This is a genomic window from Streptomyces sp. NPDC098789, assembly GCF_044759975.1.
Taxonomy (GTDB): Bacteria; Actinomycetota; Actinomycetes; order Streptomycetales; family Streptomycetaceae; genus Streptomyces.
This window is the reverse complement of sequence record NZ_JBIWAJ010000035.1, coordinates 1-48,993: the sequence shown is the minus strand read 5'-3', so window position 1 is coordinate 48,993 and position 48,993 is coordinate 1. Positions and strand designations below refer to the sequence as shown.

Below are 48,993 nucleotides of genomic sequence, written 5' to 3'. Positions count from 1 at the left end.
CGGATACGACCCAGACACTCGCATCCTTGCAGGCCAGCGGCACCTTTCTGCTACCGGAACGTCAGATCACCCAATTCCGCTGAATACCCAGGGTTGATGCGACGCCCGTCGGGTGACCAGCCCGGCGCCGGCGGGAAGGTACGCGGGATCACCGGCCCGAGCTCGTCGGCGCAGACGACCGTCGCGCCGTCGGGCGGGTCGGTGTAGAGACCGATGATCCGCGTCCTTTTCCCTCGAAGTCACGGTCCTTCAACCTCACCCAGGAACGGGTACGGCGCCATCGGACACCCTCGGCCAACAGGATCCGACGGATCTGGGATCTCCCCACTACAATCCCGGCCTGCCGGGCGGCCTCCGCCAGAGCCGCAAGCGTCCACTGAGATGCCCCCTCCGCGTCGTCCGCGGCCAGTTCACCATCCTCGCCCCTGGTCAGACGCCCGGAGGGGTTTGCCTGACCAGCCCGACAATCCTCGACCGTTCGGCCTCGGTGATCCGCCGAGGACGGCCGCTGACCGGCCGGTCCTCCAGCCCCTCGAGCCCCAGCTCGTTGAAGCGGTGGAGCCACCACCGCACCGTCTTCGCATGACAGCCGAGCTCCGCCGCGATCCCCGCGACCCGCAAACCGTCCCAGCTCAGAGCGATGATCCCGCTCTCATCACCAGATCGGCCGGCGCCTTCCGGGCGCCCGCCAGCCTCGCGACCACCCTGACCTCATCGAGCCCCGAAGCAACCCGGGCACGCAGCAACGCAGGCACAACCCACCCCCTACCAAACACCCAACAGAGGCTTTATACCCACAACTTGAGGAAGCAAGCACTAGCGAGACGGGAAGGTGTACGAGAGGAACCGGTGTCTGACGCCCCTTAACGGCCCACCAGCTCATATCTGGCGGATACCGGCTGGTCGCGGCGCGCACCCGCTGCCCTCGGGCAGTGGGGAACTTCTGGGGGGCATGTGATTACCCACCGGGAGGCCACGGTGAATGTCCACAGCATAGCCGTGGCGATGCCGCAGGGGCAGAGCCGGGTACCTCACCCGTCGATCGGCTTCAAGTGAACGTGGGAACCGTCCAGTGCCGTCCTCACCTCGTGCAGCCAGCGCGGTGGAAGGATGGAAAGCCGGATGCGGGGCCAACTCGCACGTCCGGTCCGGGAGGGCGGCGTGGAGAAACGGGCTGGGAGCAATCCCAGTACCGCGCTCCGCGCCGACCCCACCACGATGTCGAGGCCCAGGACGAGAGCGGCTGAAAGCTGGCCGCCGTGAATCTGCCTGAGGGCGTGACAGGCATCGCCAGACTCCACGAGCTCGTCGCCCGGCACGGTGGTGAGGCCCTGGACCCGCCCGAGGTCATGGTCGGGATCGAGACAGACCGCGGCTCGTGGCATGCTCTGGTCGCCTCCGGCTACCAGGTGTTCGCGATCAACCCCCGCCAAGTCAACCGCTTCAAAGAACGCTAGGGTCTGCCGCACGATCGGGTGACATCTGAACTGGCTTGCCCTATGGGGTAGGTGGGAAGGATGTCGCTGTGCCCAAGCCTTATCCGGAAGAGTTCCGCCAAGACGTCGTGCGGGTCGCGAGGAACCGCGGCCCGGGCGTGACGGTCGAGCAGGTGGCCGCCGACTTCGGGGTCCACGCGATGACGCTGTGGAAGTGGATGCGCCGGGCGGACGTTGACGAGGGGACAAAGTCCGGAACGTCCAGCCAGGAGAGTGCGGAGCTGCGGGAAGCGCGTCGGCGGATCAAGCTGCTGGAGCAGGAGAACGAGGTCCTGCGCCGGGCCGCGGCCTATCTGTCGCAGGCGAACCTCCCGGGAAAAGGATCTACCCGCTCGTGAAAGAGCTGGCCGCGGACGGGATGCCCGTCACGGTGACGTGCCGGGTGCTCAAGCTCGCCAGAGCGCCCTACTATCGCTGGCTCGACCAGCCGGTGGCCGAAGCGGTGCTCGCGGAGGCGTATCGCGCGAACGCGCTGTTCGACGCCCACCGCGAGGACCCGGAGTTCGGCTACCGATTCCTGGCCGACGAAGCACGTAGCATCGGGGCCGTCATGGCCGACCGGACCGCGTGGCGGATCTGCCGGGACCGCTGGTGGAGCGTGTTCGGAAAGAAGCGCGGCAGGACCAAGAAGGCCGGCCCACCGGTGCACGACGACCTCGTCCATCGTGACTTCACCGCGACTGGCCCGAACCGGCTGTGGCTCACCGACATCACCGAACACGCCACCGGCGAGGGAAAGCTGTATCTCTGCGCGATCAAGGATGTCTTCAGCAAGCGGATCGTGGGCTACTCCATCGACGCACGCATGAAGTCCCGCCTGGTTGTGGCCGCCCTGGACAACGCCGTGGCCCGCCGGGAAAGTGTCGCCGGATGCATCTTGCACAGCGACCGCGGCTCGCAATTTCGATCCCGGAAACTCGTCCGGGCGCTCGACCGCCACCGGATGGCCGGCTCGATAGGGAGAGTCGGTGCGGCCGGCGACAACGCGGCCATGGAATCCTTCTTCAGCCTGCTGCAGAAGAACGTCCTCGACCGCCGGCAGTGGTCCACCCGCCAGGAACTACGGATCGCCATCGTGACCTGGATCGAAAGGACCTACCACCGCCACCGCAGGCAAGCCTCGCTCGGCAGGCTGTCCCCCGTCGAATTCGAGACCGTCATGACTACACCGGCCCTTCAGGCCCCGTGACCGAACCTGTCACCCGAACCTGCATCAGACCCAGGTCAAGTTTTCGGCTCTTTCTCACATCCGATGGTAGCAAGTAGTCATGGTCGTCACGCGCAGCGATTCTCCGAGCTCGGCCCGTTGTTCAGGCTTCTGGGACTCCGGGTGTACGGGATGGGAGACAGCTGGCCCGGATCCGCTTCCACCTTCTCGGCCAGCGCATTTCCCGATGACTTTCTGTCACCACCGAATGTGAGACAGAGCCGGCTCTGGCGGCCAGGGCTGCCCACAGGTGGTGCCGGACCTCATGCTTTCGACGGTCGATGACGGGCGGTCGTATACCGAAGGTGCACCTGCTGCTTCGTTCCCTGGAGCGACGCTGGGGGCCTGTGCGGCTCCAAGACTGTAAGGGAACCTTTACCCTCCCAGTCTTGGAGCCGCTCCATGCCCTATGCCCTGGCCCACCCGGCCGCGGTGCTTCCGTTCTGCCGAGGACGGCTGGCGCCCTCAGCCCTGGTCGCCGGAGCCATGGTGCCCGACTGGGCGGAAAGGCTGCCGATTCCGGGCGCAGGACTGACGAGCCATCAGCCCCTGGGTGCGGTCACGATCGACCTCGTCTTCGGACTGCTGCTCCTGACCCTTTTCCACGGCCTGCTAAAGCGGCCCTTGCTGGACCTAGCGTCCGCACGTGCACGGGCCAGGCTCGTGATCCCGGGCAGCGGACTGCGCTGGCGGTCCTGGGCGGACACAGGCTATGTGGTGCTCTCGGTGGTGATCGGCGCCACCACGCACATCCTGTGGGACGGCCTGACACACGGGCAGTTCTTCTGCCTCGGCGACTGCACGCAGCTGGTCCAGGACGGCAGCACGGTCCTCGGACTGCTGGCCACCGGCTGCTTCCTTGCGCTCTGGTGGCGCAGGGCTCCGGAATCCGTCGCGCCGCCGGGACTCACGGAGCGGGCACGGATGACCGCACGGGCCGTCCTGGCCGGTGCACTGGTGGCACCGGCCGTGATGACCCTCCTTTTCCCGCCGCGCCCCCTCAACGGCGACTTCCCCGCTGGAGGGGCCCTGCTGTGGTGGTACGCGACGGAGATGGCCCTGGCCGCGATCGAGGTGATGTGCCTGGCCGTGATGGTCTACGCGCTGGTGTGGCGGCTGTCACGGAACTTCTCGCTGGCCCAGGACGGCCGGGCCGGCTGACCGTGCTCAGAAGGGCTTGGCCAGTCCCGTCCGCTGGGCGAGCAGGGCTGCCTGCACTCGGTTGGTGAGGCGCGCTTTCGCGAAGATGCGGCCGACATGGGCCTTGACGGTGACGGTGTTCACTCCCAGCAGCTGCCCTATCTCGGCATTGGGAAGACCTTCGCCGACCATCGCAAGGACTTCCCGTTCGCGGGGAGTCAGGTCGGCAATCTGACTCTCGCAGGCCCGGAAACGCTCCTCGGCGTCCCCGGCCCGCAACTTGCGTATGACGTGAAGGGTGGCCCCGGGGGAGAGGACCGCCTCCCCGGCGGCCGCCACCCTGACAGCGTTGATCAGTTCCTGCGGACCGCTGTCCTTGAGCAGGAATCCGTTGGCCCCGCACTTCAGCGCCGAGACGACGTTACTCTCGTCACCGAAGGTACTGAGCATGACCACGGCGACGGCAGGCCGCAGCGCCGCGATCCGTTCGGCCGCAGCGAGGCCGTCGGTCCCGGGCATCCGCACGTCGATCAGAGCCACATCAGGCCGCTCGGCAGCAGCCAGCGCCACGGCCTGCTCCCCGTCGGCGGCCTCAGCGACGACCTCAATATCCTTGGCGTGGCGCAACACCATCGCGACTCCGGCGCGCACGAGGGCCTCGTCGTCGGCGAGCAATACCCGGATCACCACGCCGTCCCCGCCCCGGCGGACATCACGGAGAAATGGCCTGTCATGCTCATCTTGAACTCACCTTGAACCGGTCGATATCAGTCAGCTGATTATTGATGAAACAGTACCGAACCAGCTCAATCCACCCACTCCCGTCAATGGTGGACCGGTACGGCATCACACACCGTGCCACAGGATCCGGTGCAGGCATACGCCCACCGGCGGCCGCGTGAGCAAGCGGGGAATCCACCCCCACGAGCGAGACGACACGATCCCAGCTCATCCCGAGCCGCACGTCGGGAACGTACTCAGCCTCCGGAGACGGCTGCGGCACGTAAGCCAGCCGCAACCCGACCAGCAGCAAAGCCCCCACCGCCACAAGCCCGGCAGCCCCGGACGCCAGCCGCGGCAGCCGCGACACCCCTGCACCCGGAACCCGCCTCAGCACGCCCGGCTCGGCCTGGACCAGCGGAACCCCCACCACGACCGCGAACCCCCCGCCGGCCACGGACCCCGCCTCGAACTCCCCGCCGAGCAGCCGCACCCGCTCCTCCAGACCAAGCAGCCCTCGCCCCGTGCCGGCCTCCGCCGTTTCCCGCCCGCCGCCCCCCCCGTTATGTTTTTCGCGGTCCTGCAATGGGGCCGCTGGCCTCCGGGCTCGGTATGGCTGTGTCCCCTCTGTCGAAGTGATGACCTGGGGGGTGGTGTCGCCGGGCCCGAGGGGTGCCGTCACAGACGCTGATGAGAGACCCGGCCACCGCCCGGTCCGGCGCAATGCCGGGCAGAGACGCGGGCGGTAGGTCTGCATAACGTGGATGCGCGAGCACGGCACCGTTGCCGAGGCCGGCACGATCAACCCTGCGGAGAGAACGCGATGTTAGACACCGAAGGCGTGGGCGTCTTCCTCGGGATGGACGTCGGCAAGAGCGCCCATCACGGCCACGGGCTGACCCCGGCCGGGAAGAAGGTCTTCGACAAGCCGATGCCCAACAGCGAGCCGAAGCTGCGGGCCGTCTTCGACAAGCTCAAGGCCAAGTTCGGCACCGTGCTGGTGATCGTGGACCAGCCCGCCTCGATCGGGGCCCTGCCGCTGACCGTCGCCCGCGACGCGGGCTGCGAGGTCGCCTACCTGCCCGGACTCGTCATGCGGCGGATCGCCGATCTGTATCCGGGTGAGGCGAAAACGGACGCGAAGGACGCGGCGGTCATCGCGGACGCGGCCCGCACCATGCCACACGTCCTGCGTTCGCTGGAGCTGACCGACGAGATCACCGCCGAGCTCACCGTGCTGACCGGCTTCGACCAGGACCTCGCCGCCGAGGCCACCCGCACCTCCAACCGGATACGCGGACTGCTGACCCAGTTCCACCCCTCGCTGGAGCGCGTGCTCGGCCCGCGTCTGGACCACCGGGCCGTCACCTGGCTCCTCGAGCGCCACGGATCCCCTGCCGCCCTGCGAAAGGCCGGCCGCCGCAGGCTCGTCGAGCTGATCCGGCCCAAGGCCCCGCGGATAGCTCAGCGGCTGATCGACGAGGTCTTCGACGCCCTCGACGAACAGACCGTTATCGTTCCCGGAACGGGCACCCTCGACATCGTGATCCCGTCGCTGGCCGCCTCGCTCGCCGCGGTTCACGACCAGCGCCGGGCCCTGGAAGCGCAGATCAGCAACCTGCTGGAGGCCCACCCTCTTCACCAGGTCCTGACCTCGATGCCGGGAGTCGGAGTCAGGACCGCCGCCGTCCTGCTGGTCACCGTCGGCGACGGCACCAGTTTCCCCAGCGCCGCCCACCTCGCCTCCTACGCCGGCCTCGCTCCCACGACGAAGTCGTCAGGGACATCGATCCACGGCGAACACGCACCCAGAGGCGGAAACCGGCAGCTCAAACGCGCCATGTTCCTCTCCGCCTTCGCCTGCATGAACGCCGACCCCGCCTCCCGCACCTACTACGACCGGCAACGAGCCCGCGGCGAAACCCACACCCAGGCACTCCTCCGCCTCGCCCGCCAACGCATCAGCGTCCTGTTCGCCATGCTCCGAGACGGCACCTTCTACGAGTCCCGAACCCCAACCATAACCCTCGCCGCGTGACCATCCCAAACATCCCCATACCCGGCACCACGTCCTTGACGAAGGACATAGAGACACCCCCCCATGGGCGACCCTGCGGACACAAAAAAGCGGGCCGCCGCCCGAAGGCGACAACCCGCCGAACCTGCCCCCAGCCCCCAGCCCCCAGCCCCAACACAGATCAACTGCGCCGCGGCCCACACAACCCTCTTCTACAACCCTCCACCCACACAGCCAGCCCTCCCTCCCAACAACCCCCAAACCCCTCCCCCTCGCTCAGCCCCCCACCACCTCCAACCCCTCCCCCCTTACCCATCAACTGCCCAGCTCCTCCCACACACCAACCTTCACCCCGCCATCAACACCCGAGCCCCTCTCCTACCCCACCCCCATCTATATGTCTGCGTCTTCACCGGCCCAAAAACCAGCCCTGACCTGCAAAAATGCAAGGCAGCGCCAGAATTGGTCTCCCCCTCATAGTCCCCCGCATAGTCCCCCTCAAGGGCCCCCCACATAGTCCCCCGCATAATCCCCCTCAGTCCCCCACCACCCCGGCGCCCGCAGGCGGTTCCGGTAGACCGTGGGCCGCCCGGCTCAGGGGGTGTCTCCCTCCCAGTAGAAGCGCGCGTCGAGGTCTCCCCGGGCGGGGGCGTACGAGGCCCGGCCGCCGGGCCCGAACCGCCCCCGCTCAGCGATCAGGAACGCGCCCAGTTCCCGCTCCTCGCTGCTCCAGCCGGTCACGTCGAGCAGCTGTCCGTCGAGCGCTCCGCCCACCAGCTCGACATACTCGCGCCCCAGCTCCGGCCCCGGGGACGGGTCTTCGGGATCCGTCCCGTACACCCGACGGTCGACCCCGCCCGTCACCCGGCATCCCGGTGTGCGCGCACCGCGTCCGTGTACAGCTCCCGCGCAGCCCCCCGACCAGCCCACTCACGCCGCGGCTGGAGCACGACCGTCTAGCGCTGTTGGGTACAGGTCAGGTCTCAGTCCGTCGCGCTCCGCAGCACAGGCCCGAATGGACACCCCGGGCCGTCATATGCGTAGTCCGTGGACATCGATACGGTTCCAGTGGTGCCTTCCCCGTAAGGGGCCACCCACAGTTGTGCCGTCCGCATCGCAGCGCCCTAGCCCGCGACCTCCAGCCAGACCCGCCCTGCAGAACGGTCCCCCACCCGCGGACATGTTCCGCGCCGCCGGACGAGCGCGCCCGCAGTTCCACCACCGGCCCCGGAGACCTGCTCGTGCCCAGACACAGCCACTGACCGTCGCGCGGGGTGCACGAGCAGTCCCGCACCACCGCATCCGCAGTCGCGGCACCCACAAGCACCATCACCACAGCGGCCACCAAGCCCGCGGTCATCGTTGCCGTACCCATGCCCAGCCCCACAGCCTGCGCCCGCAGTGGTCACCGGGCGTGGCCGGTGAGTTCACCGGTGAACTCACCGGCGGGAGACTACGAGGACCGGTGAGCTTCGTCCCTTGACTCCCGGTGACCTGCGGTGGGGAGGTCTGGGGTAGGGGGGCGAGTGCATTGGTGATGCACCTTCAAGGGCACGTCCGCATCCTCGGCGAAGGCGGCGCGGCCTCGATCAAGACGGGCACCGGCGACCCCACCCAGGGGCTCAAGATGCTCCCGTACGCGAAGGACACGACCAAGATCGGGACGGAGAACCTCCGCGGCTTGAACACGGTGCACTCCACGGCGACCATCCCCCAGGACAAGCTCGGCGCCGCCGGCTCGCCGTACAAACACATGGGCATGCCCGGCGACATCACCATGGACGTCTGGATCGACGACAAGGGCACCCCGGCCCGGATGAGCCAGGCCATCGGCGAAACCACGATGGACATCGACTTCCTCAAATTCGGCGCCAGCCGGACCGTCGTGGCCCCGCCCACCGCCGACACCGCGGACATGACCGAGCAGTTCAAGAAGATGAAGCGCGGCGAAGCAGCCTGACGCCCTTCCCGGGCGGTAGGCTCTACTCCCGGCCCCTATTGCCCGGGGGGCGTCTGGTCGGATCGTGCCTCTCGCGACCATGGGACCCTCCGTGGCAGGCGCGGGCCTAGTTTTGTCGAACGGGCCGAATCATGGATGCGTACACCGGGGAGTCGGGGAAGGGCTGCTGCTCGCCGATCTTGGAGTAGCCCCACGCTTCATAGACTGCCTGGACGGATCCGTCCCCGGACGCCGGGTTTACCAAGAGGGTGACGCGTTCTTCGTTCCGCTGTGCAAGCCAGGCTTCGTGAAGCTGCCAGGCAAAACCGCTCCCCCGCCACTCCTTGCGCACGACGATCTCGTTGAGCGCCACCGTCCTCTTGCCGTTCTCGATGGTGTACTCCGCTGGAAGCGGATTCCTCATCGAGGACCACCAGGCTGTGTCCGCGCCGAGCGGTACGCCGAAGCAGAACCCCACGGGGACGCCGTCGTCGTACCCCAGCACCCCCGACCACCCCGGCCGAGACGAGTAGGTCGTCAGGCGCTCATCGAACCGGGCTCGGGAGTTGAACTCGTTGTCCAGGCCGAAGTCGCGGTGGCGTACTTCGACGTGAATTTCGAGGATGTCCTGCCGGATCAGCGACAGCTGGTCCGCCGCCACTTGCTTGATCTCGACCGTCACAGTTGGATTCCCTTCGCCTCGGTGTAGCGATGCGTCCACTCCGACGCGGCCGGCGCGTTCGGCGCCGTGGCACGTAGTTCTCGGTGGAACTGGCTGAGCAAGGTGCGTGTACGCCCCGACAGTGAATCACCCGCTTGTTCGGGCAAGACGGTCAGGGCCGTGGAGCAGGCGCGCTCGACCTCATCTTGGCGAAGCTGGATCACGGCGAGGGTGGCCGAGTAGTACCCCCGGTTCCGGACCAGGTCCGGCCGCAGCAAGGTCAAGGTCCGATGAAGGAATGCCTCTGCGTCCGCGTGTCGGCCTGTGTCCTTCATGACCAGGGCGGTCAAGCCGTTGAGCTCAGCTTCATCGTAGAAGCCGATCCAAGAGGGGCGTCGAGCGCCGGTGTCTGCCTTGCGAAGGGACGCGCGGGCGTGGTCGAGAGAGCGGAGGGCGCCGTTGTACTCGCCGGCCTGAGCCTGGGCTCCAGCCAGCCGGGCTGTTGCGAGCGATCGGTAGAGGGGATCTCGTCGGCAGGCAGCCGAGCTGCGGCCCGCCTCGGCGGCGGCCAGGGCTTCGTTCCGGCCGCCAGGGCGTTGGCCGGAGAGCAGCACCTGGTGACTCCAGAGGCGCAGCTCGGCCACGGGGTCTTGGGCGAGGCGGGCGTAGCGGAGGGCGCGGTCGAAGTGCCGCTCGGCTCGGTCGATCTCCCGTGCGTCGATCGCCGACCAGAGGGCGGTTCCGGTGAATGCGGCGGCGCTCGCGTAGAGCCGGTTCTGTACGCGGGTCGACGCTGTCCCTACCTTGATCCGTTCCAGAGCGTGGTGGGCGAATGCGAGGGCGCGTGTCTCCAGGTTGAGGGTTCCGCCCGCTGCGTTGTCGGCGGCCACGAGTTCGGTGAATCTCAATTCAAGGGACTCGACGTCGCTCATCCCGACACGTGGTCTTGCGGCGGCGTCAGGGACGGACAGCAAGGTGTCTGCGGCTAGCGCTGCTGCGGAGGCGGTGAAATGTCGGCGATCGCGATCCACGGGGTCCTCTGGTGGTCCTGAGTCGGGGCGCGAGGATGGCCCGCTTGGAGGGACGAACCCCAGTTCCTCGGCGCTCACTCCGAATTCTGCTTCCAGGGCGCGGCGCTGTCTCTCTTGCGGCCACCGGGTTTTTCCCCCCAGCCAGTTCCTGATGTGCCGGGCCTGCAGGGTTCCGGGCCGGCCCGTCAGGCGTTCGATCCGCCTGTTGAGTCGGTTGGCGAGCTCGGCCTGCGATAACGCAGCAGCCGACATGTGCCCGGCCAGGTGGACGTTGTCCGTCATCTACTCAACGTAGCTCGCAGCGGCTCACAGTGACGGCAAAGAAGGTAAAAATTACCGCCTAGCCGCAGTGAGGTCGCGCGGTGAATTGCCTATCTCCACAACGTGGTTGCGCGGTTACCTCTTGTGCCGGTGGTTCGCAGAGTCACCGCCGTAGACGTTCCATCGTCAGCACGGAGGAACCATGGCACCGACCGCAAAGCGAGCAGCTGAGGACGTCTCAACTGACCCCCGATGGCAGGCCCAGCTCCTTCCTCGCCGATCCGACGCCATGGCCGTTAGTTTTTCGACCGACCCCGACATCGCCGCAGCCGGAGCCCCGTCAAGCAGCCTTCGGCAGGTACCGCGGATTCGGTCGCTGGCCAAGGCACACATGGAATACTGCGGCCTCCCTGAACTCGCGGACGACGTCGCTCTGATCGTGAGCGAGCTCGTCACCAACGCCATCCAGCATGGCAGAGGCCCCGACGGCGAACTGTGCCTTGTCCTCCAGGACGACTCGTTGCTGGTCTCAGTCACCGATGGTGTCTCCTCATCCCGCGAGGCCCGGACTGCTACGGAAGACGAGGAGCACGGCCGGGGCCTCACGATCGTGAACGCCATCGCCGAGGAGCACCGCGGCAGGTGGGGCGTGACCCCCAACCAGACAGGGACTTGGTGCGAGCTACCCGTCCACGATCCGGGGTGCAACATGAAGCCCCTCGACATCCGCACGCCGGAAGACGTCCCCGCTGAGGGGTGGAGGCCTCCCCTGCCGGCCAGCGAGCTGTGGCGCCTGGCGCGCCAGCATCGCACCGGCGTCGCTGTAGATGACCTTCTCGACCTGATCGGGGAGGTCCAGATGCGGGGGCCGGAGCTGGAGGAAGAAGCCGTTCTCGAAGGGGCCGAACGGTTCCGGGGTGCGCTCATGCAGCTCGTGGGCGCGGTCCTGGAATTAGAGGGTGGCGGCCAGTCGGGCGAATCCGTCAACGCCCTCGTGGAACAGGCACGTACCTTGCGCAAGGAGGAGCCGGCCGGACGCGGAGACTCGCTTGCCCACCTCCGCCGGCTCGCGATCGTCACAGAGGCAGTGCTCGACGTCCTCCTGGACGGGGCGCCGGAGATGCCCGCATGAGCAGGCCGAGTGAGATCGTGACGGCCGTCTACCTAACCGCGGTGCGCCACGCCAAAGGCATCAGCCAGTGGCAGGCGGCCCGCGCGGCTGGTCTGTCTCTGCGCGCGCTACGGCGGCTGGAGGAGGGCGGGGCGGTGGATCCGGGCACCGCCGCTGACCTGATGAGGGTCTACGGGTTCACGGCCGAATCGGGCATCGACGCGGTGAGGAGCCTGTTGGACCCCAGGGCGGGTTGTGGGTCGATGCGGCTGGACGAGGGTGCGGGCAACCGTGACCGTCTCACGGCGTGGGAGCAGGCTGCCCACCGGATTCGTATGTGGTCGGCGATGTTGATCCCTGATCTACTCCAGACTCCCGCGTACGCGAAGGCCGTCGTCCGGCATGCTCGCCTCTACTTCGTGCCCGGCCAGGTCCCTCTGGGCCTGCGCGGCCTGTCCGCCGACGGTCCCCGGGTCTCTTTGCTGCTGGACGAGGCCGTCCTGGAGCGGCCTGTCGGTGGCTACGCGGTCATGGCTGGCCAGTTGAGGCACCTGTGCCAGTTGATCCGCTGCGGTGCGGCCACGGTCCGCATCGTGCCCTTTGAGAGCAGGGTGCTCGGGCCGGGAGATCACCTTGCGGAGCTTCACCTACGCCGTCGTCCCTGCCTGGTCGTGGACGAGGCCATCGGAATCCACTACGTCGATACCTGCGAAGGGCGCACACAGTTGCAGGCCAGCCTCGACGAGGTGGAGGCCGCCGCGGTCCCCGCGCGCGAGAGCTACCAGTGGCTCGTCCGCGCGCAGGCCTCGTTCGACGCGCACCGCGCGTGACCCCAGACAACGTGTTCCGCTCCCTAGCACGCGCCAGGAGGATTCGGTGAGACCTCTGCAAGCCCCCGCCGTCACGCTGCGGACCGACCGTGCTCCCCAGCACCCGCCGGTAATCGTCACGCAGGGCGGTATCCACCACGAGGGCGGATCCCGGGTCCGGCAGGTCGACCCGATGTTCGGTGTGCTGTGGGAGCTGTGGAGTGGACCCGGGGCCGGGTTGCCGCAGTACGGCGTGTTCGATCCCGCGGTGCAGCGGCGCGCCGCGGACCGGTTGTTGTGTGCCCACGGGCTGTGCAAGCCCAAGCGGTCGGCCGGCGGCATGCTGTGGCTGCTCCACGCGGATCGGGAGGAGCACGCGTGGCCGGCCGACATACGGACGACGCCGCCGATCTGCCGCGGCCACGCCGAGCTGGCTCTGGCGCGCTGCGCGACCCTGCGCCGGCGCTCCCTCGAGGTCCGCGTCCCCGAAGCCGAACCGGTGGGGGTCTTCGGGACCTTGTTCGCACCGGGCACTCCCCCGCGGTGCGACGAGCTCGTGCTCTTCGACCAGGCCGACCGCCTTCGGTACGTGCTCGCCCGCTACCTCGTCCTCGAACTGCGCGGGGCTACCCCCGACAGCACCCTCAACCTCGTGCCCGTCCCAGAAGGATCCAGCTGATGACCACCCCAGCACCAGAAGCCCTCCGCCTCGAAGCGGCTCTCCGCGCGGCATTACAGGTGGCCGAAATCCCGGGAGCCCGGGTATGGCCGGAGGGCGATGCACTCCCGTCCGTGCGCCTGTTCGGGCCCCTGCCGGGGAAGGCCGACCACGATGCCCTCTCGGTCCAGGCCTGGCTGAGACGAGCGAACACCAACGGGACCGCCCAGGACGGCGGGTGCAGCCAGGTGAGCATCCAGTTCGCCGATGTTGATGCCGGTCACCGGTTGGCCGAGATGCTCCGGGAACCTGCCGACCGCGCGCAGGCTGCCGCCGGTGTCCTGGCTCAGGAGCTGAAAGCACGCCAGGTCGGAGCATGCGTGCGTGGTCGCGCCGATGGCCGGGTCACGGTGGAGATCCCCGACCCTGCCACTGAGCCGGCGGCCATGAATCTGGCCCGGGCCCTCGGCGCGAGTACCATCGCGAAGTTCTTGAAGCTGGACGTCGTTGAAGGTGCTTGGGAATTCACTGACCGGCTGCGGTGGCTCATGATCGGCGTGGTCGGCGAAGGTGTCACGGTCGACGGGCGGTTCGGTAACGAGCCTCGCGTGAGCGGTATCGACATCCAGATGACTCCGGGACAGGCGCTGTCCCTCGTGTGGAGGCTGAAGTGAGCGCCCAGCCCGTCACCACGATGGTGGGACGCGTCGTGCTGGGGCGCTACCTCAGCTGGCTGCGCCATGGGCGCGGCATGACGCCGAAGGCCGCCGTCGCCAACACCTGCGTGGACTACCGGGCGCTCCAGCGCTACGAGACCGCCCTCTCGGCCATCCCCGAACCGGTCCTGGAGGAACTCCTTCGGAGGTACGGCCGCGGTACACCGCAAGGTCTTGCCGACGGCCTCGGCTTCCTCAAGAGCATGCGGCCGGAAGAGGTCACCGACCGGGGCTACTACGCGGAGGAACGCCTGCGGGCCGTCGAGGACAGCGCCACGGCGATCACCGTGGTCACCCACTGGGTGTCCCCGCCCATCCTCACCGGCCTGCTGCCCTACGTCTCTGCCGTGGTGGGTAAGGGCAAGATCATGCCCTACTCGCGGCCGCGCCCCCACTGCCCCATCACCCTGTTCCTCGAAGACGCCGTCTTGCGCCGGCCGTTGCGAGGGGCTGGCGCCGCAGCGGCCCAGTTCGAGCAGTGGGCCGACCTCGCGGCCGAGGGCGTCATCACCCTGGGGGTGTTCGAACCGATCGAGGCGGTCCCGCCGCAGGGCGGCCTCTTGAGCGAGATCACCCTGCCCAACATCACGGTTTGGGTCCAGGAGCAGGACGTCCCCGTCTACTCCACCGGGCTGCGCGCAGCGTGGCGCCGTGACCTCGTCCAGGAGGCGACCGCCGCCGCGCTCAACCCGCAGGACAGCCTCGCCGCGGTCCGGGAGGCATCCAGATTCTGGACCGCTCGCGGAGCCGTGGCGGCCCCTGCCTGAAACGTCGAACACTTCTCTGCGCTGCTCGCGGGCGGCGTTCTCCGATCGTACGAGTTGCCGATTCCCTGGGGGTTTCATGATCAGCTCAGTGCCTATTCCGGCTGGCACATTCACCATCGGTAAGACCTTCGACTTCGAGGCTGGCCACCGGCTGCCCGGCCTCCCGACCGACCACAAATGCAGTCGTCAGCACGGCCACAGCTACCGCGTGGAAGTCATCCTCACCGGGCCCACGCTGGACGGGCCGGGCTTCGTGACCGACTTCGCCGACCTCGCGCCCTTCAAGCAGTTCCTGGACTCCGAGCTGGAGCACCACAACCTTCACGAGGTCCTCCCCTTCGAGCCGACCTCCGAGCTCCTGGCCCGCTTCCTGGCCGGCTGGTTCGTTCAGAACGTCCAGCCGGGCATCTCCGGCAAGCTCGTAGCCGTCCGTGTCCGCGAGACCGCGCGCAGCTGGGCCCGCTTCGACCTGGTGGACAACTGATGGCTCCCCGAGCGGTACCGCGGGAGGGCGGCGTCCGGCTCTTCATTGCCGAGTGTTTCGGCGTCGAGCAGCCGACGTTTCAGGGTGAGGGGCCCAGCTGCGGGCACCCGGCCCTGTTCATCCGGCTGTCCCGGTGCAACTTGACGTGCACCCGGTGCGACACGAAGGAAACCTGGGACTGGAGCCAGTTCGACCCCCGCGAGGAGTCCACGCGCCAAGCCGTGCCAGACCTGCTCGTGTGGGCCACGTCCTCGCCGGTCGACCTGGTCGTCATCACCGGCGGTGAGCCGCTGCTCCAGCAGCGCAAGCTGGTCCCGCTCGTCCAAGGCCTGCGGGCCGCGGGCAAGCGGGTGGAGTTCGAGACGAACGGCACGCTCGCGCCGCTTGCCGAACTGGTAGTCGAGGGAGTCCAGTTCAACGTCTCGCCGAAGCTCGCGAGCTTCGGCGTGTTGGAGGAGAAGAGCATCCGGCCCGCGGCCCTCCAGGCATTCGTCGCCTCCGAGCGCGCCGTGTTCAAGTTCGTTGCCAGCGCGGTGTCGGATCTGGACCGGATCGGCGAGCTCGTCCGCGCGTACGGCCTCGATCCGGTGTGGGTGATGCCGGAGGGCGCCACGTCCGAGGCGGTCATCGCGACCACGCGCGCCCTCGCGGACGACGTCGCGGCCCGCCGCTGGTACCTCACCACCCGGCTGCACGTCCTTGCGTTCCCCGATCCCCGCGGACGCTGACCGCCCGCCCGTTTCCCCTGTCTCCGGCTCCTGGAAGCGAGATCCAAGCCCATGACGAACGCCACGTTCACCCCGTTCGACAGCACGAACCCGGCTCTCCCGCCGCAGCCCCGCCCGGCCGGCCAGCCCAGGCGCCCTGACGTCGAGCGCGTCACCGCGCTGACCCGCGAGCTGCTCATCGCCCTTGGCGAGGACCCCGACCGCGAGGGCCTGGCCGACACGCCCCTGCGCGTGGCGTCCTGGTGGGAGTCGTTCCTGGCCCCGGACACTGCGGTCACGGCCACCTGCTTCCCCGAACGCCACTTGTCCGGTCAACTGGTCGTGGTCGGCGAGATGAGCGTGTGGAGCTTGTGCGAGCACCACATGCTGCCCATGAACCTCCAGGTGGCGGCCGGCTACCTCCCCGACGGTGACGTGGTCGGGCTGTCGAAGTTCGGGCGGATCGCGCAGCGGCTGGCCGCGCGGCTCCAGGTGCAGGAGCGCTTCACACACCAATTGGCCACCGAGCTGACCGAGGTGATCGGCGGGGCGGACGTGGCCGTCGCGGTCCGTGGTACCCACCTGTGCATGAGCATGCGCGGGGTACGCATGGAGGAGGCCCGCACCACCACGGTGGAGTCCGGTGGCCGGTTCCTGACCGACCCGGTGCTCGCCGCCCAGTTCCTCGCGGCCGCCTCCGCGCGGTGGGGGGTGAACTGATGGCCATCGATTTCTCGGTTATCGCCCCGCCCGCCTACTTGGAGGCCTTCGTCGGGCAGCACCCGGCCCGCGTCCACCACGTCGCCGCGCAGCACGTCCTGTCCGACGAGAGCTACCGGGACTTCTTCCGCCGCGAGGCGGAGCGCGGCGCGGAGATCATCGTGGACAACGGCGTCTTCGAGCTCGGGCACGCCCTGCCTGCGGCCGACCTCGTGAAGGCGGCCCGCGCGGTCGAGGCGCGGGAGATCATCCTGCCGGACGTCATGCGGGACGGCCCCGCGACGCTCAAGGTGAGCGAGCGGGCCGCCCGCGAGATCCATGCCCTTGCCGGGACGGACTTTCGGCTGTGCGCCGTCTTGCACGCCGAGGACGACGAGGAGTGGAAGCGCACGTACGACGCCCTGGTCTCCAGCGACCATGTCGGTGCCATCGCTCTGCCGGCCTCCCGACGGCCCGCTCCCGAAGGCCAGCTGTGTCGCACCCGGTGGGCGGCTACCCGCTACCTCGCGGAGCGCGGGTTGGTCGAGGACCGGATTGTCTACCGGCTGCTCGGGCTGGGGCGCACCGGCCACCTGGAGCTGATCGAGCAGCGCGCGCACGCGTGGATCGCCTCCGTGGACGGAGCCGCCCCGGTCATCCTCGGAGCGATGGGCGTCGCCCTGCTGCCCGACGGCCCGTACGAGAAGCCGAGTACCCCCCGCATCGAGCGCCTCGGCCCGATTCCCGAGAATCGGTTCGAGTTGATCCGGCACAACATCGCCGTGGTGCGGCACGCGGCGGGCAGCACCGTTCAGATCTCGGGGGGCCGGTCATGAGCCTGGCGTCCGGCCCCCTGCTCGGCGCCGCCCTGCCCGCGGCACCCATCGATGCCGCACGGCACACCATGGGGCACGACAGCCTGCTGCGCTATCTGGAGATCAAGGTCCATCACCTGCTCCAGGAACGCGAGTGGGACCGTATTCACGTCGTCGGCGACTACGACCGTCAGGCGGTGGTCTCGCGCGGGGAGAAGGCGGGCAAGCTCTTCAACTGGGAGCGGCCCACCGCGCAGGCCGTCGGCCACGACCTGGTGGTCAACGCCTACCCGGGGGCCGACTACGCCCACCACTACGGCTTGATCATCGCCACCTACCTGGCCATGACCGGCCGCCCGGCCCACCGGGTCACCTACCAGGTGCCCGACCCGGTGGTGTGCCGCGCGGCCGTCGACCGGCTCCGTCTCGACCTCGGCGGGGACCTGGTCATCGTCGGCTGGGCCTTGGAACACCTGGCCCCGGCCGGCGGGGTCTGGACCCACGGTTCGGGCTACTCCTGGCAGCGCACGACGCTGCACGGCCGCCGCGTGGTCTATCTCGGCTTCCGCCACAGCATCTGGGGCGAGGTCGCCGGCAGGGTCGTCGCGCGCCTGGCCACGCTCGGCGCCCGCGACGTCGTCTACGTCGGCAAGGTCGGGGCCCTGTCCCCTGACGTCGAACCCAACACATGGCTCGCCACCGGACACGAAAGCCTCCTGAACGGGCAGCTCGTCACCTGGAGCGACTTCTTCGGGGACTTCGCCACCACACGGCCGGGCGTGCGCACCGGCGTCCACGTCACCTCCCCGTCCATCCTGCTCGAAGACCGGGACTGGCTGGCCAAGCACGCCGAACACGCCTTCGTCGACCCGGAGATCGGCTCCATGGGCGCAACCGCGTGCCGGGAAGGAATCGGGTTCGGCTACCTTCACGTGATTTCCAACAACCTGGCCCGCCACTACCCCGCCGACCTGTCCAATGAACGGCACGGGGACGTCATCCGGCGACGTGCCGTCCTGGTCGACCAGATCCGCCACATCATCGCGGGCCGCCTGGCCGCACAACCGAACTGAGGAGGGAAACGGCCATGACGGTCGCACCACAACACCCCGCCGGCCCCGCGCGGGGCCGGGAGATCGCCTTCGTCGGGGGCGACGGCGCCGGCAAGTCCACCCTCGCCACCCGCCTTCACCACGCCCTGAACGACGCCGGGCACCCGGCGATCCTCGTTGGCAAGCACAGCACCACCGTCCCCATGGACGACGAGCTGTCCGCCTACGTCGACCGCCTCAACGCTCTGGTCTACCGCCGCGATGCCCGCGTCGCCAAGGCCTGCGGCGACCACTACTGGCTGCTGGCGCTGGCCGCCTGGTACACCCTCCAGGACATGCTGGTGATCCGGCCCGCGCTCGCCGCGGGCACCCACGTGGTCCTCGACAACAGCCACCACAAGATCCTCGCCCGATACGCCGTCAACCCCGCCGTCAGTACCCAGCTGGCCGAACAGGTTTTCGGGCACCTCACCGAGCCCGACGTCGTGTTCTTCCTGAAGATCGGGGCCCGCGAAGCCCTGGCCCGCAAGGGCTCGTTCACCTCCCTGGAAGCCGGCCACGCCGGCGGCGACGACGAGGACTTCATCCGCTACCAGGACACCGTCCTGGCCCAGCTGGGCGAGCAACAACACCGCGGCGGCTGGCTCCCGATCGCCGTCACCACCATGGACGAGGACGCGGTGTTCAAGACCGCGGCCAAGGCCCTGTCCGATCTCCTCTACCTGACCGTCTGGCCCTCCCCCACCACGAGGAACGCACCATGCCAGTGACCCGACCGACCGACGGCGAGTACGTATGCCACGGCGTCACCTGGGCGACCGGAAGCCCCCAGCTCCTGCTCGCCCCGCTTCCCGGCGGGCCACTGGCCTCCACCGAGGTCATGAACCAGCGCCTCGGCTACCAGGTGGGCCGTAGCGGCCGGTGGTGCACCGGCCGCTACACCTTCACCGACACCATCAACGTCGAAGCCCTCGCCTGCCCCAAGCATGCCACCACCGATCACAACAGCCAGTGCTTCGCGTGCGCGAGCAGGGACGAATTCCGCTTCGCCCACCAGTTCCACCAAGGCGGCCACGCCCCGGACGCCCTCATCGCGTACATGGCTCAGCCGCACTGGCTGTACCTGGCGACGTTCGCGGATGGCACCACCAAGGTCGGCACCGCCGCCGATCCCCGCGGGCGCTCGCGCCTCGACGAGCAAGGGGCCCTGTTCGCGACCTACCTGGCCAAGATCCCCGACGGCCGCGCCGTCCGGTACCTCGAAGACGCCCTCACCCGGCGCCTGGGCCTGGCGCAAAGCGTGCGTGCGTCGGCCAAGCTCCGGGCCCTGGCCGACCTCCGCGGCCTCAGCGCTGCCCAGGACAGCCACGGCCAGGACGTCGCCCGAGCTGCCGCGGCCTTGACCGACATGAACGTCCCCACGGTGCTGGCGAAGTGGACGCCTCCCAGCGAGGGCGACCAGCTGCGCGCGGCGGACTCCGAACGCGTCCTGTACCCGCACGACCTACGGGAAGGAGAGCACGGCTTCACCCCCCGCTCGTGCATCGGTACCCAGGTCCTCGTCGTCCTGGAGAGCGACGACGACGCGAGCTACCTGCTCGACCTCGGCGCCCTCAAGGGCCGTCGGATCATCCTTGGCCCGTTCTCGTCCCCGGGCACGGCCGTCCAGCCCTCCCTGTTCTGATCACGCCCAGCCCCAGCCCGGGCCAGGATCCCCTTCCGCGAATCGAGGCACCCTATGGCACCCCATGACGCCGTCCTCGGCTGGAACGAGGACACCACAGCTCAGGCCTACGAAGCCTTCACACGCGAGTTCCCCATGTACGGCGCCACCAGCCGCGACCTCGCCCGCCGTGCGCGCCTGGCCGAGAGCCATCTCGTCGTCGACTTGTGTGGCGGGGCCGGAGCGACCGCGAAGGCGATCCTTGAACTCGCCCCTGCCACGGCCCACGTCATCTCCCTGGACAACGCCGCAGCCATGCAGCGCGTCGGCCGGCGCACGCTGGACGACCCGCAGCTGACCTGGGTCACCGCCGGAGCCGAAGACCTGGCCTGCCACGCGCCCGCCGCTGAAGTCGACGCAGTGGTCTGCAACTCGGCGATCTGGAAGACCGGCGTCCCTCGGGTCTTCACCGCCGTCCACACGGTGCTGCGCCCGGGCGGTCGCTTCGTGTTCAACATCGGCGGGGGGTTCGCCGGCGTCCACCACGATGACGAGAAGAGCGCCCACCCCGGCCCGTCGCTGAACCGCCTGATCCACCAGGTCGCCGCCCGCGACTACGGATACGCCCCACCCCCGACCCGATTGGCTCCCCCCAAGCTGCCCCTGGAGGCGGTCGCCGCGCACCTGTCCCGCGCCGGGATGGACGTGGTCGACTCCGAAGTCGTCGCGCACCGCGGCACGGTCGCCGAAAAGAGGGCGTGGCTGTCGATTCCCGTCTTCGCCCGGCCCGACGGCGACTTCACCCACGCGCAGCGCATGGACATCCTGGCCAAGGCATACGCCCTGACCACCCCGGACGCGCCCACGGTGACCAGCTGGCTCGTTGTCGTGGCCGAACGCCCCACAGGCTGGCCGTGAACACAGCAGCGTCCGGGTGCTCGCGATGCGATCACGCCCGCGTCGGGATCCCTGAGTCAGATGGCACCAACAGCACGCTTGTCCGCCAACAGATCCACGTACGTCCGGATGCGCTCGCGGTCCTCCGGAAAAACCGACTCCCATCCCCCATCGAGGGCGAACCACCGCGGCGGCTGCTCGACCTCCCCGCGCAGGCTCATGGTCATCGGCACGATCGCCGCGTACGACAATCCCAACGTCATCGACCAGTCCGCGCGGTAGGAGCGAACGCAAACCGCTGCCGGCACCGCCAGCAGCTCGGCCCGCAGACCGGTCTCCTCGCCGAGCTCACGCTCCGCTGCGCCCCGCGGGGTCTCCCCCGCTTCGACCTTGCCACCCGGCGGCACCCAGCCCCTCCACCGATGCCTCACCAGCAGCACATGCTCGAAGGTCGGATCCGTCACCCACACCTCGGCCGAGAGCGGCTCCAGCGGACCCTGGCGCGCACGATCCCACCACGCTGTCGCGCCATCGAACTCAAGGCTCGCCAGCCGGACATCGACGCCCACAGCATCCAAGATCATCTGTTCACTCTCACCGTGGATCACCCTGCCAACCCTATGCCCGAACCGGTCCCGAGGACGCGCGGACAACACCAAGCACAGCGACCGCGCCTCGCACCGTGAAAGGAGATCTGCCATGCCGGTCAACTCGCCGGAACGCCGCGCCTGGATCGTCTTGGGAGGCATTCACCTCCTCAACCACACCGCGCCCCGCCGCCACGACGACCCCCTCGTTCTGGTCGGCGTAGCCCCCCAGGACATCACGGCCCCGGGCAACACGGTGGTCGTACGCTGGAACGACCTCGACGCATGCCCCACCCAAGCCCTCACCGTCGCCGGCAGCAAGCTCTCGCAGACCCGCCTCATCCCCGGCGCCGAGCTCTTCGTCCAGGGCACCGCCGGCCCCGCACTCCACGCCACGATCGGCACCCCCGCGGCAGCCTCACTCGTCCCGCTCTGCTACTTGACCGAAGCACCAGACGGCTACCACGCCTACGCCCAGATCCACTTCTTCCCCGAGGACGCCTGCTTCATCCGCTCCACCCCCTCCGCCATCAGACCGGACCCCGTCGAGGACCTCCACTGGCTGGAGCCGGTACTCGAAGCCCACAACGCCTCGGCGCTCCAGCTGAACAACCACAAGCGCTCCTACCGCACCCACTTCGCGGGCACCGAGCTGGAAATCAAGTACAACCTGACGCCCGGAACGGACATCTGGGCAACCTCCATGGACCTGCTCAAGACCCTGCGCACCGGCGGTCTGGACGGCTGTCGGCCAGAGTACCGAGACGAGTTCCAGGCCAACTTCACCGAGAATCACCTCTTCGATGTCACGGACCCCAAGACCGAGGAGGGCTACGCCTCCTTCGTCCGAACCGTCAACGGCGGCTACGTCCTCAAACGCAAGTGGTACACCGAGGACGCCTTCGCCCGCCGAGAGGAACTCTCCCCCGTCCTCGACATCCCGCAATCCGACTTCGAGGAACACCTGCGAGATCGGCTCGGCCTTGAAGTACGGGCGATGCCCCCCTTCCGCCGTGTCCGCTACGACGTCCACTGCGAGTCCGTGTACACCGGGCACGTGTACGGCGTCTTCTTCGACCACTGCTCGCTCCTGAGCGCACCCGACGTGGTGCTATCACAGTGCGAGCTGGAGTATCGCCGGACCCGCAGCATCATCGAACATGGTCCCACAGGGGTCGTACCAGAGATGGAACGCATCGACGGCTGGCTGCTGGACTACCTGACCGCGAACGGCCTCGCCGACCAGCGCACCTTCTACTCCAAGCGCACGTTCCTGCGAGACGCACTCGATGCACACCCCCGCCTGGCGTCACGGAAGGCATGACCCCGCCAGTCGGATCCACGGAGTCCCTCGGACCTGACGGACTTCCTCGACAGCCGAGGCATCCGATCTCTGGGCCGACGAGCACCCTTCTGGTAGCAGGCTACGCGTCCAGCCGCACCCACAAGCTCGCTGGCCAGAAGGACGCCAACCGCGTCCTCGCCGTCGAACGTGCACCGGTCGAACATGGCTTCGCCCACCTCAAGAACTGGCGGACCCTCACCAAACTCCGCACCGACCCCGCCTGAGCCACCCGACTCCTGCGCGCTCTACTCGTGCTGACGAACCTCGAAGTCAACCGCTTACAGACGATCTTCTCCGCAGACTCCCGCCCACGACCGGCACGAGCACCCCGAGAGTCGGTCACACCAGCCCCTTGAACTGCGAATTCAAGTTGGTGGAGGCTCGTTGAGAACAACCGTATGCGGGTGGATCTCTCAAGCCACCTGCGTCTGGCCGAGGTGCTCCAGATCGCCCCCGGGCTGGTCGGCGGGTTCCCTGTTCCTGCGGGCCCGGTGATCGATACCGTGGTGACCGTTGCATTGCCGGAGGGTAGGGGACGCGATGCGTCGCAGGACCGTGCTGGGAGCACTCACCGTCGGAGCATCGGCCGTCGCCGCCACCGGCACGGCCGCGGCCCTGCCCATCGCCGTGGTGAACCTCGACGACATGCTCTTTCGACTTCCAAGTGCTGCCCCCGCGCCGATCCAGGTCCTGGCCCGCCAGACCGCCGCAGCCCGAAGAGCGTTCACCGCCGCCCGCTACAACGATCTTGCGAGCGGCCTGCCTGGCCTCTTGGCGTCCGCCGCGGCGACCGCCGCGGAGTCGACCGGCCAGGCCCGCCAGCAGGCGAACGCGATCTTGGCCCGCGCCTACGTCACAGCGTCCGAACTCGCGGCCAAGACCCACTCCGACGCCGCGTGGGTCGCCGCCGACCGCGCCCTGACCACCGCCCGGGCGAGCGGCCTGCCCATTCCCGTCGGTGAAGCCGTCCGCGTCCCGGCCATCACCATGCGCCGGTCCGGGAACTGCGCCTCAGCCGTTCGCTTCCTCACCACCGAGGCCGCCGCACTCGACCCCACCACCGAACGCACCGGGGCGGTGCGCACCACCCTGCTCCTCACCGCCGCTTACTCCGCCGCCGCCGGAAGCGACCGCGCCAGCTCACTCGATCCGCTGGGCGAGGCCGACGAGATCATCGAACGCCGGCCCCACACCCCCAACGGACTGTTCACCGTCGAGGCCACCAAGACGATGTCCGCGCTCTACCGCATCGGGGTCCACACCACCCTCGGTACCCCGGACGAAGGCGTACAGATCGTGCAAGGCCTCAACATCAGCCTGTTGACCACCCCCGAGCGCCGAGCCCGTGCCTGGACCGACATCGCCCGCATGTGGCACGCCCTCGGCAACAGCGAGCAGGCGTTCACCGCGCTGCGCCGCGTCGAGGAAGAGGCCGCGCAAGAAGTCCGCCGCCCAGCACTACGAGCGCTGACGACAAGCCTGCTTTACAGCCCGACCCGCGTCACGGGCCTTCGGGACTTCGCCGTCCGGACCGGCGCCGTCCCCGCCTAAACCACCCCACCCCGCCCCGCCTTGAAGGCGCCGTTCGGGTACTCGCTCACGGCGCAGCGAACCAGGCCGCCGCCTCTCCCTTCTCCACGATCGCGATGATCCCGCATGCGGTCACTCATGGCCGGGAGGGCGTCCAGCGCGAACCAGCCGACCTCAACCGACTCGTCATCGCAGATCCGCGGTACCTGCCCTGCGTCGACCGGCCGGCACGCGAACACGAGCTCCAGGTACTGCGCGCGGTGGCCGTTGCCATGGCGTACCGGCGGGACGACGTCACGGCCGCCAAGCGCTCCACCACCACTTGTACGCCGGTCTCCTCCTCCACCTCCCGGATCACCCCGGCCGCCGGTACCTCCCCGGGCTCCAGGATCCCGCTCAACGGTGTCCAAAGCCCCGCAGCGGAACGCCGCTGCAAGAGGACTTGCCGGCGTTCGTCCACGACGACCCCGACCACACCGGGCAGCCACAGCAGGTGATCCGGGCCCACCGCATTGCGTAGGTCTGACACGAAATCAGGAATGAACCCACCCTAGAACGCCCAGCAGAGCCAGCGGCGCACCTTCCCGAGACTCCCCCACGGGAACCGGCCGGCGCCCGGAACGGGGACGGGGGACACCCGCCCATCGAGGCCGACGGCGCCCATCTGCCCGATTCCGGCAGCCTGATCCCGGCCGCGAGCGACCGCGGGGTCTCCCCGATCTCCACCGCGCCGACCCCCCTTCCAGTACCCGCTGGCCGGGCTCGGCCAACGGGTCACACGGCCGGGGAGCGGCCCTTGTAGGTGTAGCTCCGCTAGCCGTGCCCGTCGCGGTACCAGTCCAGCAGCAGCACCCCGCGCCCGTACGCGCCGCTACCAGCACGGTGGCTCAGCGTCGGCGCCGCCACACCCGCCCGCCACTGAACCCCTAACAACTCCAGAACCGCCGTTCACTGGACAGACCCGCGCGCCAGCGCAGCGGCCAACGCCGGCGATGGTCACCACGGCACGGCTGGTGAGTTCACCGGTGAACTCACCGGGCAAGTCGTTGTTGGTCCGTGATGCTGAGAGGCTGACACCGGTGAGCCCACCGGTGAGGACCGCGCCGTTTCGTGGAGTGCATGAACATCCAGCACCCCACGGAAGGCACGTCGATGACTCCCTCTACCGGGCCCGTATCCCGTACGGCCCCCTCGCGGTCGCTGCGCCGCTCACGGCCGGAGACCGTTCCCGTCTGCGGTTCTGTCCCGCGTAGTCAGCGGGTGAGGCGGGCGGCGGTGTGGGCCGCGCTCGCTGCGGGGCCGCTCGCCTTGGCCGTCGCCGTGGTCGCGTCCGCCGCCCCGGGCTCTGCCGCTCAGGCCGCGCCCGCCCCTCGTACCTCCCCCAGCGCCCCGAGCCCGGCCGCCGACCCGGCCGGCACCGCGGCGTTGTTCGTGGAGCTGTGGTTGAGCGCCGACGTGTCGGCGCCCACCAGCCCGGCCGCCACGACCGTGCGCGCGATGGCTCCGGCCGTGGACCTGCCGCGTCGGTCGCGGGTCGAGGCAGCGCCGGAGGGCGTTCGGGTGGTCCCGCTGCGGACCACGGTCACGCGGGAGGGCTGGACGGTGGTCGTCGCCGCGATCCCCGAACGCGCGGCCCCCTCGCCCTCCTCTTCCCCGAGCCCGGCCGCGGCACCGTCCGCTGCCGGCACCCGGTACTTCGCGGTGGCCGGCACTGGCGGTGCGGGCGGCGGGCCGCTGCTCGTGTCCGGGGCTCCGGCGGAGGTCGCATCTCCCGCCACCGCCCCGGAACCCGTCTCGCCGTACACCACGTCCGTGCCCACGAGCCAGGTCCTGGCCACGACGGCCGGTGAGTTCCTGCGGACCTACCTCACCGGGGGTAAGGACGGCGCCGGTTTGGAGCGCTACCTGTCCCCCGGAGTCCGTCTTGCCGCGCCGGTCGGCGCCGGGTACGTGCGGGTCGACGTCGAGGACGTCGTGGCCGACACCGAGCGGGCCGGTGCGAAGGACGTTCCGGCCGATGGGGTGCGGGCGCGGGTCGCGGGTGAGGACCAGGTGGGTACGCGGTGGCCGCTGGTCTACCGGCTGGAGATGATCACGCGGGCGGGCCGGTGGGAAGTCGCCGCCCTGGACGCCGGCTCCGCTCCCTCCGTCTCCCCCGCCCCCTCGGTTTCGGCGGGTGCGCGATGACGGGCACGGTGGTGTTGGCGGGGAAGTTGGACACGTTGGGTGACTCGTTGATCAAGACGGTCACCGATTGGGGTGGTGTCGCGCTGGTCGCGGCCCTGATCATGCTCGTGCTCGTCACGATCGCTCGCCAGATGTCGATGAAGGCCGCCATCGGTGCCGTGCTCGCGATGGTCATCGCGTTGGGCATCTACAAGGCGCGCGAGGGACTCTCGGATTCGGTGTCCGACGAGATCAATCACCCGGCCAACGGCGCCGGCGCCGTAGTCGTCGTGGTCGACGCTCCCCGCCCGGGCACCGGGAGCCTGCTGTGAGCGGGCAGGGCGGCGGGGTGGTCCGCTCGTACACCGGGGCGCGCAGGCACCCGTGGGTGCTGGGCAAGCTCGGCGATTGGACGATGCCGTTCGGCCCGTACACGCCCGCGCAGTTGGTCGTCCTCGGCGGTGGTGCGCTGGTGTTGATCGAGACGTTTTCGTGGTGGTCGTGGGCGGGGCCGGTGCCGGTGGTGGTGTGGCTGGTGTCGGTGTGGGCGGTGCGCGGTGCGCAGATTGCCGGGCAGAGTCCGTTCACGGCGCTGCTCGGCGCGGTGGTGGTGTTGACGCGTCACCCCGCGGGCCGGATCAACGGGCAGGTTGCCCGGGACCGGAGGCCGTCGTATTGGGATGGTCGGTTCGTCATCGAGCCCGCCGCCCCCGCCCCCAGCGTTCTCCCGGCTCCGGCTCCGGTTGTGGGTGGGGTGCGGGTGGTCGCGGTCGCTGGTGTGCGCGCGGCGGGTTCTGGTCTGGATCGGCTGCTGGCTGCTCCGGTCGTGGTGGGGAGGGCAGCCTGATGATGCGTACTCCGATCCGGCATGTTGCTGGGCATTTGTTGTGGCCGCCGTCCGGCGGGGTGTGGGCGGTGTGGCGGGTCGAGCCCCTGGCGGGCGGTTACCTGCCGGTCCAGGTTCGCCAGGAGCTGTTGGGCAGGATCACGTCTTTCGTGCGGTCGATGTCCGGGATGCAGCCGCGGGTGCTCGTGCTGGCCGCGCGCACGGATCCCGGTGAGGTCGCCGAGCGGATGGTCGACGGAGTGGATTGGGAGCGCCTGCCCGAGTGGGCGGAAGTGTGCGCTGCCGGTGTTGATTTGCTGGACGGTCGGGAGATGCACGAGCGGACGGTGTGGCTGGCTGTCCCCCTGCCGGGGACGGCTCGCGGCGCCGGCTCGATGTTCGGTGCACTGTATGCGGAGGCGAGCGCGGTGCTGGGGCTGGCTCCGGTGCCGGTGGCGGAGAGCGAGGTTCGGGCCGCGCGCGAGCAGGCCGAGAAGCTCCAGGTGTCGTTGGGCGGGGGGCTTGGCCTGCGTCCGGCGTCACCGGCGGAGATTGTGTGGATGGTGCAGCACGCCGTTCACCGTGGGTTGGACGAGCCGCTATTGTCGGATGCCGCGGCCAGTCCCCTCTACGGGAGCCGGCTCCGCGAGGGCCAGCTCAGTTCCCCCTCCTATGCGGAGTTGGGTCAGGTGCGTGTGCTGGAGGGCGGCGAGGACCAGGCGCCGGCACCGGTTACCAAGCCCATCTCGTCCTCTCCGAGCTGCCGCCCGCCGTCGCGACGGAAGGCGCCGATGTCCTGGCCCAGCTGGAGGGCCTGCCCTTCCCCGTCGATGTCAGCGTCGACCTGCGGGTGGTGCCCGCGAAGAAGGCCCGCGCCCAGGTCCAGAGCAAGAAGCGCGAACTTGTGGACCAGGCGGGGCAGTACGGGGCGCAGCCGACCGGGATGCCGTACGCGCTGCCGGAGGCCGCCGCCGACCTGGAGGAGCTGGATGCGCGGATGGCGCAGACGGCCGTGGAGGTAGAGGTGCAGTCGGTGACGGTCCTCACGGTGTGGGGGCCGGATGCGGCCACGTGCGACGGCCGGGCCCGAGAGCTGTCCGCGGCGTTGGCCGCCGGGGACTATCGGGTGATTCGGCCGCTCGGCATGCAGCAGGAACTGTTCCTGCTCGGTCTGCCCGGTGGGGTGCGGGCGCCGAAGCTCTCGCAGTTCGCCCAGCACCAGCTCTCGTCAGACTGGGCGGCGTGCGGGGCGTTGACGCTGCCGCGGGTCGGTGACCCGACGGGGATCTTCATCGGTCGTGATCTTGATAGTGGGACGCTGCGTCCGGTCCTGCTCAATCCGGCCGACGCTCCCCAGGTCAACGCGTCCGCGTCGAGCGCGGTCATCGGTGACTTGGGCGCGGGTAAGAGCGTGCTCCAAAAGTTGATCACTGGGGCGGTGGTCGATCGGGGCGGAACGGCCATCGTCATCGACCGCACCCCGGTCCTCGAGTGGGCGACGTTCGCGCGCCGGGCGATGGGGCAGCGGTGCCAAATTGTGGACGCCGCTCAGGCGCAGGTGTCGGTCGATCCGTTGCGGGCGTTCGGTGGGGCGACCGGCGCGCACTACGCCCTGTCGTACCTGACGCTCCAGCTCGGTATTGGGCCGATGACGGCGTCTGGTGCGGTGCTCCACCACGCGGTGGAGCAGGTCAGCGCTGGCCCCGAGCCCTCCATGGGCAAAGTCCTGGACGTGTTGCGGCAGATGGCCGATGGAGAGGGGAGTCGGGCGGACGTTGCGGCCACGATGGCCGACCTGCTGTGCATCGTCGCCGCGAATCCCCTGGCGGCGATGGTTTTCGACCCGGTCCTGCCGGTGGTGAGCTTGGCCGGGGGGCTCAGCGCGGACATGGTGGTGGTCACCACCGCGGGGCTGACCCTGCCCCCGCGCGAGGCCTTCGCCGACGTGGAGGTGCTGCGTCAGCAGCCGCTGGAGGCGTTGATCGGGCGCGCGGTGCTCTACCTCCTGGCCGCGATCGCCCGCCAGGCCGCTTTCACCGACCCGTCCCGGTTCTGCCTGGTCTCCCTGGACGAGGTGTATTGGCTGACGTCGTCCGCCGAGGGCTCCGCGCTCGTTCACGAGATCCTCCACGACGGCCGCAAGCACGGCGCCGGAGTCTTCCTTGGCGCGCACACCCGGCGCGAGTTGGGTCAGGATGCGGGCCTGATCGCCTACCGGTACCTCGCCCGTACCAGCGACCGCGCCAGCGCCGCCGAAGGCCTGCGGTTCTTGGGCCTCGACGGCGATAGCGAGGACCTGATGCGCCTGGTCACCACCGGGCTCTCCCCCGTCGGGCAGGCCGGGCGCGAGGGGGAGATGCTGCTGCGGGACCCGCGGATGCAGGTCGGCCGGATCCAGGTCATCGCGCCCCACGTGCCACGGGTACGCGAAGGTTTGTTCACCACCCCGGGGCGCGCGAACCGTCCCACGGTGGCCGGGGGTGCCCAGTGAGCGCCGCGGTGCTGCGCCGGTTCGACCGCGGCACGCTGCGCGCCGCCGGTTTCGTGCTGCTGATGACCCTGGTGTTCCTGGTGACGAACACAGTGGTGGCCGCGGCGGCGGACGGCACCCCGGCCGGCCCCGGCGGGGGGCTTTTGGCCCCGTTCAACGTGACCACGGCCGAGGGCGGTCGCCTGAACGCCTACGAGCTGGACGCCGACAGCGGCGGCATGCTCGACGTCGTCTCGCAGCTTGAAATCCTGGTGATGTCCGGGCTGTTCTCGTTGGCCCGGCTGCTGGTCGGGATGTGCTGCTGGTTGATCGGTTTCGTGTTCCGTTTCCCGGTCCTGTCGCTGCTGATGGGGCCCTCGCAGCACCTCGCCGACGCCTACCAAGTCCACGTCGTCGACGCCCTCGGGCTGAAGGGCATGGCGCTCGAATGGGGCTTCATCTTCGGATTGAGCCTTCATGCGGGGCCGGGCCGCCAGCGGTTTCGGGCAGATCTGCGCCACGCTGCTGATCGGGGCGCTGGCCGCGAGCGCGTTCGTCCGCCCGGACTACCTGCTCGGCCGGGGCGGGCCGCTCGATGTCACCCATCAGGCCGCCATCGAAGTCGCCTCGATCACGACGAACAGCTACTTCGGCACCGGCACCTCCGACCCGTGCGATCTCGTCACCGGCCCCGGCCGTGACGCGTGCACGACCGCTGATACGCAGATCGCGCGCCCGGTCCAGGACGCGCTCACCGACGCGCTCGTGGTCAAGCCGTACATGTTGTTGATGTACGGGCGCATCCTCGACCCGAAGACCGACCCCGACGCCTACAAAGCCCACCTCGACTGGATCACGACCGACCCCAACAAGGCAGTTGACGCGGGCAAGGCATGCGACGGCATCTACGGGCCTGCCAAGGACATCTGCCACGGAAAGATCAAATCCGAGTACGGCCGGAACTATGCGACGTTGGTCGCGGCGTTGGAGAAGTCCGGGGCGACCGGTAAGGAGGCCGCCGCCTACGCGCGCGAGCCGAGCTGGGACCGCGCGTTCGGCGCGCTCGCGCTGCTGGTGGCCTGCCTGGTCGTCGCCGCGATGGTCGTCTCCATGGCGCTGCTCATGCTCGGCGCCCAAGGCGCCGACGCCGGCGCCGCACCAGTCGTGTGGGTCCTGGCCATGTTGCCCGGAGCCACCCGAACACTGCTGTGGCGGTGGGTCGGAGTCCTGGTGAGCAGCGCCCTGATCACGTTCGCCACCGCCATAGGGCTCCCCCTCTTCGGGATCGCGGCCGGGGCCCTCCTCTCCGCGCCCGGACCAGACGTGATGGTCGAACACCTGCTGCTGCTGGACGCGATGGCGGTCGCGTTCTTCGTGCTGCACAAGCGGATCGCCGGCGCCGCAACCTCGATGGGGCAGCGCATCGCGACGCGGATGCAGTACGCCCGCCTCAGCGGCATGGGACTGCGTGGTGCGGGAGCCGCCCTCTCCCTCACCGGCGGTAGCCCCTTCGGCGCCCGCACCTCACCAGGCCGCGGCCTGCTGGGCGAGGCCCGCGGTGCGCTGCGTATGGGGCTGGCCCCCGTGGCGCTGGCGATGCGTGGTGCGCACGCCGCGCTGATCGGCCCGAAACCCCAGCCCGCAGGGGACCGTCATCCCGCCGCCCGCGCCCTGGCCGGCGCCGGCGGGCGCGCGGCAGCGCAGGGTGAGTTGCAGGTCGACCAGTGGACCGGGGAAGTGCTGCACGACCCGGACACGGACCGGCCCCTGCTCGCGTCCCGCGTCCACGCCAAGGCGTCGCGGTTGCGCGGGTACCGGGTCGCTCACCGTATCGGGCGAGCCGCCTACGGGTCGACCCTCGGTCTGCCCTGGACGCTGCACCGGGCGAAGGGTAGGGCGAGCGAGTTCACCGATGACGCCCGCCAGCAGCTGCGGGTCAGCGTCAACCGGGTCCGCGAGGACGCGGCCGGGTGGGAGCCCGTGGCCACCGGGGCCGCAACCGCGGGACGAGCCGCAGGCCGGACCGTGCGTGACGGCGCGATCGGCGCCGTGATCTACACCGCCGCCGCGCCCACGGCCCGTCCTGCAGGACGCCCGACCCCGCACACCCGCCCCGACCACCCCGCCACCGCACCGACTTCACCACGCCCCGCGCCGTCAACGACCGCAGGGAACCGAGGACGTACCGCGGGTCCCAGTGCCCGCCCCGCTCCCCGGCGCACCCCGACTACCCCGCCCGCGCCGACGCCGACGCCGACGCCGGGGTCGGGGTCGGGGTCGGGGTCCGGGCGCCCCACCACCAGCCAAGCGCGCCCGCGCCCGAGCGCGGGCAGCACGCCGGCCGCGGACGCCCAGGACGCGGCGAACGCCCAGCGGCTCCGCGAGGCAATGCAGCGTCGCCGCCGGACCGTACGCGGCGACCAGGACGGAGGAACCCCATGAGGAAGCGGAAAGCCGGGTGCCTGTTCATCCTGCTGATGTCGCTGGCCGCGTGCTGCACAGCCCCGGTCCTGATGATGGCCGCCGCCGGACAGTCCCAGGGGCAGGGGCAGGTCGACGCCGCCGCGGCCGGGATCCCGGAGCGGATGCTGGCCGCCTACCTCACCGGCGCCGCCCAGGTCACCACGTACTCCCCGGACTGTAAGGGGATGCGCTGGCAGGTCCTCGCGGGCATTGCCCGCGTCGAGTCCGAGCACGCCGCCGGTCACCAGGTCGCCGACAACGGGGACATCACCCCGCCGATCACCGGCCCCCGGCTCGACGGATCCGGTGTCGGAGGCAACACCACCGCCATCCCCGACACCGACGGAGGTGCATGGGACGGAGACAGCGCGTACGAGCGGGCGGTGGGCCCCTTCCAGTTCCTCCCGGAGACCTTCCGCGCCTACGGGCGGGACGCCAACGGGGACGGCGTGATCTCCCCCCACAACGCGGACGACGAGGCCCTCGCCGCGGCGATCTACCTGTGCGGGAACGGGCGCGACCTCACCGACCGAGAGCAGCTGCGCGCGGCGATCCACACCTACAACCTGTCGTGGGCGTACGTGGACGACGTGGTCAGCGGTATCGACCGCTACGACGCCCTCGGCCCCGCCTCCAGCACGCCCACCGGCAGCGCGGGGACGGTCATCCAGGCCGCGCTGGCCCAGATCGGCATCCCCTACTCCTGGGGCGGTGGCGGCCCCGAAGGCCCGTCCACCGGAATCTGCTGCTCGCCCCGAGGGCAGGACGGGGGCACCGTGGTGGGATTCGACTGCTCGGGCCTCACCCAGTACGCGTACGCCAAGGCCGGCATCAACTTGCCGCGGACCGCCGCCGAGCAAGCCGGAGCCGGAAAGCGCATCCCGGCCGCGGCCGGGTACGAGGCACTACAACCCGGTGACCTCATCTTTTACGGGTACGACCCCACCTCGAACTCCACGATCCACCACGTCGGGATCTATCTCGGCGACGGAAAGATGATCAACGCTCCCCGGCCCGGCCGGTCGGTGAGTATCGACCCGGTCACCTCGATGCCCGACTACGCGGGCGGGGCGAGGCTGCTGTGAGCGCCCCGTGGTGGAGCGGTGGCCGCCTGCTCGCCGCCGCCCTCGCCCTCACCGCCGCCGGCACCCTGGCCACCCTCGCCGGACTCCACCACAACACCCCCGCCCCCACCCCCGCAGCGACGACCACCCAACCGGTACCACGAGGGCAAGCGCACAGCTCGTCCGCTGCACCCGCACCCGCCACGACGCCGCCGGCACCGGCGACCGCCGGGCCCCAAGCCAGCCCCAGCCCCGACCCCGGCCGTCGCACGGACACACCGTCACCGGCCGCGCGAAGCGCCCGCGGTGAACTCCCGCCGCCGGAGTCCGGCCCCGCAGCCGACCCGATCATCCAGCAAACCCTGGACCGCTCCAGCACCCCCAACCTCCCGGCCAGCGACGAACGCGCGCTGCTGGACGCAGGTCGCGCCGCGTGGCTGGTGGAGACCTCCCGGTATACGCGGGTGCGGATCCAGGCCGTCACCGCGCGCCGCGAGCCCGGCCCCGAAGGCAGCGCGGTGCGGGCGGTGGTGCGGCTGGTGTGGGCTGGCGCCGACCCCGCCGGCACCTTCCTGGACGGCCGCCCGGCCACCCTCACCTACGTACAGAACGGACAGCAATGGACTCGCGCTTGAGCATCCTGACCAGCGTGCCCGGCCACCTGCGCACCGCCGTAGACGCCGTGGCCACGGCGACGCAGTGGGTGGTGGTGAACTCCTGGTGGTTGGCCCTGGTGGCCGCCAGCGTCTGGACGGGGTGGGAGTACCTGATCCGGTGGGGCGCCCGTCGCGCCCTCGCGCAGCGCACCCGGCTTGAGCTGGTCCCCGGCCCGGGGTTCGCGCCGGACCGTGAACAGATTTGGCGCCAGGGCATGCAGCTGGTGAGGGCAGCGGGGTCCGGTCCGTGGTGGACGCCGCGCCGCGCCCGCTCGGTACGGGTACGGCTGAGCGCCGACGGGGTGAACCCGCTCTCGTACCGGATCGAGGCCCCCGCCAGCGCGCACGCCCTCCTGGCCCAAACGGCGTTCGGGTCAAAGGTCACCGTCCGCCAGGCGCCGCCGAGCCCGATGGTGCACCGGCCGCACGTGGTGCGGGCGGTGCTGAGCCTGCACGGCGATCCCGGATCCCGGCTCCGCGACGTGCCGCTCGACCCGGATCCGCTCCAACCGTTCCTGGACGCGGTCAGCGACCTACGGGGGGAGCTGGGCGACCTCGCCGAGGTGTGCGTCGACTTCTCCCCCGCGTCCCGATGGGGGCTCGCGGTACGCCGCACAGTGGCGATGCGCCGGGACCGAGAGCGCTCACGGCGCGAAGCCCAGCGTGATGCACGGTGGTTGAGCCGCGAGAGCGACAGCGGCGGGTTCTCCTCGCTGCTGGAGGGGTTGCAGGGTCCCTCGCAGGGGCGGGGCGCAGGCGGGCGGATGGTGATGTCCCCGCAGCCGCGGCGCGCCGGTCGGGAGAAGGTGTTGGGGAAGCTCTTGCACACGCCCGGGGTGGTGCGGGTGCAGATCCTGGTCCGCTGCGCGTCCCAGGAGGCCGACCGGGCCCAGCAGCGCCTTGCCCGGATCAGTGCGGCGATGGACGTCTACGCCGGCCCGTCGCGGTTGACGTCGCTCGGCTGGTCGCTCGGGCCGTTGCGGTTCGGGCCGGACCGCAGGCCGTGGCGGGGCCGGTTCGAGGAGCAGTGGGCCCGCGCGTTGATGCGGCCCGCGCGCGGCGGGTGGGCGCACATCGAGGAACTCGCCGGGTTCCTCAAACCCGTCACCGCCGGCTCCCGCGTGCCCGTGCTGGAGAACGAGGTGCCCACCTATACGACGGGGGGCGATCTCCTTCCGGTGGGGTGGTACCGCGGTCCGGACGGCCGTGAACGACTCCTCGCCGTCCCCGAGGACGACATGCTCTTCGAGGTCCAGTCGGGTAAGGCGGGGTGGGGCAAGACGACCCGGGCCGAGGTCCAGGCCGTGGCCAGCGCGCACAACGGGCGCGGCATCGCGTTCGTGGACCCGCACGGGGACTCCTTCGCCGATGCTGCTCCCTACCTCGCCCACGAGGACCTGATCAAGCGCGTCGCTCTGATCGATTTGACCGTGCGCGCCGATAGCGACCGCCTCGCCAGCTGGAACCTGTTGGACATGAGCGAGCAGCGCCCGCAGCACGAGGTGTGCGCCGCGGTGGTCGAGGGCTTCGCCGGGCCCCTGGGGTGGGACGACGCCAGCGCGCCGCGCGCGCTGACGATCCTGACGAAGGCCGTCGACGCGCTGCTGAGCGTCAACGTCCAGGTGGTGGCCGCCCAGATGCCGCGGGTGCAGGCCTCGATCTTCCAGGTCGGCGCGCTCACCCCAACGAGCCGAAGTCAGTAACGCCCCCTTCGTCCGGGCGTCAGCCCGCAGGGGGCGCAGCGCAGTAGGGTGCGGTCATGTTCATTGCTGCTGTCTCGCCCCGTTCCACCGGAAAGACCACGGCCATTTGGTGGCTGCTCCATGCCCTCCGCGAGCGCGGGTACGACGTCAAGGGGTTCGACGCGGACGAGTCCAAGCAGCTCTACCGGTGGTGGCAGGCCAGCGACCAGCAGTTCGACGTGACCAGGCTGGCGGACAGCCGCTTCCACGAAGAGGCCCCGGGCAAGCTGCCGGACGGGCACATCGGCGCGATTGACTGTGGTCACCTCGAAAACCACGCCGGAATCGGGTACTCGGTGCTGCGCATCGCGGACCTGGTCATCGTCGTATGCGCGGCGACCAACGGCGACGTCGAGCGCATGGAAGAACTTCCGATGGACGGATTCCTTGACCTGGCGTGGGCAAAGAAGAAGGATCCGGCCGCGCCCCGACCCAGGGAATGGGTGCTGCTGGTCCGTGTGCAGCCCGGTACCCGCACGGCGCCGGAGGGCATCCGCAAGGGGCTGGTGGATGAGGGCTGGAACGTCTTCACCACGATGATCCCGTCCGTCCAGAAGTACGCAGCCACCGGCGAGGGAATGCCGGTCCACGCGGCCGGCTCCCACTTCGACGAGCTGGTGACGGAGATGGAGCAGCGGGGGCTGATCAGCAAGTGAGTAAGGGCCCTACTCCCGAAGAGCTGCGCGCGCGCAGGAAGCTCCGCAGGCAGCAGGAACAGGCCGGGGGGAGCGTGGCGACTCTGACCGAGAGCGACGTGGCCCAGGGCCGGCCGCAACCGATGATCAGGTTCGATCAGCTTCCGGCCGCAGTGGACTCCCCCGGCGCCCAAGGACCGCTCACCGCGGACGAAGAGGAAGCGTGGGAGCTTTGTTCCCGCGCTTTCGTCCAGTACAAGGAAGCTTGGTTCGTCGCGGCTGGCGCGCTGGACATCTCGCTGCGGGGCCGGCTGTGGCGGCGGGACTACGACACCGCCGAGGCATTCATTCGGCACGTGGCGGACATGTCGACGTCGAACGCGTACCGACAGATTGCGGGGGCGCGTATCGCGGCACTGCTGGCCGAGCCGCCGCGCCTCGAACTCGAACTCGAACCGAACGCCGAGTCCCGCATGCGGGACTCAGACCACGTGCAGACGTACGTGATCAGCCAGCGAGCAGCCGAGAGCTTGACCCCCATCCGCGAGGACTACGGGGACGACGCCGCCGCCGAGGCGTACCGGACGGTGGCCGAGGCGACCGCCCGCGACAAGGTCAGCCAGAAGACCATGACGGGCGTCGTCAAGCAGTTCCCCCGCCGGGCCGCGGAAGAGCTGGACGCCAAGCAGCGACGCGAACGTATCCGTGAACTAGCGGTGCAGCAGGCCGCAGCCGAGGCCGTTTCCAAGGCGCAGCCGACCCAGCAGCCGGGGCCGGTAGCTGCGTTCGCCGCGCGCGTGGCCACCGTCAAGGCGTTCGCCGCCACGACGGACGGGTTGGCGGAGGCCTACACGGCCGCCGCCGAGGCGGACCCCGCGGAAGCAAAACGCCTCGCAGTGCAGTTGCGGGATCATCTGACAGTGGTGGTCGACAACCTCCCGGACGTCTAGGGCGTGTTTCGAAAGTCGCGCCGGGCGCCCGAAGGGCGCGGCTCGCGGCGTCTGGTGCCGTGCATCGCAAGGCGGAGGAATGCCCGCCTACTGGACGTAATCGGGCGTTCCGACAACGCCGCGAGGTGCGGTGCCAGGCGTCGCGAGCCCGGGGGCACCTCCCAGCGGTAGCTGGGGGAGGGACTTTCGAAACACGCCCTAGGTCCACCGCTCGCCCAGCCGTCTGAAACGGTGAGTCCCGCATGCGGGACTCACCGTTCTATTTCATTCGAACGATCTGTCCCGCATGCGGGACTCGTGCGGGACGCTGCTCCGAGGCGAAGGCGCCTCGGGGGGCAAGGTCCGCCGCGTAGACGGTCGCGAGCCTTCCGGCCAGGGAACGGCGGCGGGCCGTCGCGGCCATGCCGGCCAGCGTTCCCACGGGGCAGTTTCAGACAGCTCTCGTGACCCGGATGCAGCGGAGCGCGACGACCGCGACAAGGCCGGCGAGTACCTTGGGCACTGCGGGGTCCAGGCAGAGCAGGTAGTACAGGGTTCCCGCGACGACGGCGTTGGCGGGGGCCGGGCACGTCCACTTCACGCTGATGCCCTGCCAGGGGTGTGATTCCATGACGGAGTCCTTCCTTGTTCATGCAGATCGGGGTTGGGACGTCATCGGAGGCCGCCCTTGCCCGGGCGGCCTCCGTCGTTATGCAGGACAGTACGTCTCTTCACCGAGCCGCTCCGCCATGGGGAACGCCCGTCAGCCAAGGTTCAGAACCACGCTTCGGACCCGGGACTTTCAAGGATCCTTGGAGCGCTCTGAACTGGCGTTTCCCTCGCTTTTCATTTCCGCAGACGGCGAGTCAGTATCTTCTCCGCGACCACCATTTGCCCGCAATGTGCTCCGTAGGGGCGCAGTTGGGCAGTCCCAGACACTTCGCCGTCGGACCGGCGTGCCGAAAATCGCCCTCTAGGGGTCCGAAGGCAAGCAGCCCGCAGGGGGACGTACGGTAGAACGGGGCGGGGCCCACGGCGATTCGAGCGCCGTGGGCCCCGCTTGTGGTTCGCCGTCTGGTCAGCCGCGGTACCCGTCCACGATCAGGGCTTCGGCGGCGTCGCGGCGCTCACCGGCGACAGTCCGACCGACCCCGAGAGCGTCACCGATCGCCTCCAGGCTCACGGCGTACTTGTCCGGACGTTCCGGTGCCTGACCGGGCGGGACCATCGTGTGCGCGGACAAGATCATCCGCGCCACCTTGCGTTCCGCCCGCTCCCGCACACCGAGCCTGGCCACATCCTCAGCCTCCAGCGCGGTGACCTCAGCAACGGCCAGGGCCGTCCGGTGCTCCGCCGCACGCAACTCCGATGCCGCCGCTGCCTCCTCGGACAGACGGACTTTCTCCAGTCGCTCCGCCGCAGTCTCCCGCAGTTCCGCCGCCCGTTCGCCGTCCTCGGCGGCACGCCGCTCCAGCGCCGCGGCATCCCCCGCAATCACCGCCGCACGCTGACGGTCTTCCGCCGCACTCCGCGCCGCCGCGTCCACCCGGGCGATCGCTTCCGCCTCCACCGCCGTTCGCTCCGCCACTTCCTCCCGCTCCGCCGTCCGCTCCGCCACATCCACTGAGCGTTCCGCCGAGCGGCGATCCGATTCCGCCGTCAGCTGCGCGGTGACCGCCAGCGTCTCCGCCTAAGGGCTGACTCTGTCGGGGATCTTGGGGCCATCGAGGTCAGGTGCCCAAGGTTCGCCATGACTTCGGCCGGGGCATCTCGCGCCGGTCGAGGTAGTTCTGGAAAGCAGTCGGTCGGCGAGGTACTGGTACTTCCTCGGTTGATGGCAGTCCGCTGAGGCGCTCGATGTTGACGGCGATGGCCGTCAAGACGTGCTGGATGTGGGCTTTCCCCTGTCCCCGGTAGCGGCAGCGCCGCATGCCGTGTCCGTGGGCGAACTCGTTGACCGTGCCCTCCACCCCGGAGCGGACCGCGTAGCGGGCCTTCCACTCGGGAGTCTGTTGCTCGGCACGGACCCGGAGTTGCAGGTCGCGGAGCTCTCTCGGGGGAAAGCCCACGGTGCGGACGTTGTCGGCGGTGCTGGTGCACTGGGTGCGAACGGGGCAGGGGCGGCACTGGCTCTTGGTGAACCTGGCCACGATCAGCGGGGCCGCGGTGGGCGAGGAGGTTGGATAGGGACCGTGCCAGCCCGCGCTGACCTGGCCTTGAGGGCAGGTGACCTGCTGTTTGTCGTAGTCGATGTGGAAGTCGTCCCGGGCGAACCCCTTGCCCTGGCGATGCTGCCGGGTGGGGTTGGCCGGCAGCGGTCCGGTGACGGTGACCTGGTGTTCACGGGCTGCTTGCTCCAGGTGGGGCAGGGAGGTGTAGCCGGCGTCGACCAGATGCTCGGCGGGCAGCAGCCCGCGGCGGGCCAGACGGGTATGGATGCCGGGCAGGACCTGGCTGTCGTGGGTGGTGGCCGCAGTGGTGACCACGTCCGTGATCACGTTGGGCCCGCCGAGAGCACAGGTCTCGGTCAAATGAGCGGCGAATCCCTTCCAGCTGATGATGTGTCCGTGGCGTGCGTAGCGGGCCGAGGTGTCGTAGGGCGAAACGATCGCCCGGGACGAGGGCGGCAGCCCGGGCCCGCCCTCCTTCTCGGCGGTGCGCCAGCGCAGGTTCCCAGCAGCGTCACGGTCGTAGTTCTGCACCATGATCTGGCGCAGGGCCTGGATGCGCGGGCCGGACGTGCGGTCTGTTCCGTGCCGGTAGAGGTGTTCCAGGAGCCGCAGGGCGTCGTTGCCGGTGGCGACAATTCTGGTCTTGGGCTTGGTGGGGTTCTTGCCCAGGCGGACCGGCCGGCCGTAGCGGCGTCCCCAGTCCTCATCGACCAGCTCGTCCAGCAGGTGAGGGGAGATGCCGGCGACTTCTTCCAGGGCGGCGCGGACCGCCTCGGTGATCAGCTCCAGGCGGGTCAGGTCACGCACCGCGGCCAGGACGTGAGTGGAGTCGGTGCGCTGGGTGGTGCGCTCGTGGACCAGGCCGGCCTCCTTGAGGCGGGCGAGCACAAGGTCGAGGAGGCGGTCAGCACGGTCCCCTTCGGCAAGACGATCGCGGAAGTCGGCCAGCACGCTGTGATGGAACCCGGGATCGTCCAGCTCCATGGCCATCGCGTACTTGAAGTCGATGCGGCAGCGGACGGCCTCGGCAGCCTGCCGGTCCGACAGGCCGAGCAGGAACTGCAGCACACAGACGGTGGCCAGCTGAGCAGGCGAAAGGCCCGGGCGCCCGTCACGCGGGTACCAGTCCGCGAAGTCCTCATCACGCCACAGACCATTGAGCCGGTCTCTCACCCACATCGCCGTGGTGCCAGACGGATTGCTCCCCCGCGCGATCTGCGCGGTCAGAGAGGGGACTTGCTCACCGGAACGGGGACGGAGGGACAACGAGCACCTCGACGACTTCATGGGCCACTGGAACAACCCGAGCATGACCGTTGATCATGCTCCCGCACCGAAGAACTCCAAGATCCCCGACAGAGTCAAGCTGAGTACCTGTGTTGGGTCCTTACATGACAAGTCGAGTGGTCTGTTGATGCAGTTCAGGGGCTTGTCGCTTCGGGTGGATCCGCCCGAAGTGATGGCTTGGCCGCGGGTACCGTCCGCCGTACGGTGGTCGTATGGGCAGGGACGGGGTGCCCCGGCTGCGTCTGGTCGTCGTCGCGGTCGACGGGGGCGGGCCGCGGTTGTGCCGGGGGTGTGGTGGGCCGTTGATGCCGTCGGTGAAGTCGACGGCGGTGTTCTGTGAGACCGCGTGTCGTTCGAGGCACTGGCGGCGGATGCGGCGGGCGAGGGCTCGGACCGAGGCGGTGAAGGCCGGCGTGACGGCTGAGTGCCCGCAGTGCGGGGCGTCGTGGATGGTCGGGGTCGACCGTCCGGTCTCGACGGTGTACTGCTCTCCCGCCTGCCGCAAACGGTCCTGGCACGTGCGGCGCGCGCGGCCGGGCGGGGTGTGAGCCCGCGCGTCTGGTGGAGGCGGGGCTGCTTCGGGCGCCGGGTCCGTACGCCCTTGGCTGCCGGGAGAGGTGGTCGGATGGTGCGAAGTGACGTGCTTCTAGGGCGAGTTGGCGGCGCATACGGGTGTCGCACCTGGGGCTCGTGGGGGTGGTGTCCGGATGACCGGGATGGTCGGCAGTGTGACCCGGCAGCGCTATGACGAGCTGGTCGAGCTGGGGCGGGACTGGGTCGAGACGATGAGCAGCGTCCAGTGGCGGTTGGGGGACGCGGCCGTGGAGATCGAGCCGATGCGTTCCTACGGGGGTGTCAACCCGTCGGGGAGCGATGAGTTGTTCACGGTGAGCGAGGCGATCCGGATGTTCGCGGAGGACGTTGGCCTGGCGTATTCGACGGTCCGGGACTACCGGTGGGTGACGTCGCGCTGGCCGAAGGAGCATCGGCGGGCGGACGTCTCCCACACCATCCACAAGATCCTCGCCTCCATACCTGACGAGCGGGAACGGTTCGAGGCGGTGGACAATCCTCCGCCCAGTCCTCGCGGCGGGCCCGCGCGCTGGACGCGTGACAGCGCGAAGCGGATCGTCGGCTGGAAGGTCGACACCCCCGAGAGCGTTCAGGAGAAGGTGGACGCGATCCACGACCTGGCTGACGACGATCAGGTGGCCGCGCGGGTGGTCACCGACTTCCTGCGCCGCCCGACGGTCGCCTCGAAGGCGATGTCCGACGGCACGGCCAGGCACGCCGTGAACGAGGCGCAGTTCGACCAGTTCCGCCAGCAGGTCCAGTACGGGCAGCAGGAAGCCGCGCCGCAGCTGGATCAGCTGCGGCGGATGGAGCACACGACCCAGTTCATGGAGTTGGTCGCCCTGTGCACGCAGTTCGCCGTCACCGCCGGCAGGGTCGTGCCGAACCTGCGGGGCGAGCCCTACGACGACGCCGAGCGCGAGACGATCCTGCGGGGTCTTGCGCGGGTGCGGGCGTCGGCGGACTGGATCGAGAACGCGGTCACCCGCGGCGAGGTCGATCTGGACGAGCAGCTTCAGAAGCTGCTGAAGGGGTCGGGCGAGTAGCGATGGGGCGGGGCGTTCCCGCTCACGTCCACGCCGAAGCCATCCTTTCCGCGCTGCTGGAGGCCCGTCCCGCCGGCTTGAGCGTCCTGCAGCTGATGGTGGCCACCGAGCGCACCCGCGCGCAGGTCCACACTGGGCTCGCGCACCTGCGCCTGGTGGCCGCGGCGAAGGGGCTTGCGCCGGTGACCTGGGACAAGACGTGGGGCTACCGGATGCTGGACGACGCGCCGGAGGTCTGGATCGGCTACGAGCGGGCGTTCTTCGAGTCCGTCCACCACCGGGTCGCCAACTTCATCGCCGGGATCCTCCTGCCGCACCAGAAGAAGAAGCCCGACGACCCCTACATCCGCACGGTCATGGCGCAGATGGGCGCGATCGAGTCCACCCTGCACCTCCTCGCCAACCTGGAGTAACCCCCACGAATGGGCGACGGGCCGCGACCGCGCAGCAGTTGGCTCCCCGTTCAGGTCGCGGCCCGGCGCCTTGTCATGCCACTGCCCCGCTACCGCTACCCCTCCGACACCAGCGACCTCGAATGGGCCCTCCTGGAACGGCTCCTGCCCACTCCCGCCTGCCAGACCCCCAAGGGCGGGGCTCCTGAGAAGTGGCCTCGCCGACGCGTGGTCGATGCCATCCGCTACATCACCGACAACGGGGCAAAGTGGAGGGCGCTGCCCGCCGACTTCGGCATCCCGTGGCGCACCGTGTTCGGCTACTTCGCCCGCTGGGCGAAGGCAGGCGCCCTCAAACGGATCCTTGACCAGTTGCGTCGGCGGTTGCGGCTGCGCCGTCGCCGTTGCGCCTGGCCGGTCCGGGTGATCGTGGACTCTCAGTCCGTCAAAGGCGCGGAGACCGTGTCGACCGCGACACGCGGCTACGACGCGAACAAGCATATAAATGGGCGGAAGCGGCATCTCATCGTTGACCAGGACGGCCTCCTCGTCGACCTGCTCGTCACGCCCGCCGACGTCCAGGACCGCGACGCGGCCCGCATCCTGCTCGCCCGCCTCCACGCCGAACACCCCGAAATCGTCCTGGTCTGGGCGGACAACGGCTACGGCGGCGAGGAGTTCCACGCCTGGGCCCAGGACACAGGGCTGATTCAAAGTCGTCGGTGGTTCACATCGCCGCTGGTCAGCGAGCTGTGCCTTGGGGTGACGCAGTCATCGACTGATAGCTCGTCAGCTTCTCCTCGTACGCGCGCGGTTCTCCTACCTGCGACGACGCCCTCACGCCCGACCCTCTTGTCATGTTCAGGTCTCGATTGCCCTCGGCTATGAATCAGCCCTGGCCCAGGACACCCTCGGCATCACCATCAAGGTCGTCTCCCGGCCCAGGGACGCCAAGGGCTTCGTCCTGCTGCCGAAGAGGTGGGTTGTTGAACGGTCGAATTCGTGGACGATGCGGGCCCGCCGCAACGCGAGGGACTACGAACGCCTGATGTCCCACGCGGAAGCCCACATCCAGTGGGCCTTCATCACCCTCATGTCCCGGCGCCTGGCCCACCCCCGTCCCCAGACCGAGGCATTGCCGGACACTCTCGCAACCGCCTGAAGGCCAAGGTGTCGCCATTGCCGTTCGGAACGGCGTCCATCGACGCCCAACCGAACGGCAAACGGGAACACCACAACCCTCCCACGCCCGTGACCTGCGAAAAGAGGATGTGACACAGCTTCTCACGGGCTGGATCCGCCTGACTGGCCGTCAGGTAGTGGTTGTGTGGCTTCAAGGCGCATGCCTCTGACCAGCAGTGATGTAATCGGGCATGGACTTTGAATTGGCCCTGCAGAAAAACGTCGTGACCTGTCACCACCAAAAGCGCGGCAAGTCTGTTACCGCAACAACTCTGAGCTCATCACCAGCACTCATGACGAGCCGGTTCTGAAAGCTGTCCGGCAAATTGTGGCGCAAATACCTTTTCTAGAATCACACAAAAATCTACAGCGAAGCGACAGTTGCCTTCCACTTGTCACCATCCACAGTGATCGCGAACGCTTTATCAGGCTTCCAGGTTTTTGTCATCGAGGCTCCGGTAATTCCAATGCCGTCAGTAACAGAGTGCATGATATTCTGCGATTCACTTACTCCGCACATCTCGAGGAAGCTTGACAGTGTTAGGGGATTTTTCTGCTTCCAGGTGGCAGATATTTTCTCCTTGTCGCCCGCCTCTGCCTTAAAGTTAAATGTGACAGACTGAGATTCGCCATGACGGTCGCGGTAAGGCCAGTAAACCTTGCCGTCGAATACTTTATCTGTGGAAACCGCCTCTTTTTCCTGGGTAATATCGAAGGTTATCTGAACATTCGCATAGGATCCGGAAACTTCCAATAGGCCGTCCAGGGACATTTTAAGCGATTTTTTGGTGTAATTATACCAAACGGAGGCTTGATCGATCTCCATATGTGAAACAATTTCAGGCAGCTCAACGCCATGATGAGAAGAAAGCCAGCCTCTTAGATCTGCTAGTTTAATTTCGTAGGCCCTTCCCCCGAAGACCCAATCATCCTCAACTTTCCGCGCGCATAAAGAGACATCCACCTGCCCAATCTTGAACGCTGCTATCACAGCGCCCGTCACCATTCTTTTATCGCCATCTGGATACGTTGCAACTTCTAGCATGATCTCTTTTAATTCCGCCCCTTTAAAGAGCGCCCAGCTCGTATTTATGCCCAGATACGCAGCGTACGCCTTGTTCTTTATGTCGACATCGAGTTCAATATACTCCAGCCCTCTCTCAACAGATGGGAGGTTCAGGCCTTGGAACTCTTTAGCATCTAGTCTATGTTCTAGTGCATCCTTCTTTGATGCTGTGCCGTAGAATCTACGGGCCATGACATCGCCTCTTGCGAAAACTTTGAAGGACCCGACTTCCGCATTGGCGCTGAATGCTAGGCCAAATGAATCACCCTCCTTCTGCGGGAGTGAAGCAGCAAAGGAAACTTCCCTGAGCAGTACCTTCGAAGCCCCTAGACCGAACTCAAAGTCAGTATCGATTGTAATTATGAAAGTGGCGGCGCTGAGTGCCCCCTTGTACATGTCCAGCTTTCCTTTAATATATCGCAGGCGAATTTTTCGCTCGCCTGCCCTTTTAGTGGCTGCTTTATCAAATTCGTCAGGCAGGGAAACACTGCCTGCAGCTAACGTATGTTCACCCATGAACGGCAAGTGCGCAATGCTGTTTAAGGAATCGATAAGTACCCCATCAGTCCCAAACTGCACAGCCATGTTGAGTGAATGACTGTCGGGGTCTGGACGCAGAGTTACTTCGTATTCTTCTTCGCGCTTATCAATTTTGAACTTTTTACTGGCCGTCATTGAAACAACATGTTCCATGTTGTCGAACGGCCCGCGTTTCACTTCAAATAGAATCGAGGGAGAGCTAAACCCAAGCTCGTGCATTTTGTCGTACTTCTTTATGTCTTCCTTGGGTAGCATCCTTTTGTTCATTTTCTCAGTGCTCTCCACCTGAAGAGAAAATTCGTTATAGCTGGTGTAATGCTCATCAAATACGAACTTCAGCTTGGACTTTAGCTTGTCTGCTGAAAGGTCAGGAAAACTGTGCTTACCGCTTATGGTGAGCTTTGCTGTATCCTTTTCTGCGCTTTGGTCAAATGTAAATTTTTTGATGTTCCCAAGAATCTTAAAGAGGGCGTCTGCCCCATCGCTCTTCAGTTCTTCTGAGGAAAAAGAGATGGTCTCTTTCGATTCCTTCATTCGGTTTAGCAAATCTGCCTTCTTCAGGACCATAGTGACTCCTAAATCGTTTCAACGGGCTCCGGAATGAACAGTAGATCGCTGACAAGGGGCAGTCGATCATCTGGTGAACTCGGAGCCTTTACCTTTCGATCTTTGTCGCGCAACGTCTCGTCAAGCTTCTGTATCACATAACTTTTGCATAATTTAAACTCACCAACACGTTCGTCAAGCTCTGCGGCGTCGTATACTTTTTTGATTACTTCACTGCTATCGCATATCTCTTTCACCACAGGGACCATATCTGTGGCTCCTTTGTATAGCCCTTCCCTTCCAACAAAAGCTACGACATCCAAAAATGTACGTCTTTTCTGCGAATAAACAGTAAAGTGTCCGCCTGTGGAGCTTAGTGAACTTTTATCCTCCTCGCTTGACTTGGCGCTTGCGAATCCTGGAGCTCCCTCCTCATATTCTCCTTCCCTGGATTCCCGAGCTAAAGCCTTTATGACTTTTGTGTCCCAGTTGGCCGGAGTGCTGTCGCGCATTATTTCGGTAATTTCCTTCTTTTTCGGAGTGCTGTGCTCTATGAAATATCCACCCCAGCCGTAAGCAGAGTGGAGCTTCTTCAGTATCCGGACAGGTTCGCCGATTTTTTCTGCCCACGCGGCTCCTACACCGACAGGCCCGGGAATCATCTTTAAGAGAGTGTAAATAGGTTTAATTGTATACGACTCGATTTCCAACGCTATGTTCCAGTATTTAAGATGGGAAGCCTGCCACTTATCGTAATTATAAAGATCGCCCCAATAGCCGCTAGCGTGTCCATCTCGAGGGTTTCCGTACGGATTCCTGGTGCCGATTTTATTTTCTTTTGCCAGAAAATCTGGCTTAACGTAAAGCATCCTCATGCCATAGTCTTTTACCCCGGCTATATCTGCACTGTCGCGTTGCGGGTATCCTGATGCTTTGGCGAAGTCGCGCTCATTATATTTGAAAGCTGACTTCCGGGCCTCACGAAGCTTGTCCCATATCTCCGAACTTCCACCAGCTGATTTGACTCCCTGTCCAAACTTCTGTGCAAGGTCAGCAGACTGTGTGAACTGAGGTACCTCTTCAAGAATGGTGCGGCAAAGTGCCGATATTCCACTTCCGAGAAATATGTCACGCAGGCCAGTCTTGTGCCCCAGTGCCAGCGCACTTGACACTGTCGTTTTATAAAGGCAGAACTTATCTAGGCGGGTAGTGAGAGGAACTTCGACCACGGTTGAGTCATGGGCTCCAGCTAGCATATGAATACCGTGTACTAGCAGGTTGCACAACATTGCAGCAGGCGGCCATAGCTCGTTTTTTCCTATCTGCAATAAGACCGGGAAAGGCATACCGATAATTACCGGAGTGCCATACCCGTTAGCGGCTAGCTCCGGGTCGTACGGGGCAGCGACGATGTCTCTCACGTCCGGACCTGAGTCAAATATGAGCACTCGGAGATCTTCGAGCGGTTTACGGATTTCCCCACCAGTTACAGCATCTGACTTGACTTTATTCCAGTCGCTAAAGTGTTGGCGACTATTCGGCATATCTGCAAGGGATCTAGTGAACGAGTAGGGAACGTATTCCGTCGCCCCTGACCGTTTGTTGAAAACATTAAAGAAGTCTTTGTTGTCTTCTTTTTCAGGGTCAAATCTTCCGGGAATTGGAATTAGCTTTGGAATTGCCTTTAATATCTTCTCCCCTACCTGCGGCTCTTCTCCGATTTCTTTTATCAGAAGTGCTATGTAGTCGACAAAATTCATCCCATTTAGACTGTTTTCCTTTCCTGTTTTAGGAATTGCCGTCCTGGGGATGTGATTTCCGAATTTTCGCTTATTCTTCTCGTAATCTGATTTTACCTCATCTTTCTGGCCCTCGAGATTGGCTAAGTCAGTAGAAAATCGCAGAAATCGCATTCTGAGTTTCTCAATTGCGTCAACTTCCGGTGCCGATACTCCTTCTTTCCTCCAGTACCTGGACCTGCGAAGCAACATTTGAGCGACGTGCTCATCGACTACCCCGATCCCATCGCTTACGATATGCGCCGTTTTGGTAAGGTACTTGTAATCAGTTTTATCGTCCATACATGTCAGCAACACTTCTTGAGTTTTAAACTTTCCCGCAACTCCGTTTTTCATTTTTAACTCCCTTTTGACTGCTATAGTCCGCATTAGGTCACTTGCTTATGCTGAAATTAAAATGTCTCTACAGAAAGTTGTGCACGTCGTACCGCTGGTGCATAATCATCTGAAACTTTCCGCCTCGTCCAAGTAATTCGTAAGTTCGCCATCCGTTGGAAAGAACGGCAACAAGAACGGGTGCCAGCGAAGCCTGATTTTTATGGCATTACTCCAGGCCCAAATACTGCACCCGACTCGCGCTGTCCGAAGACTGGGCGCTGGTTCAAACAACCCCTCATGATTCTGGCGCCATCGACGCTAGAATGAAACGTCCGCGCGGGCATCAGCTGGCTTCAGGACGCCGGAAGAAATAGCCTGGCTAAATGCCGACCAGGCCCTCAAGGTTTTCACCGTCCAGTGGCCTCATCGTTAACCGCGTTCACCCCCGACCGACCGCATTAAACGGACAGGGAGTACCACTGAGCTTGTTCAGCGGTGCATCTCCACGGTGAGGATGGCCTTGGTGATTGACGTGAGTCGGGTCGGATGACAGTCAGCCTTGTGGAGGATCCGCCAGATCCTGACCGACAGGGTGGCTCTGTCTGCTGGCCATCGGAGTCGGGAGCGGGCCCGGTTGACACACCTCTGTTTGAGAGTGAGATCATTCCCGGGCCTTCGCCGGCGGGGAATCGCGATGATGCCCACAGGTGCCTTGGAGCTCGTAACAGGATCTTGATGAGATGCTCTGGTCAGCCGTGACTGGTGTGAGGATTCGGCTGTTCGTGGTGGTGTGAGTACTCGGCCGTGGAT

At 67.5% G+C, this 48,993-nt stretch carries 47 protein-coding genes and 1 pseudogene; 34 read left to right on the top strand and 14 right to left on the bottom strand.

Features of this window, described 5'->3' with window-relative positions; translation table 11 throughout:
• Positions 1 to 429: 429 nt before the first annotated feature.
• Entirely contained in the window at positions 430 to 621 is a 192-nt protein-coding gene (locus tag ACIQWR_RS39935) for a helix-turn-helix domain-containing protein (protein ID WP_404020612.1), read from the bottom strand.
• Between the two features lie 638 nt (positions 622 to 1,259).
• Here ACIQWR_RS39935 and ACIQWR_RS39930 point away from each other — a divergent pair.
• The 3 genes from ACIQWR_RS39930 (at position 1,260) to ACIQWR_RS39920 (ending at position 3,864) form a co-directional block, all read left to right on the top strand.
• A complete protein-coding gene (locus ACIQWR_RS39930) occupies positions 1,260 to 1,457 on the top strand; it encodes a hypothetical protein (RefSeq protein ID WP_404020609.1) in 198 nt (65 codons plus the stop codon).
• 68 nt (positions 1,458 to 1,525) lie between these two features.
• Positions 1,526 to 2,685, top strand: a protein-coding gene (locus ACIQWR_RS39925; protein ID WP_404020606.1) for an IS3 family transposase whose coding sequence is annotated in 2 segments (ribosomal slippage) — positions 1,526 to 1,810 and positions 1,813 to 2,685 — 1,158 coding nt in all. Because the reading frame shifts where the segments join, the coding sequence is not laid out codon by codon here.
• Positions 2,686 to 3,105: 420 nt separating this feature from the next.
• Positions 3,106 to 3,864, top strand: coding sequence for a DUF4184 family protein (locus tag ACIQWR_RS39920; protein WP_404020603.1), 759 nt, complete (start codon positions 3,106 to 3,108; stop codon positions 3,862 to 3,864).
• 6 nt (positions 3,865 to 3,870) lie between these two features.
• On the opposite strand, the gene ACIQWR_RS39915 is transcribed toward ACIQWR_RS39920, so the two are convergent.
• Together ACIQWR_RS39915 and ACIQWR_RS39910 are read right to left on the bottom strand one after the other, a co-directional pair.
• Positions 3,871 to 4,530, bottom strand: coding sequence for a response regulator (locus ACIQWR_RS39915; RefSeq protein ID WP_404020618.1), 660 nt, complete (start codon positions 4,528 to 4,530; stop codon positions 3,871 to 3,873).
• A gap of 49 nt (positions 4,531 to 4,579) precedes the next feature.
• Positions 4,580 to 5,056 (bottom strand): hypothetical protein, encoded by a 477-nt coding sequence (locus tag ACIQWR_RS39910; RefSeq protein ID WP_404020600.1) that lies wholly within the window; start codon positions 5,054 to 5,056, stop codon positions 4,580 to 4,582.
• A gap of 330 nt (positions 5,057 to 5,386) precedes the next feature.
• On the opposite strand from ACIQWR_RS39910, the gene ACIQWR_RS39905 reads away from it, so the two are divergent.
• Positions 5,387 to 6,601 carry an IS110 family transposase gene (locus ACIQWR_RS39905; protein ID WP_404020597.1) on the top strand — a complete coding sequence of 405 codons (1,215 nt, stop codon included), beginning with the start codon at positions 5,387 to 5,389 and terminating at the stop codon, positions 6,599 to 6,601.
• Between the two features lie 573 nt (positions 6,602 to 7,174).
• Here ACIQWR_RS39905 and ACIQWR_RS39900 read toward each other — a convergent pair.
• Positions 7,175 to 7,444 carry a hypothetical protein gene (locus ACIQWR_RS39900; protein WP_404020594.1) on the bottom strand — a complete coding sequence of 90 codons (270 nt, stop codon included), beginning with the start codon at positions 7,442 to 7,444 and terminating at the stop codon, positions 7,175 to 7,177.
• A gap of 670 nt (positions 7,445 to 8,114) precedes the next feature.
• Here ACIQWR_RS39900 and ACIQWR_RS39895 point away from each other — a divergent pair.
• Positions 8,115 to 8,540, top strand: a complete 426-nt coding sequence (locus tag ACIQWR_RS39895; protein WP_404020591.1) for a hypothetical protein — start codon at positions 8,115 to 8,117, stop codon at positions 8,538 to 8,540.
• A 106-nt stretch (positions 8,541 to 8,646) separates the two neighbouring features.
• On the opposite strand, the gene ACIQWR_RS39890 is transcribed toward ACIQWR_RS39895, so the two are convergent.
• Both ACIQWR_RS39890 and ACIQWR_RS39885 read right to left on the bottom strand, forming a co-directional pair.
• Positions 8,647 to 9,201: a GNAT family N-acetyltransferase gene (locus tag ACIQWR_RS39890; protein ID WP_404020588.1), complete on the bottom strand. Its 555-nt coding sequence runs from the start codon at positions 9,199 to 9,201 to the stop codon at positions 8,647 to 8,649.
• Positions 9,198 to 10,493, bottom strand: coding sequence for a hypothetical protein (locus tag ACIQWR_RS39885; RefSeq protein ID WP_404020585.1), 1,296 nt, complete (start codon positions 10,491 to 10,493; stop codon positions 9,198 to 9,200). The genes ACIQWR_RS39890 and ACIQWR_RS39885 overlap by 4 nt, the downstream gene beginning before the upstream one ends.
• A gap of 181 nt (positions 10,494 to 10,674) precedes the next feature.
• On the opposite strand from ACIQWR_RS39885, the gene ACIQWR_RS39880 reads away from it, so the two are divergent.
• From ACIQWR_RS39880 to ACIQWR_RS39820, 13 genes are all read left to right on the top strand, one after another.
• Positions 10,675 to 11,604, top strand: coding sequence for a DUF6415 family natural product biosynthesis protein (locus ACIQWR_RS39880; protein WP_404020582.1), 930 nt, complete (start codon positions 10,675 to 10,677; stop codon positions 11,602 to 11,604).
• The gene (locus tag ACIQWR_RS39875) at positions 11,601 to 12,413 is read left to right on the top strand and encodes a helix-turn-helix transcriptional regulator (protein WP_404020579.1); all 813 of its coding nucleotides are present in this window, start codon (positions 11,601 to 11,603) and stop codon (positions 12,411 to 12,413) included. Before ACIQWR_RS39880 ends, ACIQWR_RS39875 begins: the two co-directional genes overlap by 4 nt.
• Positions 12,414 to 12,459: 46 nt before the next feature.
• Complete coding sequence (locus tag ACIQWR_RS39870) at positions 12,460 to 13,071, top strand: hypothetical protein (protein WP_404020576.1); 612 nt, start codon at positions 12,460 to 12,462, stop codon at positions 13,069 to 13,071.
• A complete protein-coding gene (locus ACIQWR_RS39865; RefSeq protein ID WP_404020573.1) occupies positions 13,071 to 13,724 on the top strand; it encodes a hypothetical protein in 654 nt (217 codons plus the stop codon). The genes ACIQWR_RS39870 and ACIQWR_RS39865 overlap by 1 nt, the downstream gene beginning before the upstream one ends.
• Complete coding sequence (locus ACIQWR_RS39860; protein WP_404020570.1) at positions 13,721 to 14,533, top strand: Scr1 family TA system antitoxin-like transcriptional regulator; 813 nt, start codon at positions 13,721 to 13,723, stop codon at positions 14,531 to 14,533. Before ACIQWR_RS39865 ends, ACIQWR_RS39860 begins: the two co-directional genes overlap by 4 nt.
• 88 nt (positions 14,534 to 14,621) lie before the next feature.
• On the top strand, positions 14,622 to 15,017 hold the full coding sequence (locus ACIQWR_RS39855; protein ID WP_404020567.1) for a 6-pyruvoyl trahydropterin synthase family protein: 396 nt from the start codon (positions 14,622 to 14,624) through the stop codon (positions 15,015 to 15,017).
• A complete protein-coding gene (locus tag ACIQWR_RS39850) occupies positions 15,017 to 15,745 on the top strand; it encodes a 7-carboxy-7-deazaguanine synthase QueE (protein WP_404020564.1) in 729 nt (242 codons plus the stop codon). Before ACIQWR_RS39855 ends, ACIQWR_RS39850 begins: the two co-directional genes overlap by 1 nt.
• Positions 15,746 to 15,796: 51 nt before the next feature.
• A complete protein-coding gene (gene folE / locus ACIQWR_RS39845) occupies positions 15,797 to 16,444 on the top strand; it encodes a GTP cyclohydrolase I (protein WP_404020561.1) in 648 nt (215 codons plus the stop codon).
• Complete coding sequence (locus ACIQWR_RS39840) at positions 16,444 to 17,259, top strand: hypothetical protein (RefSeq protein WP_404020558.1); 816 nt, start codon at positions 16,444 to 16,446, stop codon at positions 17,257 to 17,259. The genes folE and ACIQWR_RS39840 overlap by 1 nt, the downstream gene beginning before the upstream one ends.
• Positions 17,256 to 18,311 (top strand): hypothetical protein, encoded by a 1,056-nt coding sequence (locus ACIQWR_RS39835; protein WP_404020555.1) that lies wholly within the window; start codon positions 17,256 to 17,258, stop codon positions 18,309 to 18,311. The genes ACIQWR_RS39840 and ACIQWR_RS39835 overlap by 4 nt, the downstream gene beginning before the upstream one ends.
• A 14-nt stretch (positions 18,312 to 18,325) precedes the next feature.
• The gene (locus ACIQWR_RS39830) at positions 18,326 to 19,060 is read left to right on the top strand and encodes a dTMP kinase (RefSeq protein ID WP_404020552.1); all 735 of its coding nucleotides are present in this window, start codon (positions 18,326 to 18,328) and stop codon (positions 19,058 to 19,060) included.
• On the top strand, positions 19,051 to 19,974 hold the full coding sequence (locus ACIQWR_RS39825) for a DUF2797 domain-containing protein (protein WP_404020549.1): 924 nt from the start codon (positions 19,051 to 19,053) through the stop codon (positions 19,972 to 19,974). Before ACIQWR_RS39830 ends, ACIQWR_RS39825 begins: the two co-directional genes overlap by 10 nt.
• 54 nt (positions 19,975 to 20,028) lie before the next feature.
• Positions 20,029 to 20,871 (top strand): class I SAM-dependent methyltransferase, encoded by an 843-nt coding sequence (locus ACIQWR_RS39820; protein WP_404020546.1) that lies wholly within the window; start codon positions 20,029 to 20,031, stop codon positions 20,869 to 20,871.
• Between the two features lie 56 nt (positions 20,872 to 20,927).
• Here ACIQWR_RS39820 and ACIQWR_RS39815 read toward each other — a convergent pair whose 3' ends face one another.
• The gene (locus ACIQWR_RS39815) at positions 20,928 to 21,458 is read right to left on the bottom strand and encodes an NUDIX hydrolase (RefSeq protein ID WP_404020543.1); all 531 of its coding nucleotides are present in this window, start codon (positions 21,456 to 21,458) and stop codon (positions 20,928 to 20,930) included.
• Between the two features lie 91 nt (positions 21,459 to 21,549).
• Here ACIQWR_RS39815 and ACIQWR_RS39810 point away from each other — a divergent pair, with 91 nt between their 5' ends.
• Both ACIQWR_RS39810 and ACIQWR_RS39805 read left to right on the top strand, forming a co-directional pair.
• Positions 21,550 to 22,761 (top strand): hypothetical protein, encoded by a 1,212-nt coding sequence (locus ACIQWR_RS39810; protein ID WP_404020541.1) that lies wholly within the window; start codon positions 21,550 to 21,552, stop codon positions 22,759 to 22,761.
• A 561-nt stretch (positions 22,762 to 23,322) separates the two neighbouring features.
• Positions 23,323 to 24,333 (top strand): XRE family transcriptional regulator, encoded by a 1,011-nt coding sequence (locus ACIQWR_RS39805; protein WP_404020539.1) that lies wholly within the window; start codon positions 23,323 to 23,325, stop codon positions 24,331 to 24,333.
• A gap of 115 nt (positions 24,334 to 24,448) precedes the next feature.
• On the opposite strand, the gene ACIQWR_RS39800 is transcribed toward ACIQWR_RS39805, so the two are convergent.
• Together ACIQWR_RS39800 and ACIQWR_RS39795 are read right to left on the bottom strand one after the other, a co-directional pair.
• The gene (locus ACIQWR_RS39800) at positions 24,449 to 24,772 is read right to left on the bottom strand and encodes an NUDIX domain-containing protein (RefSeq protein ID WP_404020537.1); all 324 of its coding nucleotides are present in this window, start codon (positions 24,770 to 24,772) and stop codon (positions 24,449 to 24,451) included.
• An 892-nt stretch (positions 24,773 to 25,664) separates the two neighbouring features.
• Entirely contained in the window at positions 25,665 to 26,132 is a 468-nt protein-coding gene (locus tag ACIQWR_RS39795; RefSeq protein WP_404020534.1) for a hypothetical protein, read from the bottom strand.
• Between ACIQWR_RS39795 and ACIQWR_RS39790 the strand changes: the two genes are divergently transcribed.
• The 10 genes from ACIQWR_RS39790 to ACIQWR_RS39745 all read left to right on the top strand — a co-directional run bounded on the left by ACIQWR_RS39790 (position 26,125) and on the right by ACIQWR_RS39745 (position 37,284).
• Positions 26,125 to 26,499: a hypothetical protein gene (locus ACIQWR_RS39790; RefSeq protein WP_404020531.1), complete on the top strand. Its 375-nt coding sequence runs from the start codon at positions 26,125 to 26,127 to the stop codon at positions 26,497 to 26,499. The two genes, ACIQWR_RS39795 and ACIQWR_RS39790, sit on opposite strands and share 8 nt — an antisense overlap.
• Complete coding sequence (locus ACIQWR_RS39785) at positions 26,496 to 26,810, top strand: hypothetical protein (protein ID WP_404020528.1); 315 nt, start codon at positions 26,496 to 26,498, stop codon at positions 26,808 to 26,810. Before ACIQWR_RS39790 ends, ACIQWR_RS39785 begins: the two co-directional genes overlap by 4 nt.
• A complete protein-coding gene (locus ACIQWR_RS39780; RefSeq protein ID WP_404020525.1) occupies positions 26,807 to 27,325 on the top strand; it encodes a hypothetical protein in 519 nt (172 codons plus the stop codon). The genes ACIQWR_RS39785 and ACIQWR_RS39780 overlap by 4 nt, the downstream gene beginning before the upstream one ends.
• A gap of 832 nt (positions 27,326 to 28,157) precedes the next feature.
• Positions 28,158 to 29,795, top strand: coding sequence for an ATP-binding protein (locus ACIQWR_RS39775; RefSeq protein ID WP_404020522.1), 1,638 nt, complete (start codon positions 28,158 to 28,160; stop codon positions 29,793 to 29,795).
• Between the two features lie 456 nt (positions 29,796 to 30,251).
• Positions 30,252 to 32,216 (top strand): hypothetical protein, encoded by a 1,965-nt coding sequence (locus ACIQWR_RS39770; protein WP_404020520.1) that lies wholly within the window; start codon positions 30,252 to 30,254, stop codon positions 32,214 to 32,216.
• Complete coding sequence (locus ACIQWR_RS39765) at positions 32,213 to 33,322, top strand: NlpC/P60 family protein (RefSeq protein WP_404020517.1); 1,110 nt, start codon at positions 32,213 to 32,215, stop codon at positions 33,320 to 33,322. The genes ACIQWR_RS39770 and ACIQWR_RS39765 overlap by 4 nt, the downstream gene beginning before the upstream one ends.
• The gene (locus ACIQWR_RS39760; protein ID WP_404020515.1) at positions 33,319 to 33,936 is read left to right on the top strand and encodes a hypothetical protein; all 618 of its coding nucleotides are present in this window, start codon (positions 33,319 to 33,321) and stop codon (positions 33,934 to 33,936) included. Before ACIQWR_RS39765 ends, ACIQWR_RS39760 begins: the two co-directional genes overlap by 4 nt.
• Positions 33,933 to 35,660: a hypothetical protein gene (locus tag ACIQWR_RS39755; RefSeq protein ID WP_404020513.1), complete on the top strand. Its 1,728-nt coding sequence runs from the start codon at positions 33,933 to 33,935 to the stop codon at positions 35,658 to 35,660. Before ACIQWR_RS39760 ends, ACIQWR_RS39755 begins: the two co-directional genes overlap by 4 nt.
• A gap of 56 nt (positions 35,661 to 35,716) precedes the next feature.
• Positions 35,717 to 36,355, top strand: a complete 639-nt coding sequence (locus tag ACIQWR_RS39750; RefSeq protein ID WP_404020510.1) for a plasmid partition protein — start codon at positions 35,717 to 35,719, stop codon at positions 36,353 to 36,355.
• Positions 36,356 to 36,429: 74 nt separating this feature from the next.
• Positions 36,430 to 37,284, top strand: a complete 855-nt coding sequence (locus ACIQWR_RS39745) for a hypothetical protein (RefSeq protein ID WP_404020507.1) — start codon at positions 36,430 to 36,432, stop codon at positions 37,282 to 37,284.
• Positions 37,285 to 37,714: 430 nt separating this feature from the next.
• On the opposite strand, the gene ACIQWR_RS39740 is transcribed toward ACIQWR_RS39745, so the two are convergent.
• From ACIQWR_RS39740 to ACIQWR_RS39730, 3 genes are all read right to left on the bottom strand, one after another.
• Positions 37,715 to 37,894 carry a hypothetical protein gene (locus ACIQWR_RS39740; RefSeq protein ID WP_404020504.1) on the bottom strand — a complete coding sequence of 60 codons (180 nt, stop codon included), beginning with the start codon at positions 37,892 to 37,894 and terminating at the stop codon, positions 37,715 to 37,717.
• 447 nt (positions 37,895 to 38,341) lie between these two features.
• Positions 38,342 to 38,881, bottom strand: coding sequence for a hypothetical protein (locus ACIQWR_RS39735; RefSeq protein ID WP_404020501.1), 540 nt, complete (start codon positions 38,879 to 38,881; stop codon positions 38,342 to 38,344).
• A gap of 112 nt (positions 38,882 to 38,993) precedes the next feature.
• Complete coding sequence (locus ACIQWR_RS39730) at positions 38,994 to 40,721, bottom strand: IS1182 family transposase (protein WP_404020615.1); 1,728 nt, start codon at positions 40,719 to 40,721, stop codon at positions 38,994 to 38,996.
• A gap of 707 nt (positions 40,722 to 41,428) precedes the next feature.
• Here ACIQWR_RS39730 and ACIQWR_RS39725 point away from each other — a divergent pair.
• From ACIQWR_RS39725 to ACIQWR_RS39710, 4 genes and pseudogenes are all read left to right on the top strand, one after another.
• Positions 41,429 to 42,340 (top strand): DUF6192 family protein, encoded by a 912-nt coding sequence (locus ACIQWR_RS39725; protein WP_404020499.1) that lies wholly within the window; start codon positions 41,429 to 41,431, stop codon positions 42,338 to 42,340.
• Between the two features lie 2 nt (positions 42,341 to 42,342).
• Positions 42,343 to 42,753: a RacP protein gene (locus ACIQWR_RS39720; protein ID WP_404020496.1), complete on the top strand. Its 411-nt coding sequence runs from the start codon at positions 42,343 to 42,345 to the stop codon at positions 42,751 to 42,753.
• A 75-nt stretch (positions 42,754 to 42,828) separates the two neighbouring features.
• Positions 42,829 to 43,620: an IS5 family transposase gene (locus ACIQWR_RS39715; protein ID WP_404020494.1), complete on the top strand. Its 792-nt coding sequence runs from the start codon at positions 42,829 to 42,831 to the stop codon at positions 43,618 to 43,620.
• A gap of 22 nt (positions 43,621 to 43,642) precedes the next feature.
• A pseudogene (locus ACIQWR_RS39710) lies at positions 43,643 to 43,894 on the top strand (transposase); the annotation flags it as partial.
• A 384-nt stretch (positions 43,895 to 44,278) separates the two neighbouring features.
• On the opposite strand, the gene ACIQWR_RS39705 reads toward ACIQWR_RS39710, so the two are convergent.
• The gene (locus tag ACIQWR_RS39705) at positions 44,279 to 46,087 is read right to left on the bottom strand and encodes a hypothetical protein (RefSeq protein ID WP_404020491.1); all 1,809 of its coding nucleotides are present in this window, start codon (positions 46,085 to 46,087) and stop codon (positions 44,279 to 44,281) included.
• Between the two features lie 8 nt (positions 46,088 to 46,095).
• On the bottom strand, positions 46,096 to 48,201 hold the full coding sequence (locus ACIQWR_RS39700) for a hypothetical protein (RefSeq protein WP_404020488.1): 2,106 nt from the start codon (positions 48,199 to 48,201) through the stop codon (positions 46,096 to 46,098).
• Between the last annotated feature and the right edge of the window lie 792 nt (positions 48,202 to 48,993).

Bases quoted from the DNA above. Each gene is read 5' to 3' on its own strand.
- ACIQWR_RS39920 (WP_404020603.1), top strand. From the start codon at position 3,106: ATGCCCTATGCCCTGGCCCACCCGGCCGCGGTGCTTCCGTTCTGCCGA.
- ACIQWR_RS39905 (WP_404020597.1), top strand. From the start codon at position 5,387: ATGTTAGACACCGAAGGCGTGGGCGTCTTCCTCGGGATGGACGTCGGC.
- ACIQWR_RS39885 (WP_404020585.1), bottom strand. From the start codon at position 10,493: ATGACGGACAACGTCCACCTGGCCGGGCACATGTCGGCTGCTGCGTTA.
- ACIQWR_RS39880 (WP_404020582.1), top strand. From the start codon at position 10,675: ATGGCACCGACCGCAAAGCGAGCAGCTGAGGACGTCTCAACTGACCCC.
- ACIQWR_RS39875 (WP_404020579.1), top strand. From the start codon at position 11,601: ATGAGCAGGCCGAGTGAGATCGTGACGGCCGTCTACCTAACCGCGGTG.
- ACIQWR_RS39865 (WP_404020573.1), top strand. From the start codon at position 13,071: ATGACCACCCCAGCACCAGAAGCCCTCCGCCTCGAAGCGGCTCTCCGC.
- ACIQWR_RS39850 (WP_404020564.1), top strand. From the start codon at position 15,017: ATGGCTCCCCGAGCGGTACCGCGGGAGGGCGGCGTCCGGCTCTTCATT.
- folE (WP_404020561.1), top strand. From the start codon at position 15,797: ATGACGAACGCCACGTTCACCCCGTTCGACAGCACGAACCCGGCTCTC.
- ACIQWR_RS39840 (WP_404020558.1), top strand. From the start codon at position 16,444: ATGGCCATCGATTTCTCGGTTATCGCCCCGCCCGCCTACTTGGAGGCC.
- ACIQWR_RS39835 (WP_404020555.1), top strand. From the start codon at position 17,256: ATGAGCCTGGCGTCCGGCCCCCTGCTCGGCGCCGCCCTGCCCGCGGCA.
- ACIQWR_RS39830 (WP_404020552.1), top strand. From the start codon at position 18,326: ATGACGGTCGCACCACAACACCCCGCCGGCCCCGCGCGGGGCCGGGAG.
- ACIQWR_RS39825 (WP_404020549.1), top strand. From the start codon at position 19,051: ATGCCAGTGACCCGACCGACCGACGGCGAGTACGTATGCCACGGCGTC.
- ACIQWR_RS39820 (WP_404020546.1), top strand. From the start codon at position 20,029: ATGGCACCCCATGACGCCGTCCTCGGCTGGAACGAGGACACCACAGCT.
- ACIQWR_RS39810 (WP_404020541.1), top strand. From the start codon at position 21,550: ATGCCGGTCAACTCGCCGGAACGCCGCGCCTGGATCGTCTTGGGAGGC.
- ACIQWR_RS39805 (WP_404020539.1), top strand. From the start codon at position 23,323: ATGCGTCGCAGGACCGTGCTGGGAGCACTCACCGTCGGAGCATCGGCC.
- ACIQWR_RS39785 (WP_404020528.1), top strand. From the start codon at position 26,496: ATGACGGGCACGGTGGTGTTGGCGGGGAAGTTGGACACGTTGGGTGAC.
- ACIQWR_RS39770 (WP_404020520.1), top strand. From the start codon at position 30,252: ATGCGGGGCCGGGCCGCCAGCGGTTTCGGGCAGATCTGCGCCACGCTG.
- ACIQWR_RS39765 (WP_404020517.1), top strand. From the start codon at position 32,213: ATGAGGAAGCGGAAAGCCGGGTGCCTGTTCATCCTGCTGATGTCGCTG.
- ACIQWR_RS39750 (WP_404020510.1), top strand. From the start codon at position 35,717: ATGTTCATTGCTGCTGTCTCGCCCCGTTCCACCGGAAAGACCACGGCC.
- ACIQWR_RS39740 (WP_404020504.1), bottom strand. From the start codon at position 37,894: ATGGAATCACACCCCTGGCAGGGCATCAGCGTGAAGTGGACGTGCCCG.
- ACIQWR_RS39730 (WP_404020615.1), bottom strand. From the start codon at position 40,721: ATGAAGTCGTCGAGGTGCTCGTTGTCCCTCCGTCCCCGTTCCGGTGAG.
- ACIQWR_RS39725 (WP_404020499.1), top strand. From the start codon at position 41,429: ATGACCGGGATGGTCGGCAGTGTGACCCGGCAGCGCTATGACGAGCTG.
- ACIQWR_RS39720 (WP_404020496.1), top strand. From the start codon at position 42,343: ATGGGGCGGGGCGTTCCCGCTCACGTCCACGCCGAAGCCATCCTTTCC.
- ACIQWR_RS39715 (WP_404020494.1), top strand. From the start codon at position 42,829: ATGCCACTGCCCCGCTACCGCTACCCCTCCGACACCAGCGACCTCGAA.
- ACIQWR_RS39705 (WP_404020491.1), bottom strand. From the start codon at position 46,087: ATGGTCCTGAAGAAGGCAGATTTGCTAAACCGAATGAAGGAATCGAAA.
- ACIQWR_RS39700 (WP_404020488.1), bottom strand. From the start codon at position 48,201: ATGAAAAACGGAGTTGCGGGAAAGTTTAAAACTCAAGAAGTGTTGCTG.